The 44349-nt window shown below is 71.9% G+C and carries 36 protein-coding genes and 1 pseudogene; 10 read left to right on the top strand and 27 right to left on the bottom strand.

The features are described 5' to 3' along the window. Nucleotides 1–552 precede the first annotated feature (552 nt). The gene (locus tag AN218_RS04000; RefSeq protein WP_070015222.1) at nt 553–1803 is read left to right on the top strand and encodes an amino acid deaminase/aldolase; all 1251 of its coding nucleotides are present in this window, start codon (nt 553–555) and stop codon (nt 1801–1803) included. Between the two features lie 49 nt (nt 1804–1852). Here AN218_RS04000 and AN218_RS03995 read toward each other — a convergent pair whose 3' ends face one another. The 4 genes from AN218_RS03995 to AN218_RS03980 form a co-directional block, all read right to left on the bottom strand. Beyond that, nucleotides 1853–2779 carry a DUF2510 domain-containing protein gene (locus AN218_RS03995; protein ID WP_079131796.1) on the bottom strand — a complete coding sequence of 309 codons (927 nt, stop codon included), beginning with the start codon at nt 2777–2779 and terminating at the stop codon, nt 1853–1855. A 154-nt stretch (nt 2780–2933) separates the two neighbouring features. Then, nucleotides 2934–3740: a 3-oxoacyl-ACP reductase gene (locus tag AN218_RS03990; protein ID WP_070015221.1), complete on the bottom strand. Its 807-nt coding sequence runs from the start codon at nt 3738–3740 to the stop codon at nt 2934–2936. After that, the gene (locus AN218_RS03985; protein ID WP_070015220.1) at nt 3737–5122 is read right to left on the bottom strand and encodes an aldehyde dehydrogenase family protein; all 1386 of its coding nucleotides are present in this window, start codon (nt 5120–5122) and stop codon (nt 3737–3739) included. Before AN218_RS03985 ends, AN218_RS03990 begins: the two co-directional genes overlap by 4 nt. Nucleotides 5123–5132: 10 nt before the next feature. Further along, nucleotides 5133–6500 (bottom strand): glutamine synthetase family protein, encoded by a 1368-nt coding sequence (locus tag AN218_RS03980; RefSeq protein ID WP_070015219.1) that lies wholly within the window; start codon nt 6498–6500, stop codon nt 5133–5135. An 85-nt stretch (nt 6501–6585) separates the two neighbouring features. Here AN218_RS03980 and AN218_RS03975 point away from each other — a divergent pair, with 85 nt between their 5' ends. The 3 genes from AN218_RS03975 (at nt 6586) to AN218_RS03965 (ending at nt 10023) form a co-directional block, all read left to right on the top strand. Then, nucleotides 6586–7371, top strand: a complete 786-nt coding sequence (locus AN218_RS03975; RefSeq protein ID WP_070015218.1) for a FadR/GntR family transcriptional regulator — start codon at nt 6586–6588, stop codon at nt 7369–7371. A 206-nt stretch (nt 7372–7577) separates the two neighbouring features. Then, nucleotides 7578–9095, top strand: coding sequence for an ethanolamine permease (gene eat / locus AN218_RS03970; RefSeq protein WP_070015217.1), 1518 nt, complete (start codon nt 7578–7580; stop codon nt 9093–9095). A gap of 175 nt (nt 9096–9270) precedes the next feature. Next, complete coding sequence (locus AN218_RS03965; RefSeq protein ID WP_171908593.1) at nt 9271–10023, top strand: gamma-glutamyl-gamma-aminobutyrate hydrolase family protein; 753 nt, start codon at nt 9271–9273, stop codon at nt 10021–10023. Nucleotides 10024–10063: 40 nt separating this feature from the next. Here AN218_RS03965 and AN218_RS03960 read toward each other — a convergent pair whose 3' ends face one another. Further along, nucleotides 10064–10810 carry a helical backbone metal receptor gene (locus AN218_RS03960; RefSeq protein ID WP_070015216.1) on the bottom strand — a complete coding sequence of 249 codons (747 nt, stop codon included), beginning with the start codon at nt 10808–10810 and terminating at the stop codon, nt 10064–10066. A gap of 345 nt (nt 10811–11155) precedes the next feature. On the opposite strand from AN218_RS03960, the gene AN218_RS03955 reads away from it, so the two are divergent. Both AN218_RS03955 and AN218_RS03950 read left to right on the top strand, forming a co-directional pair. Further along, nucleotides 11156–12070, top strand: a complete 915-nt coding sequence (locus tag AN218_RS03955; RefSeq protein ID WP_070015215.1) for a 5'-3' exonuclease — start codon at nt 11156–11158, stop codon at nt 12068–12070. Nucleotides 12071–12258: 188 nt separating this feature from the next. Further along, the gene (locus AN218_RS03950; RefSeq protein ID WP_070015214.1) at nt 12259–13113 is read left to right on the top strand and encodes a siderophore-interacting protein; all 855 of its coding nucleotides are present in this window, start codon (nt 12259–12261) and stop codon (nt 13111–13113) included. Between the two features lie 73 nt (nt 13114–13186). On the opposite strand, the gene AN218_RS03945 is transcribed toward AN218_RS03950, so the two are convergent. From AN218_RS03945 to AN218_RS03905, 9 genes and pseudogenes are all read right to left on the bottom strand, one after another. Next, nucleotides 13187–14341, bottom strand: a complete 1155-nt coding sequence (locus tag AN218_RS03945; protein WP_070015213.1) for a serine hydrolase domain-containing protein — start codon at nt 14339–14341, stop codon at nt 13187–13189. A 209-nt stretch (nt 14342–14550) separates the two neighbouring features. Further along, a complete protein-coding gene (locus tag AN218_RS03940; protein ID WP_070015225.1) occupies nt 14551–15768 on the bottom strand; it encodes a phosphatidylinositol-specific phospholipase C1-like protein in 1218 nt (405 codons plus the stop codon). A 181-nt stretch (nt 15769–15949) separates the two neighbouring features. Next, nucleotides 15950–18757, bottom strand: a complete 2808-nt coding sequence (locus AN218_RS03935; RefSeq protein WP_070015212.1) for a DEAD/DEAH box helicase — start codon at nt 18755–18757, stop codon at nt 15950–15952. Between the two features lie 45 nt (nt 18758–18802). Further along, complete coding sequence (locus AN218_RS03930; protein ID WP_070015211.1) at nt 18803–19696, bottom strand: diacylglycerol kinase; 894 nt, start codon at nt 19694–19696, stop codon at nt 18803–18805. Between the two features lie 17 nt (nt 19697–19713). Further along, nucleotides 19714–20759, bottom strand: a pseudogene (gene tatC / locus AN218_RS03925) (twin-arginine translocase subunit TatC). A gap of 77 nt (nt 20760–20836) precedes the next feature. Then, nucleotides 20837–21127: a Sec-independent protein translocase subunit TatA gene (gene tatA / locus AN218_RS03920; protein WP_070015210.1), complete on the bottom strand. Its 291-nt coding sequence runs from the start codon at nt 21125–21127 to the stop codon at nt 20837–20839. Between the two features lie 677 nt (nt 21128–21804). Continuing rightward, nucleotides 21805–22836, bottom strand: a complete 1032-nt coding sequence (locus AN218_RS03915; protein ID WP_070015209.1) for an ABC transporter substrate-binding protein — start codon at nt 22834–22836, stop codon at nt 21805–21807. A gap of 101 nt (nt 22837–22937) precedes the next feature. Continuing rightward, on the bottom strand, nt 22938–23813 hold the full coding sequence (locus AN218_RS03910) for an ABC transporter permease (RefSeq protein ID WP_070015208.1): 876 nt from the start codon (nt 23811–23813) through the stop codon (nt 22938–22940). Then, nucleotides 23803–24618, bottom strand: a complete 816-nt coding sequence (locus tag AN218_RS03905) for an ABC transporter ATP-binding protein (protein WP_070015207.1) — start codon at nt 24616–24618, stop codon at nt 23803–23805. Before AN218_RS03905 ends, AN218_RS03910 begins: the two co-directional genes overlap by 11 nt. Nucleotides 24619–24843: 225 nt before the next feature. Here AN218_RS03905 and AN218_RS03900 point away from each other — a divergent pair, with 225 nt between their 5' ends. The 4 genes from AN218_RS03900 (at nt 24844) to AN218_RS03885 (ending at nt 29550) form a co-directional block, all read left to right on the top strand. Then, nucleotides 24844–26535, top strand: coding sequence for a sensor histidine kinase (locus tag AN218_RS03900; RefSeq protein WP_070015206.1), 1692 nt, complete (start codon nt 24844–24846; stop codon nt 26533–26535). Between the two features lie 2 nt (nt 26536–26537). Then, the gene (locus AN218_RS03895) at nt 26538–27242 is read left to right on the top strand and encodes a response regulator (RefSeq protein WP_070015205.1); all 705 of its coding nucleotides are present in this window, start codon (nt 26538–26540) and stop codon (nt 27240–27242) included. Nucleotides 27243–27586: 344 nt separating this feature from the next. Beyond that, on the top strand, nt 27587–28897 hold the full coding sequence (locus AN218_RS03890) for a sensor histidine kinase (RefSeq protein ID WP_070015204.1): 1311 nt from the start codon (nt 27587–27589) through the stop codon (nt 28895–28897). Continuing rightward, nucleotides 28894–29550, top strand: a complete 657-nt coding sequence (locus tag AN218_RS03885) for a response regulator (RefSeq protein WP_070015203.1) — start codon at nt 28894–28896, stop codon at nt 29548–29550. Before AN218_RS03890 ends, AN218_RS03885 begins: the two co-directional genes overlap by 4 nt. 136 nt (nt 29551–29686) lie before the next feature. On the opposite strand, the gene AN218_RS03880 is transcribed toward AN218_RS03885, so the two are convergent. The 13 genes from AN218_RS03880 to AN218_RS03820 all read right to left on the bottom strand — a co-directional run bounded on the left by AN218_RS03880 (nt 29687) and on the right by AN218_RS03820 (nt 43856). After that, entirely contained in the window at nt 29687–30502 is an 816-nt protein-coding gene (locus AN218_RS03880) for a hypothetical protein (protein WP_070015202.1), read from the bottom strand. Nucleotides 30503–30655: 153 nt separating this feature from the next. Next, on the bottom strand, nt 30656–31591 hold the full coding sequence (locus tag AN218_RS03875; protein WP_070015201.1) for an ABC transporter ATP-binding protein: 936 nt from the start codon (nt 31589–31591) through the stop codon (nt 30656–30658). A gap of 264 nt (nt 31592–31855) precedes the next feature. Then, on the bottom strand, nt 31856–32587 hold the full coding sequence (locus tag AN218_RS03870) for a maleate cis-trans isomerase family protein (protein WP_070015224.1): 732 nt from the start codon (nt 32585–32587) through the stop codon (nt 31856–31858). 231 nt (nt 32588–32818) lie between these two features. Beyond that, nucleotides 32819–33301, bottom strand: coding sequence for a MarR family winged helix-turn-helix transcriptional regulator (locus tag AN218_RS03865; RefSeq protein ID WP_070015200.1), 483 nt, complete (start codon nt 33299–33301; stop codon nt 32819–32821). Nucleotides 33302–33360: 59 nt separating this feature from the next. After that, a complete protein-coding gene (locus AN218_RS03860) occupies nt 33361–34221 on the bottom strand; it encodes an alpha/beta fold hydrolase (RefSeq protein ID WP_070015199.1) in 861 nt (286 codons plus the stop codon). Nucleotides 34222–34276: 55 nt separating this feature from the next. Then, nucleotides 34277–35023, bottom strand: a complete 747-nt coding sequence (locus AN218_RS03855) for an isochorismatase family protein (RefSeq protein WP_079131794.1) — start codon at nt 35021–35023, stop codon at nt 34277–34279. Further along, nucleotides 35020–35787, bottom strand: a complete 768-nt coding sequence (locus tag AN218_RS03850; protein WP_070015198.1) for an SRPBCC family protein — start codon at nt 35785–35787, stop codon at nt 35020–35022. Before AN218_RS03850 ends, AN218_RS03855 begins: the two co-directional genes overlap by 4 nt. Beyond that, nucleotides 35760–36383 carry a (2Fe-2S)-binding protein gene (locus AN218_RS03845; RefSeq protein ID WP_079131793.1) on the bottom strand — a complete coding sequence of 208 codons (624 nt, stop codon included), beginning with the start codon at nt 36381–36383 and terminating at the stop codon, nt 35760–35762. Before AN218_RS03845 ends, AN218_RS03850 begins: the two co-directional genes overlap by 28 nt. After that, nucleotides 36380–38893, bottom strand: a complete 2514-nt coding sequence (locus AN218_RS03840) for a xanthine dehydrogenase family protein molybdopterin-binding subunit (RefSeq protein WP_244900247.1) — start codon at nt 38891–38893, stop codon at nt 36380–36382. The genes AN218_RS03845 and AN218_RS03840 overlap by 4 nt, the downstream gene beginning before the upstream one ends. After that, entirely contained in the window at nt 38890–39813 is a 924-nt protein-coding gene (locus tag AN218_RS03835; protein ID WP_070015197.1) for an FAD binding domain-containing protein, read from the bottom strand. The genes AN218_RS03840 and AN218_RS03835 overlap by 4 nt, the downstream gene beginning before the upstream one ends. A 144-nt stretch (nt 39814–39957) precedes the next feature. Then, a complete protein-coding gene (locus AN218_RS03830) occupies nt 39958–41379 on the bottom strand; it encodes an MFS transporter (protein ID WP_070015196.1) in 1422 nt (473 codons plus the stop codon). Nucleotides 41380–41492: 113 nt separating this feature from the next. Next, nucleotides 41493–42761 (bottom strand): FAD-dependent monooxygenase, encoded by a 1269-nt coding sequence (locus AN218_RS03825; RefSeq protein ID WP_070015195.1) that lies wholly within the window; start codon nt 42759–42761, stop codon nt 41493–41495. 63 nt (nt 42762–42824) lie between these two features. Continuing rightward, the gene (locus AN218_RS03820; protein ID WP_070015194.1) at nt 42825–43856 is read right to left on the bottom strand and encodes a 2,5-dihydroxypyridine 5,6-dioxygenase NicX family protein; all 1032 of its coding nucleotides are present in this window, start codon (nt 43854–43856) and stop codon (nt 42825–42827) included. Nucleotides 43857–44349: the final 493 nt, after the last annotated feature.

Raw genomic sequence — 44349 nt, 5'->3', positions numbered from 1 at the left:
CGGGGACGCGGCGGCGCGGCGGCGGCGCCGTTCTCCTCGCGTCTGCGCGGACCGGAGGCCAGCGGCGCTCCGGTGGGCGGCGGAGGCTGGGGTGCCGGAGTGGGACGGGGCGGGCGGGACCCGCCGGACCGGGCGGACGTCGGCTCCGGCCGGGGAAGCCCGGATGCGTCCGATTCCGTGTCGTACGGCATGTGTGCGGTGGGCTCGTCTTTCTGGGGATGCTCCGCGGACGCGTCCCCGCGCGGCGGCACGGAGGGACGCGGAGGAAAGGCGGGACGGGGCGGGACCGTCGGACGTCTCGGATAGGGATCCGGCGAAGGGTCCGCGGAGTGTGTGCGGTCGGCGTCAGTGCTCATCTGCACCCCTCCCGCGCGCAGTGCCACCCCACACGGTCCCCCTCGGGGCATGCCGGTCGTATCGGACAGCACGCCGCTGGTCCAGACTCACGACAGCGTGCGGCGTCACTCTACGGTGCGAACTGGTGGTCCCGGCAACCCGGTCGGGCAGATGACGGGGCTGTCCTGCACGGCTTCGCCGTGGGAAGCTGCCCGGATGTCCGACACTGCTTCCGGCACTGCTCCCGGCCCCGTTCCCCGGTCCTCCGCGGGGCGTTCGGCAGACCGCGCACGCTACGACCGCGCCACCGCGCACCTCGACGCGCCCCTGGCCGTCGTGGACTTGGCGGCGTTCGACGCGAACGCGGAGGACCTGGTGCGCCGCGCGCGCGGCAAGCCGGTACGGGTCGCGAGCAAGTCGGTGCGCTGCCGGGCCCTGTTGGAGCGGGTGCTCGCGCGGGACGGCTTCGCGGGCGTCATGAGCTTCACGCTCGCCGAGTCGCTGTGGCTGGCGCGTTCGGGCATCGACGACGTCCTGCTGGCGTACCCGTCGGCGGACCGCTCGGGCTTCGCGGAGCTGGCCGCCGATCCGAAGCTCGCGGGCAGCGTCACGGTGACGGTGGACGACCCCGCGCAGCTCGACCTCATCGACGCCGCGCGGGACGGCGGCACGGAGGAGATCCGCGTCTGCCTCGAACTCGACACCTCCCTGCGGCTGTTGGGCGGCCGCGTCCGCATCGGGGCACGCCGTTCACCGCTGCACTCCCCCACCGCCCTCGCGGAGCTGGCCCGTTCGGTGACGCGGCGGCCGGGCTTCCGGCTGGCCGGACTGATGGCGTACGAGGGGCACATCGCGGGCGTGGGCGACGACGCACCGGGCAACTGGGCGCGTACGCGCGGGGTACGGCTGATGCAGGCCGCCGCGCGGCGGGAGCTCGCGGCGCGCAGGGCGGCGGCGGTTCAGGCCGTGCGGCGGGTCGCGCCGGAGCTGGAGTTCGTCAACGGGGGCGGCACCGGCAGCGTCCAGCACACGGCCGCCGAGGAGGCGGTCACCGAAGTCGCCGCGGGATCGGGGCTGTTCGTGCCGCGTCTCTTCGACCACTACACCTCCTTCACCGGGCGCCCGGCGGCCCTCTTCGCGATGCCGGTCGTACGCAGGCCGGGCGTCGGCGTCGTGACGGTGCTGGGGGGCGGCTATCCGGCCTCCGGTGCGCCCGGCCGGGACCGGCTGCCGCAGCCGTATCTGCCCGAGGGGCTGCGCTACGACGGCCAGGAGTGGGCCGGCGAGGTGCAGACTCCGCTGCTGGGGCAGGCCGCGGACGATCTGCTGGTGGGCGACCGGGTGTGGTTCCGGCACGCCAAGGCCGGGGAGCTGTGCGAGCGGTTCGACACGCTGCACGCGATCGAGGGGGACGCGGTGACCGCGTCCTATCCGACGTACCGGGGCGAGGGCCGCACCTTCCTGTGAAGTGAGGGGCGGTGCCGCCCGGTTGGGCCGCCGAACTCGGCCGCCGGGCTCAGACGCTCTTGCCGGGGCTGCCCCCGTCGCCGTCTCCGCTGCCGCCGTCGCTTCCGTCACCGCCGTCGCTTCCGCCGTCCCCGCTGCCCCCGCCGTCGCTCTCCTTCTTGACGCCGTCGGCCAGCTTGTCCATGTCGCTGACGGGCGGCGCCGATTCGGCGATGTCGAAGCCGCTGCGCAGCAGCAGCATCTCGCCCGACCCGTCGGGGTGCCGGAAGGCGACGGACTCGACGTACGCGTCCGGCTTGGTGCGGTTGACGATCTTCCAGCGCACCCGGTAGGCCTCCTGCCCGGCCACGGTGGTCCGTTCGGAGACGACCGCGCGGTGCGAGGTGATGCCGCCGTACGTGCCCTTGCTGTAGGCGGTCCTGGCGAACCGGCCGATGTCGTTCTTCGCCGTGTCCTCCGCACTGACGGTGCCCGCCGGCGCCACGACGATCATGGCCGAACCCCGCAGACAGCTCTGCGACGTCCCGCCCGGGCACCTGTACTCGCCGGTGGTCACCATCGCCCCGAACGCCTCGCGCTGCCAGCCGTCCAGGACGGGCAGCCGGACGCCGGTGGCGGGAACGTCCTGCCCGGAACCGCCGCCGGAACCGCCCGAGCCCGAGCCGCCGGAGCCGCCCGGAGCGTCCGGGTCCTCCTCCGGCAGCGGCGGTTCGCTGCTCGGTGCGCCGCCGCCCGCCTCGTCGTCCGGGAGCGTGCCCGTCTGCGGTCCGCTGCCGAAGGTGAGGACGGCGCTGACGAGAAGGGCGGCCGCGAGCACGGCCGCACCGACGATCCCGGCGACGAGCGGACCGCGTACGGCCGCCTTGGTCCGGGTCTGGCCCGTCCACGAGGTGCCGTCCCACCAGCGTTCCGCGGAGGGCGAGTTGGCCCGGTGCGCCGGGTCGGGCTCGGGATACCAGCCGGGCGGCGTCGTCATGCTCACTCGTCGCACTGTAAGGGACCACGTGTACGAAGCACACGGTCGCCGCCCGGCCCGGTGACGTCCGGATGACGTCCGTCGCGGGGCCCGTCATGGGACCGCCCCGGGGCAGCGCCCCGAGGAAGCCCGGTGCGGACCCCGCCAACTGCCCCTACACCGGCGTCACATACGCCCCCGAGATCCCTCCGTCCACCATGAAGTCCGCCGCGTTGACGAACGACGCGTCGTCACTGGCCAGAAACGCCACGGCGGCGGCGATCTCCTCCGGCTCCGCGAAACGCCCCGGCGGCACGTGCACCAGACGGCGCTGCGCACGCTCCGGGTCCTTGGCGAACAGCTCCTTCAGCAGCGGGGTGTTGACGGGACCGGGGCACAGCGCGTTGACGCGGATGCCCTCCCGCGCGAACTGCACGCCCAGCTCGCGCGACATCGCCAGCACCCCGCCCTTGGACGCGGTGTAGCTGATCTGCGAGGTCGCCGCGCCCAGCACCGCGACGAACGAGGCGGTGTTGATGATCGAACCGCGCCCCTGCCGCTGCATGTACGGGATGACGTGTTTGCAGCACAGATAGACGGAGGTGAGGTTGACCTGCTGGACGCGCTGCCAGGCGTCCATGCCGGTGCTGAGGATCGAGTCGTCGTCGGGCGGTGAGATGCCCGCGTTGTTGAAGGCGATGTCGACCGAGCCGTACGTCTCGTACGCCGTACGGAAGAGCGCCTCGACCTGCGCGGCGTCGGTGACGTCCGTCTCGACGTAGACGCCGCCGGTCTCCTCGGCGGCGGCCTTGCCGCGCTCGCCGTCGACGTCGGCGCAGACCACCCGGGCGCCCTCCGAGGCCAGACGCAGTGCCGAGGCCAGGCCGATGCCGCTGCCCGCGCCGGTGACGACGGCCGTACGGCCCGTCAGACGGCGGCAGTCGGAGGCGGCGGCCCCGGGGTCGGTGAGCGGTTCGGTCACGGCTGCTCCTCCGTACTGATGAAGACGTTCTTGGTCTCGGTGAAGGCGGCCAGGGCGTCCGGGCCGAGTTCACGGCCGAGACCCGACTGCTTGAAGCCGCCGAAGGGGGTGGTGTAGCGCACGGCGCTGTGGGAGTTGACGGACAGATTGCCCGCCGCCACGGCGCGGGAGACGCGCAGCGCGCGGCCCACGTCGCGGGTCCAGATCGAGCCGGAGAGGCCGTAGTCGGAGTCGTTGGCGATCCGTACGGCCTCCGCCTCGTCCTCGAAGGGGATCGCCACGGCCACCGGGCCGAAGATCTCCTCCGCGCTGCGCCGGTCGCCCGGACGTCCCTCCAGGACCGTGGCCGGATACCAGAAGCCCTTGCCGTCGGGGACGTCGCCGCGGATCAGGGCGGGCTCGTCCTCCGGCACGTATCCGCGTACGCGCTCGCGCTGGCGGTGCGAGATGAGCGGGCCCATGGACGTCGCCGGGTCGGACGGGTCGCCCGCCGTGAAGTCCTTGACCGCGGGCTCCAGCAGCTCCAGGAAGCGGTCGTAGACCTCGCGCTGTACGAGGATGCGGCTGCGGGCGCAGCAGTCCTGGCCGGTGTTGTCGAGGAACGAGCCGGGGGCGGCCGCGGCGGCCCGCTCCAGGTCGGCGTCGGCGAAGACGATGTTCGGGCTCTTGCCGCCGAGTTCGAGCGTCACGCGCTTCACGCCCGCCGCGCACCTGGCCATGATGTCCTTGCCGACGGCGGTCGAGCCGGTGAAGACGACCTTGGCCACGCGCGGATGCTCGACGAGCGCGGTGCCCGCCACCGGGCCCTCGCCGGGCAGCACCTGGAAGAGGCCCTCGGGAAGCCCCGCCTGGAGGGCGAGTTCGGCCAGGCGCAGCGCCGTCAGCGGCGTCGTCTCGGCCGGCTTGAGCACGACGGCGTTCCCGGCGGCGAGCGCGGGCGCCGTGCCCCAGGCGGCCACCGGCATGGGGAAGTTCCACGGCGCGATGACGGCGACGACCCCGAGCGGCTCGGCGAAGGTGACGTCGAGGCCGCCGGCGACGGGGATCTGCCGGCCGGAGAGCCGCTCGACTCCACCGGCGGCGTAGTCGAGGAGGTCGCGTACGTTGCCGGCCTCGAAGCGGGCATTGCCGACGGGGTGTCCGGCCTCGCGCACCTCCAACCCGGCCAGTTCCTCCAGGTGTTCGTCGACGGCGGAGGCGAAGCGCCGCAGCAGCCGGGCCCGTTCACCCGGTGCGAGGGCCGCCCACGCGGTCTGGGCGCCGGCGGCCCGGCGTACCGCGGCGTCGACGTCCGCCGTTCCCGCGGCGGTCACGGTCGTGATCAGTTCCTCGGTCGACGGGTCGACGACCGGGAGTTCGTGCGTGTGGTGCTCGTCCTGCACGGTGCGTTCCTCACATGCGTTCGAAGGAGCGGAAGCGTTCCCAGTCGGTCACGGCGCTGTCGTACGCCTGCTGCTCGATGTGCGCCATGTTGAGGTAGTGCGCGACGACCTCCTCGCCGAACGCCTCGCGCGCCACGGCGCTCTCCTCCCACAACTCGGCCGCCTCGCGCAGCGTGGACGGTACGTGCGGGGCCTCGCCCGTATAGGCGTTGCCGGTGCACGCCTCCTCCAGCTCCAGCTTGTGCTCCACGCCGTACAGCCCGGCGGCGATCATCCCGGCCGTGGCGAGGTACGGGTTGACGTCGCCGCCCGGCACGCGGTTCTCCAGCCGGTGCCCCTTTCCGTGCCCGACGATGCGCAGCGCGCAGGTGCGGTTGTCGGGTCCCCAGGCGACGGCGGTCGGCGCGAAGGAGCCGGGCTGGAAACGCTTGTAGGAGTTGATGTTGGGCGCGTAGAGCAGCGTGAACTCCCGCATGGCGGCGAGCTGTCCGGCCAGGAAGTGCCGCATCGTGCGGGACATGCCGTACGGGCCGTCGTCGTCGGCGAGCACGGGGGCACCGTCCTCGTCGCGCAGCGAGAGATGGATGTGACAGGAATTGCCCTCCCGCTCGTCGTACTTGGCCATGAAGGTCAGCGCCTGGCCGGACTGCGCGGCGATCTCCTTGGCGCCCGTCTTGTAGACGACGTGCTGGTCGCAGGTGGTGAGCGCCTCGTCGTAGCGGAAGGCGATCTCGTGCTGCCCGAGGTTGCACTCGCCCTTCGCGGACTCCACGCGCATCCCGGCGGCGCCCATCTCGTTGCGGATGCGGCGCAGCAGCGGCTCGACGCGGCTGGTGCCGAGCATCGAGTAGTCGACGTTGTACTGGTTCGCCGGGGACAGTCCCCGGTAGCCGCTGTCCCACGCCTGCTCGTAGGAGTCCTGGAAGACCATGAACTCCAGCTCGGTGCCCGCGTACGCGCTCCAGCCGTGCTCCGCGAGGCGGTCGAGCTGGCGGCGCAGGATCTGCCGGGGCGAGGCGACGACGGGTGAGCCGTCGTGCCAGGCGAGGTCGGCGGTGATCATGGCGGTGCCCGGGTTCCACGGCACGCGGCGCAGCGTGCCGGTGTCGCCGTGCATGGCGAAGTCGCCGTAGCCGTGCTCCCAGGAGGACATGGCGTAGCCGTCGACGGTGTTCAGCTCGACGTCCACCGCGAGAAGGTAGTTGCAGCCCTCGGTGCCGTGCTCCAGGACCTCGTCCAGGAAGTGCCGGGCCGCGAACCGCTTGCCCTGGAGCCGCCCTTGCATATCGGTGAAGGCCAGGGCGACGGTGTCGATCTCCTCCCGGTCGACGAGCACTCGCAGCTCGTCGACCGAGAGCGGGGGTGTTCGGTCTGCCACGTCTGGCCTCCTGTCGGTCCACGGGAAGTCATAAGGTAGTCCGCGAGACCTTTGGTTCGGAAGGGGTTCCGATGAGGGAGGGCCATTGAGCACCGGTCACGGCAGAGCGGCGGACGCCCCCGGCCGCGGCGGCCCGGGCGAGGACCGCCTCGCGGCGGTGCTCCGGCCGGTGCGCGCCGGCAACGGCTTCGAGGAGGCCCTGGAGCAGATACTCCAGATCGTCCGGCTGGGGCTCGTCCCCGACGGCGAACGCCTGCCCGCCGAACGGGAGTTGGCCGAGCGGCTCGGCATCAGCCGCGTCACGCTCCGCGAAGTGCTCAAGGTCCTCGCCGAACAGGGCCTGGTGACCAGCCGGCGCGGCCGCTACGGGGGCACGTTCGTGTCCCATCCCCAGCCGCTCGCCCCCGGCGCGCAGGGACTTCACGAGCAGCCTCCGGGCGCCGCCGCGCCCCCCGGGGACGTGGACGTACGGGACACCCTCCGCTTCCGCGAGGTGCTGGAGGCGGGCGCGGCCGAACTCTGCGCCGCGCGCGGCCTGGAGAGCGCCGAGGCCGCCCGGCTGCGCGAGGCCCTGGACGCCACCCGCGACGCGGCCCTGGACGACTACCGGCGCAGCGACACCCTCTTCCACCTCACGCTGGTCGAGCTGGCGGGCTCCCCGTCGCTCACCGCGCAGTACGCCGCCGTACGGGCAAAGGTCAACGATCTGCTGGGCCGCATACCGCTGCTCGTACGGAACCTGGAGCACGCGCAGCAGCAGCACGCGGAGCTGGTCGACGCCGTCCTGGCGGGCGACCCCGAGCGGGCCCGGAGGGTCAGCCGCGAGCACTGCGCCGGTACGGCCGCCCTGCTGCGCGGCTTCCTCACCTGAACCCCGTGCGGGACCGGTCCGCCCGCGACCCGGCCGCGCCCCGGCTTCCGCGCTTCCGGACCTCCGCAGGACGGACACGGCGGCGCCTCCCCGCCGGAAGCCGGGATACGTACACGTGATGACGGCGTAACGCGCAGGGGGTTGCGCCGCACCCCACGTCATGGCAAAGGTATGTCTCCACACCAATGCCGAGGGTAGGAGCGGTCATGGCCGATGGAACCAAGTCCTCGCACTCGTCGCCCGGTTCGGGCGGCGGCGGCCCCGAGAGCGCCGAGGCCTACCTGCAGGCACGCTCGCTGCGGCGCGGCAGCGCCGGGTGGCTGCTGCTGACCGGGCTCGGTGTCGCCTACGTCGTCTCGGGCGACTACGCGGGCTGGAACTTCGGCCTCGCGGAGGGCGGTTTCGGCGGTCTCGCGATAGCCACCGTGCTGATGGGCACGATGTACACCTGTCTGGTCTTCTCCCTCGCGGAGCTGTCCTCGATCCTGCCCACCGCCGGCGGCGGTTACGGCTTCGCCCGCCGGGCCCTGGGCACCTGGGGCGGCTTCCTGACCGGCACCGCCATCCTCATCGAGTACATCCTGGCCCCCGCCGCGATCTCCGTCTTCATCGGCGGGTACGTCGAATCGCTCGGCCTCTTCGGCATCACGGCGGGCTGGCCCGTCTATCTGGTGTGCTTCGCGCTCTTCATCGGCATCCATCTGTGGGGCGTCGGGGAGGCGCTGCGCTTCAGCTTCGTCGTCACCGGCATCGCGGTCGCCGCCCTGCTGGTCTTCTGCGTCGGCGCGTTCACGCACTTCGGCAACGGCGCGCTCAACGACGTCGCCGTCGACGGCAGCGCGTTCGGCTCCAACTCATGGCTGCCGCTGGGCCTGTTGGGCATCTGGGCGGCGTTCCCCTTCGGCATGTGGTTCTTCCTCGGCGTCGAGGGCGTGCCGCTGGCCGCCGAGGAGGCCCGCGACCCGGTGCGGGCGATGCCGAAGGCGCTGGCGTGGTCGATCGGCATCCTGGTGCTGCTGGCGCTCCTCACGCTGCTGCCCGCGGCGGGTTCGGCCGGTTCGGACGCCATCAAGGACGCCGACAACCCGCTCGTCGCGGCGCTCCAGGCGGCGACCGGCGGCGAGCCGACGACGCTGAGCCGCATCGTCAACTACGCGGGACTCGCGGGCCTGGTGGCGTCGTTCTTCTCGCTGATCTACGCCGGGTCGCGGCAGCTCTTCGCGCTCTCCCGCGCCGGATATCTGCCCCGCTTCCTCTCCCTCACCAGCCGCCGCAAGGCCCCGTACCTCGGGCTGCTGGTGCCCGGCGTGATCGGCTTCTCGCTCGCGGCGTACACGGGCGACGGTGCGCGGATGCTCAACATCGCCGTCTTCGGCGCGGCCGTCAGCTACGTACTGATGTCGCTCTCGCACATCGTGCTGCGCCGCCGCGAGCCGGAGCTGCCCCGTCCGTACCGCACGCCGGGCGGACTGCTGACCTCCTCGGTGGCCTTCGTGCTGGCGTGCGCGGCGGTCGTCGCGACGTTCCTCGTCGACCCGGCCGCCGCCGGCATCGCCTTCCTCCTCTACGCCGTCGCCGTCGCCTACTTCGCCTTCTACAGCAGGCACCGGCTGGTCGCGGCGGCGCCCGAGGAGGAGTTCGCGGCGCTCGCCGCCGCCGAGGCCGAGCTGGAGCGCGACCGGGACGGCGACGACACGGCGCCCGCGCCGCACGCCCGCTCGTAGCCGGAGCGTCCCGGGGGCGGCCGCGGACCCCCGCACCGGTTCCACCGATTCCGTACAGGTACGGCGCGGTTGCGCAGGGTTCCCTCGGATTCGCCCTCGTCCGTACGGCTTCGCCACGGCCCGTACGCTGGAACGTGCCGTACCGTCCGCACCCTCACCGCCGGAGGCAACCGCCGTGCACAGCCCGCTGATCGGCGTCAGCACCTACATGGAGACCGACGTCCGCTGGGGCGTCTGGCAGCACCAGGCCGCCGTCCTCCCCGCCGGCTACCACCGCCTCGTCCAGCGGGCGGGTGGCACGGCGCTGCTGCTGCCGCCGGACGCGGACGAGCGGGCGCGCGAGATCGTCTCGCGCCTGGACGGGCTGGTGCTCTCCGGCGGCCCGGACGTCGAACCGGCGCGGTACGGAGCCGGGCCCGAGCCGGAGTGCGGCCCGCCCGACCCGGCACGGGACGCCTGGGAACTGGCCCTGGCACGGGCCGCGTTGGAGCAGCGCGTCCCGGTGCTGGGCATCTGCCGCGGCATGCAGATCCTCAACGTCCTGCTGGGCGGCACCCTCGTCCAGCATCTGGAGGGCCACCGCGGCGAGCCGGGCGTCTTCGCCGAGCACGCGGTACGGCCCGTGGCGGGCACCCGGCTCGCGGCGATCCTGCCCGAACCCGTGACCGTGCCGACGTACCACCACCAGGCGGTCGCCCGGGTCGCCGCCGGGCTCGTGCCGGGTGCACACGCCGAGGACGGCACGGTCGAGGCGCTCGAACTGCCGCCCGGGGAGCATCCGTTCGCGCTGGCCGTGCAGTGGCACCCCGAGGAGGGCCGGGACGTACGCGTGATGCGCGCGCTCGTCGACGCGGCCCGCGCGGGGACGCACTCGGGGCCGGGGCCGGAGGCCCGCACGGCGGCGTCGCCGTCACCGGCGGCGGGCTGAACGGCAAGTCGAACGGGCAGGCCGGAGCGGAGCCTTCCCGTCAGCCGAGGGCCGCGCGCAGCGCCCCCGCCAGCGCGCCCGGAGCCTGCGTGAGCGAGGGCCCGTACCAGGTCAGATGCCGTCCGCTGACGAGTGCGGCGGGCAGCCCGGGAAAGGCTTCGGGCCCGTCGCCGGCGGAGAAGCTGTAGGGCTCGTCGGGCAGGACGACCAGATCGGCACGGCCCGGCTCGTTCAACTCCTCCACGGGCACGCGCGGATAGCGCTCGGCGTGCTCCGCGTAGACGTTGTGCACCCCGAGGTGCGCCAGCACCGCGCCCGCGAAGGTGTCGCGTCCGAGCACCATCCAGGGCCGGCGCCAGATCGGGACGACGGCCCGTACGTCGAACTCCGCGCGCACCTCGCGCCAGGCGTCCTCCGCCTCCCCGAGCCAGGCGGGCCGCGCGAGCCCGCAGCCGCGTGTGAGCATCCGGTCCAGCTCGGTGAACGCCTGCGGCAGCGTGCGTACTTCGGTCACCAGCACGTCCAGCCCGTGGCCGCGCAGGGCGGCGATGTCCGCCTCCCGGTTCTCCTCCTCGTTGGCCACGACGAGGTCGGGGGCGAGGGCGACGATCCGCTCGACGTCCGGGTTCTTGGTGCCGCGTACGCGGGCGGCCGTGAGGTCCGGCGGGTGGCTGCACCAGTCGGTGACGCCCGTCAGCAGCTCGGGAGCGGTCGCGGCCAGCGCCTCGGTGAGCGAGGGGACGAGGGAGACGACGCGTCGCACGGTGCCGGTACGGATCTGCGCCATACCGGCACCGTACGCCCCCCGTGCGTGCGAGGGTCCGCTGCCCCGTACGGCGGGCCGCCCGGCGGTGGTCCTCCGCCGGCAGCGGCGCCGATGGCCCCAAGGGCGCGTCCCTCGTACGGAGAAGAGCGTAGGCCGGTGCCGCCGCGCGTGGCAGGCCAAATCGCGCCACGCACAGGGGTGTCGGCGGCGCGGCGGCCTCGGGGTCCGGGCCGGGCTCGGCGAGATCCGTACGGCGCTGTGCGGGCGGACCGCGGGCGGAGCGCGTACGGCCCGCCGCCGGCCGGTCCGCTGTCGGTCCCATGCGGCATCATCGGGGCCGTGACTACGACCACGGCGCGACGCCTGATGCTGCTGGACACCTCGTCCCTCTACTTCCGTGCCTACTTCGGCGTCCCCGATTCGGTCCGGGCCCCCGACGGCACCCCGGTCAACGCGGTGCGCGGGCTGCTGGACTTCGTCGCGCGCCTGGTGGCCAACCGCGGCCCGCAGTCGCTGGTGGCCTGCATGGACTTCGACTGGCGGCCGCAGTGGCGGGTCGAGCTGATCCCGTCCTACAAGGCGCACCGCGTCGCCGAGGAGGTGGCCGCGGGCCCGGACGCCGAGGAGATCCCCGACACCCTCAGCCCGCAGGTCCCCGTGATCGACGAGGTGCTGGACGCGATCGGCATCGCCCGGGTCGGCGCCGCGGGATACGAGGCGGACGACGTCATCGGCACCCTCACGGCCCGCGCGCGTACCCCGGTCGACATCGTCACGGGCGACCGCGACCTCTTCCAGCTCGTCGACGACGAGCGGGGCGTGCGGGTGCTCTATCCGGTCAAGGGCGTGGGGAATCTCGACGTCTACGACGGCGCCGCACTGCGCGCCAAGTACGGCGTGGACGGCGGGAGTTACGCCGATCTGGCGCTGCTGCGCGGCGACCCGAGCGACGGGCTGCCGGGCGTGCGGGGCATCGGCGAGAAGACGGCGGCGAAGCTGCTGGAGCGCTACGGAGACCTGGCGGGGATCCTGGCCGCCGCCGAGGACCCGGCGTCCGCGGTCACCCCGGCGCAGCGGGCGCGGCTGGCCGAGGCCCGCGACTATCTCGCCGTCGCGCCCGAGGTGGTACGGGTCGCGAGCGATGTCGAGCTTCCCGCGTTCGACGCCGCGCTGCCCTCCCGTCCGCGGCACCCGGAGGCCCTGGACGCGCTGGCGGAACGCTGGGGCCTGGGCGGCTCCCTGGAGCGACTGCTCAACGTGCTGGCGGAACAGGAGCGCTGACCGGCGGCGGCGCACCGCCGAGGCGGGCGGCGGCGGGCAGTGACGACAGCGGCGGCGGGCGTTCCCGGACGGCGGCTCTGAACAGGGCCGTTCGACCGGCCAAGTGGTACGTTTGGAGAACTTAGGCAAGCCTAACCACTCCGGCCCCTCTGTTCTCCCCGCTCGACGCGCACCTCCTGGAGTTCCCCGTGGCAGACCGCACGGCCCGCAGCAAGATTCAGGTCCACCACGCCACCGTGGTCCGCACCGAGCAGCTCACGCCCCATATGGTGCGCGTCGTGCTCGGCGGCCCCGGTCTGGCGGGGTTCGAGGCCGGCGAGTACACCGACCACTATGTGAAGCTGCTCTTCCCGGTCCCGGGCGTGGAGTACGGCGAGCCCTTCGACATCGCCCGCATCCGCGCCGACTTCCCGCGTGACCAGTGGCCCGTGACCCGTACGTACACGGTGCGCGACTGGGCGCCCTCCGCACGGGAGTTGGCCCTCGACTTCGTCGTCCACGGCGACGAGGGCCTGGCCGGACCCTGGGCACGCGAAGCACAGCCGGGCGACGAGATCCGGCTCCTCGGCCCCGGCGGCGCCTACGCCCCCTCCGCCGACGCCGACTGGCATCTGCTGGCCGGTGACGAGAGCGCCCTGCCCGCGATCGCCGCGGCGCTGGAGGCGATGCCCGCGAACGCCCGTGTACGGGCCCTGATCGAGGTCGAGGGTCCGCAGGAGGAGCAGAAGCTGAGCCTGCCGGACACCGCGGGCGTCCGGTGGCTGCACCGCGGTGCGGCGCGCGTCGGCGAGAAACTGGTGGAGGCGGTGCGGGCGCTGGAGTTCCCGCCGGGTACGCCGCAGGCGTTCGTGCACGGCGAGGCCGGCTTCGTGAAGGAGCTGCGCCGCCATCTGCGTCTCGAACGCGGCCTGACGCGCGAGCAGTTGTCCATCTCGGGCTACTGGCGCCTCGGCCACGACGAGGACGGCTGGCAGGCGTCGAAGAAGGAGTGGAACGCCGCGGTGGAGGCCGAGCAGGAGTCCGGGGCCGGCGCCCGCTCCTGACCCCGCTCCCCCTGGACGCCGGACCTGGCGTCTTCCGCCTCGGCGCCCTCCCGGGTGCCGGGGCCCGTTCCGTTCAGGCCGCGGGTGCGCCGACGGACTTGCGTACGGCCTTGGTCAGCCGCTCGGCGCGGGCGTCGCCGTGGCCGATCATGCGGTTGGCGAGATAGGCGAACCCCACGCCGAACTCGTCGTCCCCGAAGGCGAATTGGCCGCCCGCGCCGTCGTTCGCGAAGCTGCGGGCGCCGAGCAGCCGCCGGGCCGGCGAGTCGAGCAGGAAGCCGGAGCCCCAGCGGTGGCCGAAGTCGAGGCCCGACCACGAGGGGCCCGAGGACGTCTCGCGCACCGCGTCCGCCACCGTCTCCGGCGTGAGCAGCCGCCCTCCGCCGTCCACACCCGTCACGGCCGCCGCGTACACACCGGCGAGCCCGCTCGCCGAGGCCGCACCGCCCGCACCGGGCAGCTCCATGCCCAGCAGCGCCGGGTCGTTCCAGCCGTACGGCTCGTCCAGCCCGGGAAAGGCGAGCGCGCCGTTCATCGTCACCGTGCGCATGATCAGCGATTCGGGGCCCGGCAGCGCGGGCCGCTCCCCCGCCTCGGAAAGCCGGGCCAGGCTGCCGAGTTCGCCGTCGGGCAGGGCGAGCCAGGCCCGCAGGCCCAGCGGTTCGCCGACCGTACGGCGGAAGTACGCGCCCGGGGTGAGCCCCGTGAGGCGCCGTACGACCTCGCCGAGCAGGAAGCCGAAGACGTGGCCGTGGTATTCGTACGCCGCTCCCGGCTCCCACAGCGGCTGCTGCTCCTCGATCGCGCGGATCACCGGCGTCCAGGCGGCGATCTCCCCGACGGTGAGCACCCGGTCCAGCGCGGGGATCCCGGCACGGTGGGCGAGCACCTGGCGGCAGGTGACGGCGTCCTTGCCGTACTGCGCGAACTCCGGCCAGTAGCGGCTCACCGGGGCGTCAAGGTCCAATCGCCCTTCCTGGGCGAGGAGTTGGACGCACAGACTCACCAGGCCCTTGGCGCACGAGAAGACCGGCACGGTCGTCTCCCGCTCCCAGGGCCTGCCGTTGCGGTCGTCCGCGACGCCGCCCCACAGGTCCACCACCTGGCGGCCGCCGGCGAACACCGCGACGGCCGCGCCCAGTTCGTCTTCCTCGGCGAAGTTCCGCTCGAACGCGTCGGCGACGGCGCCGAATCCCTCGTCCGCCCATCCGCCCCGCAGCGCTGCCATGTCCCACTCCCCCGTACGGTGTCCGGCACGTCCCGTCCCGCGCCCCGGCGGTCGCGGCGGCATGCGCCGCGGACCGGGGACGTCGACCGGGACACCGTACGGGGGCCCGCGGGGCGCCACCAGCGAATTACGGGGCGGCCGGGACGCGTTGGGCGTAGGGCGGCCGCGAGGTCAGGGCGCCGTGCGATCGACGGTGCGCGCCCGCGGGGTCAGCGCTCGATCCGCACACCCCGGCACTCCGGAGGCGGCGCGGTGACCGGATTGCACCGCACCGGCCCGCTGCCGTGCGGGAGTTCGGCCACGTAGTCCGAGCCGTAGCGCGCGGCGAGGCCCGGGGCGGGGAAGTCGGTGGAGATCATCTGCGCGCCCGAGTCCAGCGCGTCGCGCAGCATGCCCGTGTCGCCGCCGGCGGCCTGGTCGAGCGGTTCGTCGGAGCGGGTCCGTACGAAGTAGCCCTTCTTCACCAGATCGTGGATGACGGCCTTGTTCGGCCCCGTCGGATCGTTGACCTTCATGAACGCCGCGTCCGCACGCCCCGGTTCGGAGTCGGTGAACAGCACCCGGCCCTGAAGGCTCTCCCGGCCGCCCGCACGGTAGGCGTTCTGGATCGTGTCGTCGTCGTTGTCCATCAGAAAGACGGTCTTGCCGCGTGCGGCCGACAGCCGGGGCCACCCGTGCTTGCGTACGGACTCCTCCAGGGTCTCGCCGGGGCGGCGTATGTCGTCGGCGGTGACGGTCGCGGAGTCGGGGAAGACGCCGCGGATCTCCGCGTCCAGCGCGTCGAGCATCCGCGTGTCCCACGGCGGGCTCTTCGCACCGCCGCGGGCCTCCATCTCCGGGTCGGTCTCCTTGAGTTCGAGGAGTACGGGCACGGGCGCATGCCCGGGACGCCGCTGCGACCAGTCCTTGAGCTGCGTCAGACAGCGCCGCAGCGAGACGCAGTTGCTGCGGTAGTCGAAGTCGGCCCAGTGCAGCACCTTGAAGCCGGGCCTGCGCAGCTCCGGGTCCTTCTGCGGAGGCAGCCCGGCGTCCTTGCGGATCAGGGGGTCGGCGTACAGACCGCCCTCCGGGTCCGGGAAGACGTCCAGTTCGATGCCGCGCGCCTGCTGACGGGTGAGCTGTACGGGGAGCGAGGCGTGGCTGTAGAGCAGCGTACGGAAGCCCGGGTCGTGCCGCGCCATCAACTGCTGCTCCTCGAAGGGGGCTTCGCGGTGGTAGCTGTTGTGCGTCGCCATCGACTGGAGCTGGGTGACGCGCAGACCGTCGGCCGCCGTACGGGCCCCGGCCTGGCCGGACGACGGCGCGGGGGCCGCCGAGGAGAGCGTGAGCGCCGCGGCGAGCGCCGCCGTGACGGTGGCCCAGCGCCGGGTGCGGGCGCCGCGCGCGGACGGGGAGACGGGGCCGGGTCTGGCGGTGGTTCCGGACATGGTGCGCACAGCGACCTCCCGGGCACGAGAACAGCGGGCGCGGTGTACATGCCCATGCGGCGCACGGCGCCAACCGTGCCCCGACGGCCGTCACCGCGCCGACTCCCGTACGCCGCGCGGCAGTCGGCGGCCCCCGCCCTTCCGTTCAGAACCGGCGCGGTCCGTCCGGCCGGGCGTCCCCTCAGCCCACGCTCGTGTACGCGACGACGCCGCGCCGCATCGACTCCAGCGCCCTGCGGGCGTTCTTCGCGACGTCGCCGCCCTCCGGCGCGGCCACCGCGATCTGTCCCAGCACGTCGATGCACTGCTTGCACCAGCGCACGAAGTCGCCCGCGGGCATGTCGGCCTCGCGCAGCACCGAGTCCAGGCCGTGGCCCTCGGCCCACCGGTACGCGGGCCATGCGAAGCCCAGGTCCGGCTCGCGCTGTCCGACGCCCTCGGTCTGGTTGATCCGGTGGTCCTCCTCCAGGGCGTCCAGCCGGCCCCAGATGCGCACCATCTCCTCCAGGGCGCCGCGCGCCTTGCCGCCGGGCAGCTTGGGCGGCAGGGCGTCGTCCGCGGCACGCGACTCGTACACCAACGCCGAGACGCACGCGGCCAGTTCGGACGGGGGCAGGCCCTCCCACACTCCGTCGCGCAGACATTCGCTCGCCAGTAGATCCAGCTCGCCGTAGAGCCGGGCGAGCCGCCGCCCATCCTCGGTGACCTCGTCGCCGCGGAGATAGCCCAGCTCCGTGAGGAGGGCGGAGACCTGGTCGAAGGTGCGCGCGATGGTGTTCGTACGCCCCTCGATCTTGCGCTCCAACTGACGCGTGTCCCGCTTGAGCCGGTGGTAGCGCTCCGCCCAGCGCGCGTGGTCCTCCCGCTGGTCGCAGCCATGGCAGGGGTGGCGGCGGATCTCGGTGCGCAGCCGTGCGATCTCCTCGTCGTCGGCGGCGGCAGCGCGCTGCTTGCGGTGCCGCGGCGGAGCGTGGTGCCCCGCCTTCGTCCGCAGCGCCGAGGCGAGATCGCGGCGCGACTCCGGGCTGCGGGCGTTGAACGACTTGGGGATGCGCATGCGCTCCAACGGCTCGACGGGCACCGGGAAGTCGATCGATCCCAGCCGCTTGACCTGCCGCTGCGCCGTGAGGACGAGCGGACGCGGGCCCTCCTGCTGGTGCCAGCCCCGGTGGTGCGCGGGACCGCGCCCGCCGCCCGTCCCCGGGTCCAGCACGAGGGCGAGGCCCGCGAACTTGCCCGTCGGCACATGGATCACGTCTCCCGGCTTCAGCTTCTCCAGCGCCGCGGAAGCCTGCGCCCTGCGCTGCACCGCGCCCTGCTTGGCCAACTCCGTCTCACGGTCCTTCAGCCGGCGCCGCAGCCGCGAGTACTCCTCGAAGTCCCCGAGGTGGCAGGTCATCGACTCCCGATAGCCTTCCAGGCCCTCCTCGTTGCGCTGGACCTGGCGGGAGATCCCGACGACGGAGCGGTCCGCCTGGAACTGCGCGAAGGAGGTCTCCAGCAGCTCGCGCGAGGTGTGCCGCCCGAACTGCCCGACGAGGTTGACCGCCATGTTGTACGAGGGCTTGAAGGAGGAGCGCAGCGGATACGTCCGCGTACCGGCCAGGCCCGCGAGGGCCCCCGGGTCCATGCCGCGCTGCCACAGCACCACCGCGTGGCCCTCGACGTCGATGCCGCGGCGCCCGGCCCGTCCCGTGAGCTGTGTGAACTCGCCGGGGGTGATGTCGGCGTGCTGCTCGCCGTTCCACTTGACCAGCTTCTCCAACACCACGGAGCGGGCGGGCATGTTGATACCGAGCGCGAGGGTCTCCGTCGCGAAGACGGCCTTGACCAGGCCGCGCACGAACAGCTCCTCGACGACCTCCTTGAAGGTGGGCAGCATGCCCGCGTGGTGCGCGGCGATGCCCCGCTCCAGGCCCTCCAGCCACTCGAAATACCCCAGCACATGGAGGTCGGTGTCGGGGATGTCGGCCGTGCGCTCCTCGACGATCTCGCGCACCCGTGCCCGTGCCGCGCTGTCGTTGAGCCGCAGCCCGGCGTAGAGGCACTGCTGTACGGCGGCCTCGCAGCCCGCGCGGCTGAAGATGAAGGTGATGGCCGGCAGCAGGCCCTCGGCGTCCAGCTTGTCGATGACCTCGGGACGGCTCGGCGTCCACACCCGGGCCCGGCGGCGCCGCTCGCGCTCCCGGTCGGCCTCCCGGCGCGGACTGCCGCGGCGCCGGTCGCGCGGACCGCCCACGCGGCTGTTCTCCATGCGGGCCATGCGCACCAGGTCGGGGTTGACCTCGCGCTTGTCGCCCTTCTCCTCGAACAGGTCGTACATGCGGCGCCCGCCCAGGACGTGCTGCCACAGCGGCACCGGCCGGTGCTCAGAGACGATCACCTCGGTGTCGCCGCGCACGGTGTCCAGCCAGTCGCCGAACTCCTCGGCGTTGGAGACGGTCGCCGAGAGGGAGACGAGGGTGACGGACGGCGGAAGGTGGATGATCACTTCCTCCCACACGGCGCCGCGGAAGCGGTCCGAGAGGTAGTGCACCTCGTCCATGACGACGTAGCCGAGTCCGCTCAGCGCCTGCGAGCCCGCGTAGAGCATGTTGCGCAGGACCTCGGTGGTCATGACGATGACCGGGGCGTCGGGATTGACGCTGTTGTCCCCGGTCAGCAGCCCCACCTTGTCCGCGCCGTGGCGCTTGGCCAGGTCGTTGAACTTCTGGTTGGACAGCGCCTTGATCGGCGTGGTGTAGAAGCACTTGCGGCCCTGCGTGAGGGCGAGATGGACGGCGAACTCGCCGACGATCGTCTTGCCGGAGCCGGTCGGCGCCGCGACCAGCACTCCCTTCCCGGCTTCGAGGGCTCGGCACGCCTCGATCTGGAACTCGTCCAGGTCGAAGTCGTACAGGTCACGGAACGGGGCGAGAGCGGTGGCCTGCTCGGCGGCGCGCAGCCGCGCCAGTGCATACCGCTCCGCGGGGGACAGATCCTCGGTCATCGTGACTACGAGCCTACCGGCCACCTCCGACACCGCTCGCGGTCATTACTCCCCCACCAGCAGCCGCACCGCCCGCGGGACCACCTCCGCCGTCAGCGGCAGCGCGCCGAGCGGCTCGCCGTCCGCGTAGCCCGTGACGTCCGGGGCCTCCAGCCGCACGCTGCGCGCGCGGTACGTCGTCACCACGGGGTGCGAGAGGTGGGTGCCCTTGTAGACGCGGGGGAAGACCCGCAGCAGCGTGGCGCGGCTGCACTCCCCGACGACCGTGACGTCGAAGAGTCCGTCGTCCATCTCCGCGCCGTGGCAGATGCGCATGCCGCCGCCGTACGACGGTCCGTTGCCGACGGCCACGAGCGTCGCCTCGGTCTCCAGCGGCTCACCGCCGTCCAGCGTGATCCGGTACGGGATGGTCTTGAAGGCGGCCAGCTCGGCGACGATCGCCAGGTCGTACTTGATCTTCCCGGAGGGCCAGCGCATCCGGTTCCCCCGGTCGTTGACGCGGGAGTCGAAGCCGGAGGCGAGCACCGTCCCGAACCAGCGGTCGCCCGCTCTGCCCAGGTCGACGCGGCGCTCGTGGCCGGACTTGAGCGCCTCGGCCACGACGCGTCCCGCCTCGGCGGGCTGCCGCACCGGCAGCCCCGTCGCACGCGCGAAGTCGTTGCCGGTGCCCACGGAGACGATGCCGACGGGGGTGTCCGTACCGGCGACGGCCTGCAGCGCGAGGGAGGACATGCCGTCGCCGCCGACGGCGACCAGGGCTCCGGTGCCCGCCCGTACGGCCTCCCGTGCGCGGACGAGGGCGTCGTCCGCGTCGCTTCCGACGACCGTACGTACGGCGAACCCGGCCCGGCGGAGCGCGTCAGCGGCGGGCTGTGCGGCGCCGCCGCCGCGTCCCAGCCCCGCGGTGGGGTTGACGAAGAGGGTGATCTCGCTGGTCACGCGCGGACCCTACCCGCTCAGGTCGCGTCGTCGTAACCGTCCTGACCGTTCCGTCCCTGCGGGCCGTTTCCGCCGCCGCCGGTTCCGCTGCCGCCGGTCCCGTTGCCGTTCGTTCCGCCGGACTCGCCGTCGGGCAGGGTGCGCTGCGCGGGGACGCCGTCGGCCTCGTCGAGGGAGTCGGGCCCCTCGATCTGCGACGCCTCGTCGTCCTCCAGCCCCGCGTAGGGGTCGCTACGGGTACGGCGCCGGTCGTTGAAGAGACAGATCGCCACCGCGCCGAAGTAGAGCAGAATGATCGGCGCCGCCAGAGCCCCCATCGTGAGCGGGTCACCGGTANGGCCCCCATCGTGAGGGGATCACCGGTGGGAGTGGCCACCGCGGAGAAGATCGTGATGCACAGCACCATCACCCGCCACCAGCCCAGCAGCCGGCGCCCCGACAGAATGCCCGTGAAGTTCAACATCACCAGCAGCAGCGGCAGTTCGAAAGCGAGCCCGAAAACGATCACGAGCCGGGTGACGATATCGAGGAAATCATCCAGCGGAATCAGGTTCCCCGTGCCGTCCGGAGTGAAGTCCAGCAGCGTCTTGGCCGCCGCCGGCAGCAGCAGATACGCGAGATAAGCCCCGCCGAGAAAGAGAGGAGCGCCGGCACCGACGAAGGCACGCGCGTACTTCTTCTCATGCTTGTGCAGACCGGGAGCGAGGAACCCCCAGAGCTGGTGCAGCCAGACCGGCGACGCGATGACCACACCGGCCGTCAACGCGACCTTCAGCATGATCGTGAAGGGAGCGATCAGACCGTTGATGGTGATCTCGGCACACGTCTCCCCGTCCTTCGCCGCACGCCCGAACCCCTGGGTGCAGCCGACGGACTCACGCACGGGATCGGTGAGGAAGTCGGCGATCGGCTTGTAGTAGATCATCGCCACCACGGTGACGACGAGGACCGCCAGCACCGCCTTCAGCAGCCGGTTGCGCAGCTCCCGCAAGTGATCCGCGAGCGGCATCCGCCCCTCGGGATCCTTCTCCCTTTTGCCCTGTCTACGGGCCGACTTGAGCAACCCAGGTCCTCGGTGTCTGAAGTATCGGAAAGACCGGTCCCGCCGTACCGGTCGGGTACGGCCCCTTCACCCGCCGCTCAGGACGGGTTCTGCTGCTTCTGCTCGGCCGGCTCGGAGACGGGCCGCGAACTGGCGACGTCACCGGGAGCCGCCTGGATCGTCTTCGCAGCCGCCTGCTGGGAATCCGCGGAAGCGCCGCCCTCGCCCTCGTCACCGCCGTCCTTCTTCATCTGCTTGGCCTCGCTCTTGAGAATGCGGGCAGACTTGCCCAGCGAACGCGCCATGTCCGGAAGCTTCTTGGCACCGAACAGCAGCAGGATGACCAGGACGATCAGAACGATCTCAAGGGGCTTCAGATTGCCGATCATGTGCCACTACCTTCTCGCCGGGGCCGGCGTGTGTCCTTGCCTGCCGTATGAATCAGACGGGCTGCGTCACGCCGGCACCGGGACCCCATCGGTGAGGTGCGGCCCGACTCTTGACGACTCGTGACTTGCGCAACCTCTAAACTATCAGGATGGCAACGGATGGCGCGATGGGATGGGAGACCGCCGTGCTCGACGGCGGTCCTGCGGACGGGCTGCGGATACGAGTGAGCGGCCGACCGCGGGTGATTCAAGTGGTCCACCGCTGTGAAACGGAGAGCGCACCGACGGGTCTGCGCGTGGAAGCCCTGCATATCTACCGCCGCGATCTCCGTCTGGGAGGCGAGGTGTTGACGTACGGCTTTGACCCGGTGAGTCCCTGACGACCGAAGTTCCCCGGGCGGCGGGGCGCAACAGTTGGGGATGTGGATCGCCCTGGCACAGGAACTGGCGCAGGGACGCCGCAAGCTCACCGCGGAAGACCGCAGGCGGCCCTGCGCATCTTCCGGGAAGGGCCGTCCTCACCTGCGGACCACGGCACCATGTCGGCGCTGTTCCGGGGGATGCGGCACTGCCGCGCTCCGCCGGGCGGGCAGGCGTGCGGTCACGTGGTGCACGGGAGGGCGCCGGCCCTCCCGTTTCATCCCGCGCGTTTCATCCCGCTGCGCCGCATCGCGCCGTCACTTCGCCTTGTCGACGAACTCGCTGGTGTAGGTCTTCTCCAAATCCACGCTGGTGTTCTTCAGGTTGGGGTTGAACGCCTTCATGACGCGCTCGACGGTTGCCGGACCGTCGCTCGGCATGACGCCGTCCTCGGTGAACATGGGCAGAGTGTTCTTGATCGACTTCGCGTAGAGCTCCTTCCCGCCCTGCGCGTAGTCGGCGGGCATCTTCGCCGCGATCTCCTCGGGCGAGTGGGTGGAGATCCACTTGAGCGTCTTCACGAAGGCGTTGGCCAGCTTCTGCACCTGCTGCTTGTGGCTGTCCGCCCAGTCCGTCCTCATGTAGAGGCTGGAGGAGGGGTACAGGCCGCCCAGGGCCTTCTTCGAGCCCGCGGGCGTACGCATGTCGGTGAGGACCGTGCCGAGCTTCTTGTCCAGGATCTGGCTGACCGTCGGCTCGGTCGTCATGCCGCCCTGGATCGAACCCTTCTGCAGGGCCGAGATGAAGGTCTGGCCCGCGCCGACCGCGACCGGCGTGAACTGATTGACCTGAACCCCGTTGTGGACCGCGAGGTACTTGGTGAGGAAGTCGGTCGACGACCCGAGGCCGGTCACGCCGAGCTTCTTGCCCTTGAAGTCCTTGGGAGAGTCGATGCCGCCCCCCTTCTTGGAGACGACCTCGACCTCGCCGGGCGCTTGCGCGAACTGGACCACGGACTCCACCTGCTTGCCCTTGGCCTGCAGGTCGAGCGTGTGGTCGTAGAAGCCGACGGCGCCCTGCACGTCGCCGGAGACGAGCGAGGTGGTGGCCTGCACGCCGGCGGGCTCCGTCAGCAGTTGCACGTCGACTCCCTCGTCCTTGAAGTAGCCCAGCCTCTGGGTGAGCATCGCCGGCAGGTAGATGACCTTGTCGAGACCGCCGACCATGATCTTGATCTTGCCGTTGTCGCCGTCGGAGGCCGAGTCGGAGGAGCCGCCACAGGCGGTGAGCGTGGTGAGGGACAGAGCCGCGGCGATCGCCACGGCCGGGATCTTGACATGGCTGCGCATGATTGACGTCCTTGTGAAGAGGAGTTACGGGAAGACCCAGAGGGCGGGTGTCGGGGGGTGACCTGCTGTCGGCGCGGCGAGCCGGCGAGGTGATGTGCCGGTCAGGTGCCGCTGCCGGAATCGACGGGCCGCCAGCGGAAGAGCTTCTTCTCCAGGAAGGCCAGTGCCCCCTCGGCGAGCAGAGCCACGACGGCGAGGATCACCATGGCCGCGTACACGCCGGCGGCGTTGAACGTGCCTTGCGAGGCCGAGACCAGCAGGCCGATTCCCTTCGTCGCGCCGATGTACTCGCCGACGATCGCGCCGATCAGCGCGAAGCCGAAGCTGACGTGGAGGCTGGTGAAGATCCACGATGTGGCGGAGGGGATGACGACCTGGAGGGTGACCTGACGGTCGCTCGCGCCGAGGATCCGGGAGTTGGCGACCAGGTTGCGGTCGACCTCCCGTGCGCCCTGGAAGGCGTTGAAGAAGACCGGGAAGAAGACCAGGACGACCGCCGATGCGATCTTCGAGGCGGGTCCGAGCCCGAACCAGATGAGGAAGACGGGAGCGAGGACGATGCGCGGCAGGGCGTTGAGCACCTTGACGTAGGGGCCGAGCACGTCGGAGAGGAAACGGATCCGTCCGAGCGTGATGCCCAGCACCACGCCGCCGAAGACTCCGATGATCCAGCCCAGCAGCGCCTCGTAGAGCGTGTACCAGATCTGTTCCCAGAGCGAGCCCTGCGGAGTGCCGTTCAGGGCCCAGTTGCTTATCTGGGTCCAGATCTTGGACGGCATCGAGAAGTTGAACGGATCGATGACTGCGGTCCTGGCGAGCCACTCCCACAGTCCGAGCAGCCCGACGAGCAGCAGGACCCGGGTCGCGTAGACCAGGAGCTGCTTGTTGCGTGCGGCCTGCGCCCTGGCCCGTGTGCGGCTGGTGTCCGAACCGGACTTGTCCCGGGCGGCGGGAGCGGTGGCGGTCTCAGGCGACATCGGAGGCTCCCCTCTCGCGGGTGATGCGGACCTCTTCGCCGAGCGAGGACCAGATCTCCCGGTAGATCTCCACGAACCGCGACTCCAGCCGCACGGACTCGACTTTGCGGGGCCGCGGCAGGTCGATCTCGAAGATCTCCTTCACGGTCGCAGGGCCGGCGGTCATGACCACGACCTTGTCGGCGAGCGCGATCGACTCCTCCAGGTCGTGGGTGACGAAGACCACCGAGGCGCCCGTACCCGACCACAGCTCCAGCAGTTCGTCCGACATCAGCGCACGGGTCTGCACGTCGAGTGCCGAGAACGGCTCGTCCATGAGCAGGAGTTCGGGATCGTTGACGAGGGTCGTCGCAAGGGCGACGCGCTTGAGCTGACCTCCCGAGAGCTGGTGCGGATAGCGGTCCTCGAAAGACGCCAGCCCGACCCGGGCGAGCCATTCACGGGCCCGCTCCTTCGCCTCGGCCTTCGCGACGCCGCGGAAGCGGGGGCCCGCCATCACGTTCGACAGCACGGTGCGCCAGGGGAAGACCGCGTCACGCTGGAAGACGAAGCCGATCTTCTCGCCGACACCGTCGACGGGTTCACCGGCCACCCGTACGTCGCCCTCGGTGGGCTCTTCCAGCCCGCTGACCAGGGTGAGCGTCGTGGACTTGCCACATCCGGTCGGCCCGACCACCGCGACGAACTCGCCGCGCTCGACGGTCAGATCCAAGTCCCGTACCGCGGTATGCAGCGCTCCGGACGGCGTACGGAACACTTTGCTCGTTCCCCGCAACTCGATGGCGGGGCTCATCTGACTGCTCATGGGCCGGGAGGCTAGAAGCGCCCGACGTCACGGCGGCAGTCTTGTGGGCGCAACCGTCCCTTCTGCGCGCAAACCGCGTTCTGCTCGTTCTGCTCACGCTGCGACGACAAGTGAGCTACGAGGGCTGGGCAGCTACTTCCTGGGCCCTTTACGTTGCGTGCACGACGACGTAACAAAAGGGGTCGTCCGCCACGGTGCGGAGGACCGCGAGACAGGGGTGATCTCATGCGCATCGGCTGGCCCCGGCGCGTTTCCGCCCAGGTTTTGCTCGTACAGCTAGCCATCAACACGGGAGTCGTCGTACTCGCCACCGGGCTCTTTCTCGCCCCGCTCAGCTCCGAGATCGACGACCAGGCGATGAGCCGTGCGCTCTCCATCGCCCAGGCCACAGCCGCCGATCCGGACATCGCCCGGCAGCGGGTCGAGACCCGGCCGAGCACGACGGGGCCTGTGCAGAGGCAGGCCGAGCGGATAAACCGGGCCACCGGAGCGCTGTACGTCGTGGTGCTGGACACCCGCGGCGTGCGCTGGTCGCACCCCAACCCCGCTGAGATCGGCAGGCACGTCTCCACAGACCCGGGCGTCGCCCTCTCCGGGAAGGAGATCCGGCAGATCGACACCGGCACGCTGGGCCGCTCGGCACGTGCCAAAGTGCCGCTACGGGACGGCCACGGGAAGATCGTCGGCGCGGTCTCGGTCGGCATCGCCTACGAAAGCGTCCGGGAACGACTGCTCGGCGACGTCCCCGGGCTGCTGCTGACGGCGGGTGCGGCCCTCGCCGTGGGGGTGCTGGCCGCGGTCGGCGTCTCGCGCAGACTGCGCCGGCGTACGCACGGAGTCGCCTTCGCCGACATCTCCGCGTTGCTCGACGAGCGGGAGGCGATGCTGCACGGCATCCGCGAGGGTGTCGTGGCGCTCGACGGGCACGGCCGGATCCGGCTGGTCAACGATGAGGCGGGCCGGCTGCTGGGGCTGGACGCGGACGCCACCGGCCGCGACCTGAACGAGGTACTGCCCCCGGGCCGTACCCTCGACGTCCTGGCTGGACGCGTCGACGGGGCCGACCTGCTGACCGTCACCGGCAGCCGGGTCCTGCTCGCCAACCGCGTGACGACAAGAGACGGCGGAGCCGTCGTAACGCTCCGCGACCGTACGGAACTCGAGCTGCTCGGCCGTGAACTGGACAGCACACACGGGCTCCTCGACGCGCTGCGCGCACAGGACCACGAACAGGCCAACCGGCTGCACACCCTGCTCGGCCTGCTCGAACTCGGCCTGTACGAACAGGCCATGGAGTTCGTCGCCGAAATAACCGACGCCGACCGGGCGTCCGCGGAGGAGGTCGCCGAACGGGTACGGGATCCGCTGCTGGCGGCGCTGCTCGTGGGCAAGACGGCCATCGCCGCGGAGCGAGGCGTGGCGCTGCGCGTCTCGGCCTCGACACTGCTGACCGACCCGGTGGTCGATCCTCGCGACCTGGTGACCGTGCTGGGCAACCTCATCGACAACGCGGTGGACGCCGCAGCCGAGGGAGCGCAGCCTGCCCGGCACCACGCCTCCGAACCCTGCGTGGAGGTCGACCTGCGTGCCGAACAGGACACCGCCGTGCTGCGTGTGTCGGACACCGGGCCCGGCGTGCCGCCCGAGATGCGGGAGCAGATCTTCGCCGAGGGCTGGTCCACCAAGCAGGACGGCCGCGGCCCGAGCGGCCGGGGTATCGGGCTGGCCCTGGTGCGGCGGCTCGCCGAACGGCACGGCGGGATGGCCCGGGTCACCGCCCGCGCCGGCGGTGGCGCCGTCTTCACAGTCGTACTGCCCGAGGCGCTCGCACCGGGTGGGGATCACGGGGACGACGGCGCGGCCGACGCCGGAACCGGCACCTCCGGCGAACAGCTCACCGCCGCGGGGGGAGAGTGACGATGATCGACGTGCTCGTCGTGGACGACGACTTCCGCGTCGCCGAGATCAACGCGGCGTACGTGACCCAGGTGCCGGGCTTCCGGGTCACCGCCCGCGCCCACACCGCCGCCCAGGCCCTGGTCGCCCTGGAGAGCAGACACATCGACCTCGTCCTGCTCGACCACTACCTGCCCGACGAGTCGGGTGTGACGCTCGTGGCCCGGATGCGGCAACTCGGCCACCACGCCGACGTGATCATGGTGACGGCGGCCCGTGACGTCGCCACGCTTCAGTCCGCCATGCGGCACGGAGCGCTGCAGTACCTCGTCAAACCGTTCAGCTTCGCCGGGCTGCGCGCGAAGCTCGACGGCTACGCGACGCTGCGCCGCACCCTCGAGGGCGTCGGCCCCCACGGCGAGGCCGGTCAGAACCAAGTGGACCGGATCTTCAGCGCGTTCAAGACCGCCAACGACCCCCACTCCGAGCTTCCCAAGGGCCACTCCGCTCCGACCGTCGACCTCATCCGCCGCGTGCTGGAGGAGTCGGCATACCCCGTCTCCGCCCACGAGGTCGCCGAGCACACCGGTATCAGCCGCTCCACGGCACAGCGTTACCTGAAACATCTCGAACGCGCGGGACGCATCACTCTCACCCTCAAGTACGGCGACACGGGACGCCCCGAACACCGCTACACCTGGGCGGCCGGTACGGGAAGAGGGGATTGAGGACGAACCGTCCGACTGCCGATCGAGGAAGACGCACAACCGGCCGATGCGAAGGGGACCCGGCCAAGGGGCAGGGCGAAGCTCGAAGACCGGCTGTACACCGAGGACGACATCGAACGTGCCCTGCTCGTGGTAGTGCCGTGCCGGACTCCGTACCGGGCCGGCTGGAGGCACCGCCCGAAGTGCGTGTCCGGCGTGGGGAGTTGCTCCCGTGCGCGCAGCCGCCCCAGCGGGACGCGTAATCTGCGGACCCGTGTACGGAGCGCCGCGCTGCCCGAGCGCCGGTGACCGTCCGTACGCGCATCCCACGGGGGACACGGGCACGGGAGAGAAGGAAGGGCGCCATGAGCCTTCGTACGGCTGCGTCGGCGGAGCGGGACACTTCCGCGCCCGCCTCGGCGACGGGCCCGTCCGCCGGGGAGGAGACCGGCCCGGAGCCGGAGGGCCGTGCGCGACCGTGGCCGGGGATGCCGGTGCGTACGTTCTGGGCGCGCACGTTCTGGTGGGAGAGCCGCCGGAGCATGCTCTTCGACGTCCTGGTCGCGCTGGCGTTCACGACGGCGGCGGCGACCCTGGTGTCACTCAACGGGAAGCATCCCTTCGGCGTGACGGCGCCGGTCTTCTACACGGTCCTGCTCCTGTCGTCGCCGGCGATGATCTGGCGGCGCCGGGTGCCCGCGTCGCTCTGTGCGGTCGCGATCCTGGCCACGCCCGTGCTGATCAACGCCTCGCCGCTGCCCGTCTATCTGTACTCGGTGGCCAAGTACGGCCGCGGCCGCCGCTCGACGGCGGTCCTCACCGCGGCCGCGGCACTGGTGACGGCGGGCACGGAGTTCTTCTCGGGCGGGAATCTGTTCGCCGTCCTGCCCCTCGTCCTCGTGGGCGTGGCCGGGCCCGTTCTGCTCGGCCTCTACGCGAGAGCGCGCCGCACCCTGCTGGAGAACCTCCAGGAGAAGACCGGGAGGCTCGAACGCGAGCGGTCGCTGCTGCGCCGTCAGACGAGGATGGAGGAGAGGAACCGGATCGCACGCGAGATGCACGACGTGGTGGCGCACCGGGTCAGCCTGATGGTGATCCACTCCGGGGCCCTGCAAGTCGCCCCGACGAGCAGCCCCGAAGCCGTACGGACCTCCGAACTCATCGGTGAGATCGGCCGGCAGGCACTCGACGAACTGCACCAAGTCCTCGGTGTGCTGCGGCTGGAGGAGCCCGAGGAGAGCGCACCGCGCACGCCGAATCCGACGCTGGAGGATCTGTCCGGGCTGGTCGAGCAGTCGCGGGCGACCGGCATGACGGTCGAACTGACGCAGTCCGGCGACCGCCCGGCCCTCGGCGGCGCCGCGGAACGGACGCTGTACCGGCTGATCCAGGAGGCGCTGACGAACGTGCACAAGCACGCGGGCGCTCCCGTCACCCGGGTCCGGCTGCGGTACGAGGCCGAGGCCGTCCATGTGACGGTCGAGAACGAACCGCCCGCCGCGGTCGCGGCCGACTCCCTGCCCGGCGGGGGCAGCGGTCTGCTGGGGCTGCGCGAGCGAGTCGTCGTGCTGGGCGGGGAGTTCGAGGCGGGACCGCGCCCGGACGGCGGCTTCCGGGTGTCGGCCGTCGTACCCGTCCAGGCCGTCGTGCCGCCGCCGAGGAAAGAGGCTCCATGAGTGTGCGTGTGCTGCTCGCCGACGACGAGGCTCTGGTCAGATCCGGGTTGAGCATGATCCTCCAGGCGGACCCGGCCATCAACGTGGTGGCCGAGGCGGGCGACGGCGCCCAGGCCGTGGAACTCGCCCGCGTCCACAAGCCGGACCTCGTGCTCATGGACGTTCGGATGCCCGTCATGGACGGTCTGGCGGCCACCGAGGAGATCGGCCGGCTGCCCGATCCGCCGAAGGTCGTGGTGCTCACCACCTTCGACGTGGACGAGTACGTGCATGCCGCGCTCCAGGCCGGAGCCATGGGGTTTCTGCTCAAGAACACCCCGCCGCACGAACTCGCCCGCGCCGTACGCACCGTCCACGACGGCGACGCCATGCTCGCCCCGTCGGTGACCCGTCGCCTGATCTCCGAGTTCTCCGCACGCGACAACTCGAGGGCGGTGCAGGCCCGGACGCGCATCGAGGCCCTCACACCGCGCGAACGCGACGTTCTCCGTCTGGTCGGCGAGGGGCTGTCCAACGGGGAGATCGGCACCCGGCTCCATATGAGCCAGTCCACGGTGAAGTCCCACGTCACCCGGCTTCTCACCAAGCTCGGCTGCGTCAACCGCGTCCAGATCGCGATCGTGGCGCACGACGCGGGACTGCCGGAGGGGTAGCCCGGGGCCGGCGGAGCGCGCGGCCCGGACCGTACGGGCGCCGGCGGGGTGGCGGCCGGGCCCGCGGCGGTCCGGGCGGAGTTCGCTGCGGTCCGGGCGGAGTTCGCGCCCGCGGGCCCGCGGTGTCCGCCGTCTGTCAGGCGTCCCGTACGCGCAGCAGATACGCCGCCCCCGCCAGCATGGCGCCCGACCACGCGCACAGGACGCCGAAGCCGGCCCACGGAGAGAGTCCGCCCAGCATCGGACCGACCTGTGTGATGGCCATGCCGGCGTTGGGAGGCGTGGTGCCCGCGGGCAGGAACCGCTCCATGGGCGCGAGCGATGCGGTGGTGGCCACCAGGTTCGGCACCACGAACGTGAACGCCAGCATCACGACGATGCCGCCGGCCGTGTTCCGTACGAGAGCGCCCACCGCGAGCGAGAGGACCGCCAGCCCGGCCAGGTAGAGACCGGGGCCCGGAACGGCGCGGAGCACCGAAGGGTGCAGGACGGGTCCGGAGACCTCGGGCGTGGTGAGGTAGACCAGGGCGAAGGCCGCGACGCTCAGCACCGCGCCCGCGGCGAGGGCGAGCAGGGCCACGACGAGTGCCTTGGCGGCGAGCCACCGCTCACGCCACGGCACGGCCGCCAGCGAGGTGTGGATCAGCCCCGTTCCGTACTCGCTCCCGACGGCCGTGATCGCGAGGACGATCACGGCGATCTGCCCCGGCATGAAGCCGAAATGGCTGACGCTGACCACCCAGGCGATCCCGGGGGTGTTCGGCGGCGCGTCCTTCGCGGCGATCAGTCCGGCGGTCCCGAGGACCGCGGCCGTGAGGCAGAGCAGACACCACAACGTGGTGCGTACGGTGCGGAGTTTGATCCACTCCGAACGGACCAGGTCGGTGAAGCTCGGTCCCGGGGTTTCGGAGGAGTAGCGGGTACGTGCGGCGACGGATGCCGGAACGGACATGGCGATACCGATCTGTGTCGAGGGTCGTGTGGTGAGGGGTGAGGCCGGAACTCGGCCGCCGGCGACGGGAGTCGGCGGCGGGCCCGCGGAAGTCGACGGCGAGCGCCGGGTGTTGAGGGCGGGCGCCCGGGAATCGGCGACGGATGCCGGGCGTCAGGCCGGCTCCGGGGACCCGGAGCGGTACTCCACGCTGTGACCGGTGAGTTCCATGAACGCCTCCTCCAACGAGGAGCGGTGCTGCGTGAGTTCGTGCAGCTCGGCGCCGCACTCCCCCGCGATGCGGGAGATCTGCGCGCAGTCCATTCCGCTGACGAGCAGCGTCCGTTGGGCGTCGGAGGTGACCGCCGCGCCTTCCGTCTCCAGCCGGACACGGAGCTGGGCGGCCTGCGGGGAGCTGACCCGCACCGCGCTGCGCGAGCTGCTCGCGATGAACTCGTGTACGTCGGTGTCGGCGATCAGTCTGCCGCCGCCGATCACCACCACGTGATCCGCCGTCAGCTCCATCTCGCTCATCAGATGGCTGGAGACGAAGACCGTACGGTCTTCGGCGGCAAGGCCCTTCATCAGCCGGCGGACCCAGCGGACCCCTTCGGGGTCGAGGCCGTTGACCGGTTCGTCGAAGAGCAGCACGCCGGGGTCGCCGAGCAGCGCGCCGGCGATGCTCAGCCGCTGGCTCATCCCGAGCGAGAAGCCTCCGGCCCGCCGACGGGCCACACGTGCCAGGCCCGTGATGTCCAGGACCTCGGTCACCCGCCTCCGCCCGATCCGGTTGCTCGCCGCCAGCGCCAGCAGATGGTCGTACGCGGTACGGCCGGGATGCACGGCACCGGGCCCGAGCGCGGCGCCCACCTCGCGTACGGGATGCCGCAGTTCGGCGAGGCGCCTGCCATGGACCAGGGCGCTGCCGGAGTCGGGCCGGTCGAGGCCGAGCAACATCCGCATCGTCGTGGACTTGCCCGCTCCGTTGGGTCCCAGGAATCCGGTCACCCGTCCCGCCTCCACCGCGAACGACAGATCGTCCACGGCGGACGTCTTCCCGTACCTCTTGGTCAGGCCCTTGGCCTCCAGTGTCACCGTGCCCACGTCCATGCTCCTTCGGCAGATCCCCGACGGGGCCGCCGGGTTGTGATCACCGTAGGAACGGACGTGCGGTGGCCGCGTCGCCCGCAGGCACGGACCGGGCAGGGCCCGTGGTACCCGGTCTGCGCCCGCACCGTGGGACCTTCGGGCGAGCGGCCGTCCACCGCTCGTCGGACCCGGGGTGCGCTCGCGGGGTTCACCGGCTACGGGCGGACCCCTCGTCTCCCCCGCCCACAGCCGTCAACTGCCCACCCGCGCCCCGGAGATACCCCCTCAGTGCCCGCCGTCCAGCAGGCTGCCCGCGTCCGGGACCGACGGCTTGAGGCCGAGCTCGGTCAGGATGCGGTGCGCCGTGGCGGTGGCCGCGGAGAGGACGGGGAGGCCCGAGGCGTCCTCGACGTGCTGGATCGCCGGGAGCGAGGGCATCTGGACGCAGGCGGAGAGCACGATCGCCTCGGCGCCCGTGAGGTCGAGCCGCTTCCAGTGCTCGCGCAGGTCTGCCGGGTTCAGCCGGGCCACGGCCAGGTTGTCGGCCACTTCGAGGCTGAGGGAGTCGACGACGTCGACGCCCGCGTCCTGGATGTAGTTCACGACGGTCTCGGTGAGCGGCTTCATGTACGGGGTGATGACGGCGACCCGCCGCGCGCCCAGCGCCTCGATGCCGCTGAGCAGCGCGCCGGCGCTGGAGACGACGGGGACCTGTGCGTCCTGGGCGCGCAGGACGGCCGTGATCTCGTCCTCCGCGGTGCAGTGGTAGCCGGGGCCCTGGGCCATGATCGCCACGAGGCAGGCGGTGGCGACGACGTCGGGCCGGGCGTCGGCGAGTTCGAGGGAGGCGCGCTCGGTCTGGGCGTTCATGCCCTTGAGCTGCTCCGGGGTGACCTTCTGCATCCGCATCCGGCTGCTGTGGAAGACGAAGCGGTCCTCGGGCGCGATCTCCTCGCGGGCGCGCAGCATGCGCGGGAGTTCGGTCTCCATCGTCAGATTGGAGCTGGGGACGATCATGCCGATGTGGTGGTCGGTCGCGTCGATCACGTCAAAGCGGTGGTCGGTCGCGTCGGTCGTGTCTGTCACGGGGGTCTCCGGTGAGGTCGGGGCGGGCGGGGGAAGCGGCGGACGAGGCGGGCTCCTCCGCACACAGAGTTAATCCGAACACGTACTATTTGGTCGCACAAGAGCCGGGGAGATTCCCTTCCCCCGGGCTCCCGGACCGCCGGGCCCCGGCCCCCGCCGAGGTCAGCCCTCCTCGGAGAGACCTTCCCAGTGGTCGGCCAGCGCCGTCAGTTCACGCAGCAGCCGTGCGCGCTCCGTGGCCGAGCCGTAGGGCTCCAGCAGTCTCTCGTCCAGGGCGCGCGCCCGGTCGTCGGCCTCCCGGAGGGCGCGCTCGCCCTCGTCGGTGAGGAAGAGGAGCTTGCGCCGTCCGTCGTCCGCCGCCGTACGGCGCACTATCAGTCCGCGCTTCTCCAGGCGCCGGGCCACGTCCGCCATGGTGGAGGTGTCCAGCGCCACCGCCGAGGCCATCGCGCTCTGGTCGCGTCCCGGTGCGGCGTTCACCGCGGTGAGGACCGCGAACTGAGGGCCCGTCAGCGTCGGATCGACGCTGCGCAGCCATGCCGCGAGATACGCCTGATAAAGGCGGCGGACCTGATATCCGGGGGCCTGGAGCAGGGCGGCGGGGGGCGCGGCCGCGCCTGGGGGCGGCGTGGTCTTGTCAGCCATGGGGCCCACTAAAGCACGGCCGTCCCACGGCTCGTTCCGCGCGTCCCGCCGCCGGGCGCTCAGTCGAGCAGGGCACGCAGCGCGTCCCGGAACGCGTCCAGTGCGGCGTCCGGACTGTCCCAGAAGAGCATGTGACCGGCATCCGGAACCGGAGTCAGCCGCGCACCAGGACGGGTGCGCTCCGCCTCGCGTACGCCGGCTTCCGTGACGACGGGACTGTCCGCGCCGTAGAGCATCTCCGTCGGGTCCGGTACCGAGGGCCACCAGTCGAAGAAGTCCTCGCTCTCGAAGCCCTGATGGGTCTGCGTGAGGGCGGCCTCGCCGCAACTGGAGAGCCAGCGCGCCCGCAACTCCTGTTCGCGGCGCGGCCAGCGGGGCCAGGAGCGGGCCACCTCGTCGGCGTCCGTGCCGCGCCGTGCCTGTTCGAGCTGGCCCAGGAACGCGGGCAGCGTCGTCGGGTACGGGTCGCGGCCCGGACCGCTCATGGGCGGGTCGACGAGCACGGTGCCGCGCAGCGCGGCCTTGGCGCGTACGGCGGTGACGGCGGCGATCCGGGCTCCCATGGAGTGCCCGGCGAGCAGCGGACGGTCCAGGGCGAGTCCGTCGATCCACGCCTCGGTGTCCTCGGCGTAGCTCTCCAGGTCGTAGGCGTCGCCGTCGTCGGAGAAGCCGCGGCCGCGGATGTCGGGGACGATCGGGCGCACCAGGTCGGTCAGCCGGCGGGCCACGAAGTCCATGGTGACGGCGGGCGAGGTGATGCCGGGGAGGAGCAGCAGGGGCACGCGGCCGTCGCCGGGGGCGCCGTAGTCGAGGGCGTGCAGCCGCAGCGCGCCGGAGCGGATCCAGCGGCCGGTGGCGGGGACGTCGGCGAGATCGGCGAGCGCGGGCTGGCTGATGACGCGGTCGGACGGGCGGGACATGCGGTTTCCTCACGTTCCGGTGGACGGTGGGCGGGCGGTGGCGTCGGGACGGCGGCTAACGGGCGGGCCCGGCGGTCGTCGGTGCGGGCGCCGCCGGGGGCCGTGGCGAGACGGGGGCACCCCCCAGCCCGGACACATACGCCAGGGCGTCGCCGAGCCCGATGACGTCCCCGTACTTGGCCTGGATGTCGAACAGCGCGGCGTCGTGCGGTCCTTGGGCGCGGTCGCCGGCGCACTCGCGCGGCACCAGGACGGGGAAGCCGGACTGGACGGCGTCCACCGCGGTCGCCCGAACACAGCCGCTCGTCGTCGCCCCGCACACGAGCACGGTGTCGCAGCCGAGACCGGTCAGCGTCGCGGCCAGGGAGGTGCCGAAGAACGCGGACGCGCCCTTCTTGACCACGAGATGGTCCTCGGGGCGCCTCGGCAGTCTCGGATCGAGGTCCACCGCCTCGCTGCCCTCGACGAGCGCGCGCATGCCCGGCGCCTTCTCCAGCCAGGTGACGGAGTTCCCCTCGGCCTCCGCCGGGGTGTAGGCGATGACCGTCCACACGACGGGGACCCCGGCGGCGCGGGCCGCGTCGGCCAACTCGGCGCTCGCGCCGACCACTTCGGTCAGATCGGCGCCGGAGGGGAAGGAGTCCTCGGTGAAGCCCCGGGTGAGGTCGACGACGACGAGCGCGGGACGCGTGCCGCGGCGCACACGGGCTCCGAACCCGGCACGCTCGTAGGTGCGGTCGGTCTCCCGGCCGTAGCGGCCCTCGTGTCCGTACGGTGCCGGGGCGGGCGTCGCGGCGCTCACCGGGCGCTCCTCGGGGTGCAGCAGTGGTGGGCCCTCTCCCGGCTCAACGCCCGTCCCAGCAGCCAGCCTTCGAAGAGGCCGAAGGCGAACGCGCCCGCGATCGGGGCGTACTTGGCGACGGCGGGCGGCACCAGCATGGACAGGCCGACGGAGTCCGCCTGGCCCGCGAAGCCCTCGGCGGTGCTCAACTGCCCTGCCGCGCCCGGGTGTCGGGCGGACGCGGCACCCGGGGCCGTCGCCGGCTGCGGGGAGAGCGCGGCGGCCGGTGCGCCCTCGGCGTCCGCCGGGAGGGCCGCCGACGGGTCCGGTGCCCCCGCGCGCTGCTGCTCCAGCAGCCCGCCGAGGTTCCGCGCGAACTGCTTGAGGATCCGGTCGGAGACCGCCGCGACGGCGCCCTTGCCGAACTGGGCGATCTTGCCGCGGATCACCAGGTCGGTGACCAGGCGCAGTTCGGCGCCGCCGGGCGCCTCGGCCACCTCCAGACCGACCTCGGCCTCGGCGTCGCCGCTGCCGTGGGTGTCCGCGCCGCGCGCCTGTACGCGCAGCCGCCGCTTCTCGGCGTCGACCTCCAGGAACCGTACGGTCCCCGCGTAGGCGGCGGTGACGGGGCCGACCTTGACCTTCACCTTCCCCGCCCAGGCGTCGCCGTCTTTGCCGTCGAGCGTGGCGCCGGGCATGCAGGAGGCGACGCGCTCGACGTCGTTGACGAGCGCGAACACCTCGTCCGGGCTCGCCGCTACCGTGACCGCGTTGTCGATCCGCATGGAACCTCCTCGCATGCCGCGCGGGGCGGCACCGTCTCACTGGTGTTCTCGTCCTGGTGCGCCGTGCCCTCCACGCGGGCGCGGAGGGCGGCGCGGCGGCGCGCCGCACAGTCGTCGATCGCCTCGACGATGGTCTGGTAGCCCGTGCAGCGGCACAGGTTGGAGGCGACGACCTCGCGGATCTCCTCCTTGGACGCCTCCGGGCGCTCGGCGAGGAACCCCTCGGCGAGCATCAGGAATCCCGGCGTGCAGAACCCGCACTGGAGGCCGTGGTGTTCGGAGAACGCCCGCTGGAGATCGCCGAGCCCGCCCCCGTCGGCCAGCGACTCGACCGTACGGATCTCGCTGCCCTCGGCCTGCGCCGCGAACATCAGACAGGCCCGTACGGGGGCGCCGTCCAGCAGTACGGTGCACGCGCCGCAGATGCCGTGCTCGCAGCCCACATGGGTGCCGGTCAGCCGCAGATCGTGCCGGAGGACGTCGACGAGGGTGCGGCGTGGTTCGGTCAGCAGCTCGTGGGCCTCGCCGTTGACGTGCAGGCTGATCAACTGCTGTTGCCTTACGGGGTGTTCGGGGGTGCTGACGTCGTCGGTCATGAGGTGTGCTCCAGTGCGGCGGCCACCGTCTGAGGTGTGACGGGGGTGTCGTCCAGTTCGACTCCGGTGGGGAGCAGCGCGTCGTTGACGGCGTTGAGCACGGCGCCGGGTGCGCCGATGGTGCCGCCCTCGCCGACTCCCTTGGCACCGGTCTCGGTGAAGGCGCAGGGGGTCTCCAGATGGTGGATGGACACCTCGGGGATCTCCAGCGCGGTGGGGACCTTGTACTCCATGAAGCTCACGGCCGAGGGCGCCCCCTGCTCGTCGTAGGTGACCTGCTCGAAGAGGGCGCCGGCGATGCCCTGCGCGATGCCTCCCCTGGTCTGTCCCTCGACGACCTTGGGGTTGATGGCCACGCCGCAGTCCTCGACGCAGACGTAGCGCAGGATCTCCACCTGCCCTGTCCCCTCGTGGAGTTCGACGACGACGCCGTGGGTGGCGTTGGAGAAGGTGCCGTCGTTCAGGACGTCGAAGGAGGCGGTGGCGGTGAGCCCCGGCTCGGTGTCCTTGGGCAGCAGATGCGACTTGAGGTAGGCGATGTCGGCCAGCTCCTCGTAGGACACGGTGCGCCCGTCGGCGGGACGGCGCACCAGCCCGGGGCCCAACTCCAGCTCGTCCGGCGGGACTTCGAGGACGGACGCGGCGATCGCTATCAGCTTCTCGCCGAGCTTGCCCGCGGCCAGCCGTACGGCGCTGCCGCCGATCGCCACGGAGCGGCTGGCGAAGGTGCCCCAGCCGTAGGTGATGCGGTCGGTGTCGCCCTGGTGGATGCGCACCTTGCCGATGTCCAGGCCGAGTTCGTCCGCGGCGATCTGCGCGAGCGTCGTCTCGTGGCTCTGGCCGTGGCTCATGGTGCCGGTGGTGACGACCAGCGCGCCGCTGGTGTCCATCCGTACCTCGGAGATGTCGAAGCCGGGCACGACCTCCATCTTGCGCTGGGCGAAGGCGGCCGAGCCGTAGCCGGTGCGCTCGCTGAAGCAGGAGTAGCCGATGCCCAGATGCCGGCCCTGCGCCGCGGCGGTCTCCTTCGCCGCGTACCAGCCCTCCTCCTTCAGCACCGACTCGCACAGGTTCAGCGACTCCAGATACGAACCCGGGTCGTACGTCACGTTGTTGACGCCGGTGTAGGGGAACTGCGTGATGAGGTTGCGGCGGCGGATCTCCGTCGGCTCCAGCTTCAGCTCCCGCGCGGCCCGTTCGAAGAGGCGCTCCATGACCATCACGTACTGCGGCCGGCTCACGCCCCGGTACGGCGCCGTGGGCGCCTTGTTGGTGGTGACCGCGCGCGCCCGCACCCGGTAGGCGGGGACCTTGTAGACGCCGGGCATCTCCGCCGAGGCCATCAGCGGCTCGATGCCCGCGGTGAACGGATAGCAGGAGTAGGCGCCCATGTCGCAGACGACGGCGGCGTCCAGGCCCAGGATGTGCCCCTCGGCGTCGAAGGCGGCGCGTACGTCGTAGTGCTGTTCGCGGGCGAGGAAGGCGGCGGTGAGCGCGTCCTTGCGGTCCTCGATCCACTTCACGGGGCGGCCCAGGCGTATCGCCGCGGCGCCCGCGGCGATCTCCTCGCGGCCCACCACGCATTTCTGGCCGAAGCCGCCTCCCATGTCGGGGACGACGACGCGCACGGCACGCTCGTCGAGTCCCAGACAGCGGGCGGCAGTCGTCCGCACCTGGTGCGGCACCTGGGTGGAGGTGCGCAGCACGAGCTGCTCCTCGCGGTGGTCCCAGCCCGCCACCACTCCCCTGGTCTCCAGGGGCAGGGCGTTCTGGCGTCCCGTCCTGGTCTCGACGTGTACGACGCACGGCGCCTCGTCGAAGGTGCCGTCGATGCCCTCGGTGGCGAACATCGAGACGTCCAGCAGGGTGTTGGCGCTCGCCTCGTCGTGCACGAGCGGCGCGTCCGGTGCGAGCGCCTGCTCCTCGGAGACGACGGGCGGCAGCGAGTCGTAGCCGACCCGGGCCGCCTCCACCCCGTCCTCGGCGGCATAGGCGTCCCGCGCGACGACGATCGCCAGCGGCTCGCCCGCGTAACGGACCTTCTCCCGCGCCAGCACGGGCATCCCGGTGGGGACGAACTCGGTGAGCGGGCGCCCCAGCCGGGCGGTGATGTCGGCGAGTGAGAGGTCCTGTGCGTCGAACGCCGCGACGACGCCCGGGACTTGGCGCACCGCCGTCAGATCGAGGGCGGTGATACGGGCGTGGGCGACGGTGCTGCGCACGAACTGCGCGTGGAGCATGCCGGGAAGGTCGATGTCATCGGTGAACTGCCCGTTGCCGCTGAGGAGTCGAGGGTCCTCGCGGCGGCCGACGGACGCGCCGATCCAGGGGCGGTCCTCGCGGGCGGGCGCGGTGTGTCCGGAGTGCTCCGGACCCGGCCGGGCGGTCTCCGCCGGCCGGTCCTCGTCCAACAGGCCCTGCGGCGCTGTCACTTCGGGCTCACGGGACTTACCGGGCTCGCCGGGCTCTCGCCGTACGGGCGTCGCGGGGCCGGGCGTCGGGCCGGTCATCGGGACATCGCCTCCTCACATGCGTGGGCCACGAGCGTGCGGATGAGCGTCCGCCGGTAGTGGGCACTGCCGTTGGCATCGCTCGGCGGGTCCACGGACTCCGCGGCGACCGCGGCGACTTGGGCGTACAGCTCCGGCCCGTACGGACCGCCCTGTACAAGCGCCTCCTCGGCCTCCGGCACCCGCACGGGCAGCGCGGCGACCCCGCCGAGCGCCACCCGCGCGGCGCGGAAGCGGCCGCCACCGCCGACGAGTTCGGGCTCGCCTTCGCGTCCGGAATCCTCGGCGCCTTCGGGACCGTCCGCCGGTTCCAGGTCGACGGCGGCCGAGACGGTCGCGAAGTCGCCCCGCCGCTCGGCGAATTCGGTGAGCGCGGCGTACGGCGCGGGCCGCGGGAAGACGACCTCGACGAGGATCTCCTCGGGCTCCAGAGCGGTCGTGTAGTAGCCGTGGAAGAACTCCGCCGCGGGGATGCGGCGTTCGCCGTCCGGGCCGCGCGCCACCAGCTCGGCGTCCAGCAGTACGGCGAGCAGACACCACTCGGCGGTGGCGTCGCCGTGCGCGAGGCTGCCGCCGACGGTGCCGCGGGTGCGGATCGGGAGGTGCCCGACCCAGCGCATGGCGTCCCGCAGCACGGCGAACCCGGCGCCGAGCACCTCGGGCGGCGCGGTCTCGACGGCGTGGTGGGTGGTGAGGGCGCCGATGTGCAGGGCGCCGCCGGCGTCCGTACGCAGCCCGTCCAGACCGGAGAGCCCGCCGATGTCGACGAGGTGAGCGGGCCTGGCCAGGCGGAAGTTCATCATCGCGACCAGGCTCTGGCCGCCGGCGATGACCTTCGCGTCGTCGCCGAGTTCGGCGAGCAGGCGTGCGGCGCCCTCGACGTCACGTGCGCGGTGGTACGTGAATGCGGCGGGCTTCATCTCTCGGTTCCTCTCCCCTCCGGGGCCGTCCCTCCGGGCTGTCGTGCCGGAGACCTCACCGGTGTGCGGCCGGCTCATGCGCTTCCGCGTACGCCGCCGCACTCCCGCGCGGCGCGGGCCCGGCACCCGCGCCGCGCAGGAGGCTCAGCCCTGCACGGGCGCCTTCGCGGCGGGCGCCGGCACGGCGGCGGCCGGCTCGGGCTCCGCCTCCTCGTCCACGTCGTCCAGGGACTTGCCCTTGGTCTCCGGGGCGCCGAACGCCATCCAGATCACCGCCAGCACCACGACGAACCCGAGCACAGTGAACGTCATCGGCAGCCCCAGCAGCGGCCACATCACCGAGCCGAAGAGCATCGGCGCGAAGCCGGTGCTGATCCGGCTGACGGAGGAGGCCCAGCCGAAGCCGCTGGCGCGCAGCGGCGTCGGGTACAGCTCGGCGACGTACGCGTAGAGCACCGGGATGGTGAGCTGGATCAGGAAGCCGAACGCACCGATCCAGATCAGCGCGGCCGTCTGCGCCTTGAGCATCGCCGCGAAGGCCACCAGCGCCGCGGTGGCCACGGGCGCGGAGAGCCCGATGAGCCACTTCCGCCCGATGACGTCGACGAGCCAGGTCGAGGTGAGGACGCCGAGGATGCCGACGCCGCTCATCAGCGTGGGGCCCATGAAGGAGGCGGTGTCGTTGTAGCCCTCCTCCTTGAGGATCGAGGGCAGCCAGGTCAGCGCCGCGTAGTAGACCAGCATGATCGTGATGAACAGCAGCCAGGACACGGACGTGATGCGGGGGTTGTACGTCCACAGCTTGCGGAACTGGTCCACGCCCGCGCGCAGTCCCTTCGGCCGGTCGGAGCCCTCGCCGGGGGCCGGCACCGGGATCTCGTACGGCTCGGCGACGGCGCCGGTACGGGCGACCAGACCGTCGATGACGCCGCGGGCCTCGGTCTCCCTGCCGACCTTGGCGAGGTAGATCGGGGACTCCGGCACGCCGCGGCGCACCCAGAACAGCAGCAGTGCGGGCAGCACCATCGTCGAGAGCATCCAGCGCCAGTTGCCGGGCAGCGGCACCATCGAGGTGGCGACCAGGCCGCACAGCGTGACGCCGACGGGCCACCACAGGTCGAGCGCGGTGAGGATCCGCCCGCGGTGCTTACGCGGTGAGAACTCGCTGACCAGGGCGTAGTCGACGGGGATACAGCCGCCGAGGCCGACGCCGGCCAGGAAGCGCAGCACCAGGAAGACCGAGTACTCGGGCGACAGCGCACCCAGCACGGAGAAGAGCGCGAAGACCAGCAGGGTCGCACTGAAGGCCTTCTTGCGGCCGATGCGGTCGGCGATGCCGCCCCACACCACGGCGCCGGTGGCCATGCCGACGAGGTTGGCGGTCGCGACGAGGCCGCTCTCACTGACGGAGAGGCCGAAGTCCTTGCTCAGCAACGGCATCAGGAAGCCGTTGAGTGCGATGTCCCATGCGTCGAAGAGGTAGCCGAGGCCACCGATGATGAAAATCCTGCCCTGAACTCCCCATTTCCATGGGAGTTCCTGAACTATCTGATCGCCTGTCTTCACGGTTCGCTCCACGTTTCGAAGAGGGGCACATGCGCGGTCGTTGTCGGCTGCCGTGGCAGCGTGCCGGTTCGCTCGCCGTCAGCGGGAACGCCACGAAGACGCGCCCGCGCGGCTCACCGGGCGAACTGGTACGAGAAAGCCCCCAGGTCGGGGTCGTTGAGCGGGGTGCCGCTCCACAGCCAGTCGTAGGAGACGTCGGACTCCCCGTCGAAGCGCTTCAGCTTCGCGTCACGCTCCCGCTGCTCCGGCCCGTCGGGGAAGTGGTAGAAGGTCTTGTTCCGCAGTGAGGCCTGCTGCACCATCCCCGCGTGCTTGGCCCGCCGGTCCACGTAGCGGCGCAGCGCCCCCTGGATGCCGTCGGCGGTGACGGACCCCAGCTCCTCGGCGAGGACGGCGGCGTCCTCCATGGCCTGTGAGGCGCCCTGTGCCTGGTAGGGAAGCATGGCATGGCAGGCGTCGCCGAGGAGCGCGACGGTACCGTCCAGCCACACGGGGTCGGGGCGCCGGTGGTAGAGGGCGAAGCAGGACACGTCCTCCTTGGCCTTGGAGAGCATCGCCGGTACGCGGTCGTCCCAGCCGGGGAAGGCGTCGGCCAACTCCTCGGCGCTGGAGGGCGCGACCCACTTCTCGGCGACCTCGTCGGTGCAGGGGACGCAGGCGACGACGTTCAGATACTCGCCGCCGCGGATCATGTAGTGGACCAGGTGCCGGCCGGGCCCGTACCAGATCGTGGACTGGAAGCGGTCGACCAGCCAGCGCGTCGCCGGGTCGGCGGCGATCAGGTCGCCGGGGATGAGGGCGCGGAAGGCCATCTCCCCGGAGAAGCGCAGGGTGTCCTCGGCGCCCATGAGGTCGCGGATCCGGGAGCGGATACCGTCTGCGCCCACCAGGACGTCGCCGGCGTACCGGCCGCCGTCCTCGGTGACGGCGACCGGCCGCGACGGGTCCCTGCGGTCCAGTTCGACGACCTTCGCATCGGTGTGGAGCCGTACGACGGGTCCGGGGCCCTCCGGGTCGGTGCACGCGTCCATGATCACGCGGTGCAGATCGGCCCGGTGGTAGTGCCAGTACGGGGCGTTGTACTGCTCCTTGCAGAACTCGCCCAGCCTGGTCAGGCCCACGACGCTGCCGTCCTTCCACCGGCGCCGCACCTGGTCCAGCGGCTCGGTGTGGATGGCTTCGAGCTGGCGGCGCAGACCGAGTCCGAGCAGCACCCGGCTCGCGTTGGGCGCCGTCTGTATCCCGGCCCCCACCTCGCCCAGCTCCGGCGCCTGTTCCAGGACGGTGACCCGGACGCCCCGGTGCCGGAGGGCGAGGGCGGCGGTCATACCGCCGAGACCGCCGCCGACGACGGTGACTTCGAAAGACTGGCTGGCCGCCAAGGCTCCTCCAAGAGATGAGCGGTGAACGAGTGGCCGCGGGGGCCGTGTTGAGAGAGCGCCGGGTCAGTCCTCGACGAGCCGTCCGTCCACCACGACGTCGGTGCCGTCGACGGAGACGGTGCAGCCGCGCATCGCGATGTCGACGTGCGCGTAGGACTCCCGGCCGAGGATCGGGTGCGGGCCCGTGGACCAGAGGAAGTTGCCGGCGAACGCGCGGGCGTCCATGCCCATCAGTTCGCTCTTGCCGTACAGGGCGGTGGCGAACCAGTCGGCGGTCTTCATCAGGCCCCAGCCCATGTGGGACAGGCTGCGTCCCCACTCGTCGTCGGCGTCCTCGAAGAAGCTGTCGAGCAGCTTGGCCTCGGCGCCGCCGGAGATCTTCTCGATGTGCCCGTCGGCGATGTTCAGCGTGACGGGCTCGCGGACGTACTCCTTGAACGGCAGCAGGATGTCGCCCTCGGCGAGCACGAGCTGCCCGTCGGAGAACTCCGGCCAGCACAGCACCATCGTGCTCGGCCAGTGGTCCCAGCGGCCCGGGTCGTCGGCGAAGCCGACCTGGAACTCCGGGTGCGAGCCCTTGAGCTGCACGGTCAGATCGGTGCCCGCGCCAGAGGTCACCCGCATCGTCTCCGAGCGCTTGAGCAGGCCGGAGCCGGCGAGGACCCGCTCCTTGTCGCTCTCCTGCGGGAGGTTGCGTACGAGCACGTCGGGGGCGTCGCAGACGAAGATGATCCGGGTGCCGGTCTTGAGGATCTCCTGCTGTACGGGGGCGTGGATGAAGCCCTCCTGGGTGAGGTCGACCACGAGGTCGGCCGACTTCAGCAGGTCCTGCGCGGCTTTGTCGTTGAGGACGGAGGTCAGCCCCGGTCCGGCGCCGGTACGGGTGCTGTCCATGGGGGCCGGGTTGCCGCCGGGCACGGTCGCCGAGATGACGTGGGCTCCCAGCGACTTCGCCGCTCCGAAGGCCGCGGCGACGTAGTCGCCCCGGCTGTCCGGCTCGGCGAGGACGACGACGTGCTCGTCCTGCTTCACCTTGCACAGCTCCAGCTCGCGCCGGAAGGCGTCGAGCAGATCGACGGACGAGAGATCGAACATGGGTGTCCCTCCAAGGAGGCTTCGCTTCAGATGTGGATCACGGACGGCGCTTCGCGGGTTGCGCGTTCCCGTCGGTGACCAGGCGTCGCTATGGGGTCACTGGGTGTACGGACAGGCTGAACACAGCCCTCCGCTTCACCTCTGACCAGCAGAGATACACGGGCTCCGGGGCCCGGTGAGAATTAATCCGAACACGTACTAACTCTGCTTGGCAAGGGTTCGGGCACGAATTGACGGCGATTTTTCGCCAGCGGAACCTGCGCGTTCCAACTCGGCCGCCGGGCAGGGGCGTTGGGACGACCGTGCAGGCCACGGGCGCGGAATCCGGCCGCCGGACGGCACCGGTACGGAGACCGGGGCGGACGGTGTGCGCAGCTCAGCGGGACGGCGGCGGGGGCGCCGGCGGTACGGCGACGGGGCGGCGGTGGGTGCGGCGCGCGCGGTGGCGAAGCGCGGTCGTCACGGGGAGGACACATGCCGGAAGCGGGGATCG

Origin of the sequence: Streptomyces nanshensis (assembly GCF_001751255.1) — a bacterium.
GTDB classification, from domain to species: domain Bacteria; phylum Actinomycetota; class Actinomycetes; order Streptomycetales; family Streptomycetaceae; genus Streptomyces; species Streptomyces nanshensis_A.
This window is presented reverse-complemented; position numbering and strand designations above follow the sequence as displayed.

Coding starts and splice junctions, on each gene's coding strand:
- AN218_RS03955 (WP_070015215.1), top strand. CDS start 11,156: ATGCTGCTGGACACCTCGTCCCTCTACTTCCGTGCCTACTTCGGCGTC.
- AN218_RS03840 (WP_244900247.1), bottom strand. CDS start 38,893: ATGACCGGCCCGACGCCCGGCCCCGCGACGCCCGTACGGCGAGAGCCC.
- AN218_RS03850 (WP_070015198.1), bottom strand. CDS start 35,787: ATGCGGATCGACAACGCGGTCACGGTAGCGGCGAGCCCGGACGAGGTG.
- AN218_RS03865 (WP_070015200.1), bottom strand. CDS start 33,301: ATGGCTGACAAGACCACGCCGCCCCCAGGCGCGGCCGCGCCCCCCGCC.
- AN218_RS03835 (WP_070015197.1), bottom strand. CDS start 39,813: ATGAAGCCCGCCGCATTCACGTACCACCGCGCACGTGACGTCGAGGGC.
- AN218_RS03880 (WP_070015202.1), bottom strand. CDS start 30,502: ATGTCCGTTCCGGCATCCGTCGCCGCACGTACCCGCTACTCCTCCGAA.
- AN218_RS03940 (WP_070015225.1), bottom strand. CDS start 15,768: ATGTCCGGAACCACCGCCAGACCCGGCCCCGTCTCCCCGTCCGCGCGC.
- AN218_RS03905 (WP_070015207.1), bottom strand. CDS start 24,618: ATGAGCAGTCAGATGAGCCCCGCCATCGAGTTGCGGGGAACGAGCAAA.
- AN218_RS03820 (WP_070015194.1), bottom strand. CDS start 43,856: ATGTTCGATCTCTCGTCCGTCGATCTGCTCGACGCCTTCCGGCGCGAG.
- AN218_RS03885 (WP_070015203.1), top strand. CDS start 28,894: ATGAGTGTGCGTGTGCTGCTCGCCGACGACGAGGCTCTGGTCAGATCC.
- AN218_RS03910 (WP_070015208.1), bottom strand. CDS start 23,813: ATGTCGCCTGAGACCGCCACCGCTCCCGCCGCCCGGGACAAGTCCGGT.
- AN218_RS03900 (WP_070015206.1), top strand. CDS start 24,844: ATGCGCATCGGCTGGCCCCGGCGCGTTTCCGCCCAGGTTTTGCTCGTA.
- AN218_RS03890 (WP_070015204.1), top strand. CDS start 27,587: ATGAGCCTTCGTACGGCTGCGTCGGCGGAGCGGGACACTTCCGCGCCC.
- AN218_RS03945 (WP_070015213.1), bottom strand. CDS start 14,341: ATGGCAGCGCTGCGGGGCGGATGGGCGGACGAGGGATTCGGCGCCGTC.
- AN218_RS03875 (WP_070015201.1), bottom strand. CDS start 31,591: ATGGACGTGGGCACGGTGACACTGGAGGCCAAGGGCCTGACCAAGAGG.
- eat (WP_070015217.1), top strand. CDS start 7,578: ATGGCCGATGGAACCAAGTCCTCGCACTCGTCGCCCGGTTCGGGCGGC.
- tatA (WP_070015210.1), bottom strand. CDS start 21,127: ATGATCGGCAATCTGAAGCCCCTTGAGATCGTTCTGATCGTCCTGGTC.
- AN218_RS03960 (WP_070015216.1), bottom strand. CDS start 10,810: ATGGCGCAGATCCGTACCGGCACCGTGCGACGCGTCGTCTCCCTCGTC.
- AN218_RS03860 (WP_070015199.1), bottom strand. CDS start 34,221: ATGTCCCGCCCGTCCGACCGCGTCATCAGCCAGCCCGCGCTCGCCGAT.
- AN218_RS03915 (WP_070015209.1), bottom strand. CDS start 22,836: ATGCGCAGCCATGTCAAGATCCCGGCCGTGGCGATCGCCGCGGCTCTG.
- AN218_RS03935 (WP_070015212.1), bottom strand. CDS start 18,757: ATGACCGAGGATCTGTCCCCCGCGGAGCGGTATGCACTGGCGCGGCTG.
- AN218_RS03895 (WP_070015205.1), top strand. CDS start 26,538: ATGATCGACGTGCTCGTCGTGGACGACGACTTCCGCGTCGCCGAGATC.
- AN218_RS03870 (WP_070015224.1), bottom strand. CDS start 32,587: ATGATCGTCCCCAGCTCCAATCTGACGATGGAGACCGAACTCCCGCGC.
- AN218_RS03845 (WP_079131793.1), bottom strand. CDS start 36,383: ATGACCGACGACGTCAGCACCCCCGAACACCCCGTAAGGCAACAGCAG.
- AN218_RS04000 (WP_070015222.1), top strand. CDS start 553: ATGTCCGACACTGCTTCCGGCACTGCTCCCGGCCCCGTTCCCCGGTCC.
- AN218_RS03995 (WP_079131796.1), bottom strand. CDS start 2,779: ATGACGACGCCGCCCGGCTGGTATCCCGAGCCCGACCCGGCGCACCGG.